This is a genomic window from Nonomuraea ceibae, assembly GCF_019396325.1.
Lineage (GTDB): Bacteria > Actinomycetota > Actinomycetes > Streptosporangiales > Streptosporangiaceae > Nonomuraea > Nonomuraea ceibae.
In genome coordinates, this window is the sequence record NZ_JAHKRO010000018.1 from 54,912 (window position 1) to 109,561 (window position 54,650).

Annotated in this window: 49 protein-coding genes and 1 pseudogene (1 of these 50 only partly in view); 28 read left to right on the top strand and 22 right to left on the bottom strand. The window is 71.9% G+C overall.

Annotated elements, in window-relative coordinates:
* From KME80_RS15005 to KME80_RS15015, 3 genes are all read left to right on the top strand, one after another.
* Window positions 1-310 carry the end of a hypothetical protein gene (locus tag KME80_RS15005; protein ID WP_219505452.1) on the top strand. 848 nt of this gene lie to the left of the window's left edge, so 310 of the gene's 1,158 nt are visible here — the last part of the coding sequence; the start codon falls outside the window, past its left edge; the stop codon is at window positions 308-310.
* Between the two features lie 64 nt (window positions 311-374).
* Entirely contained in the window at window positions 375-1,361 is a 987-nt protein-coding gene (gene fepB / locus KME80_RS15010) for a Fe2+-enterobactin ABC transporter substrate-binding protein (protein WP_219505453.1), read from the top strand.
* Window positions 1,361-2,311 carry an alpha/beta hydrolase-fold protein gene (locus KME80_RS15015; RefSeq protein ID WP_219505455.1) on the top strand — a complete coding sequence of 317 codons (951 nt, stop codon included), beginning with the start codon at window positions 1,361-1,363 and terminating at the stop codon, window positions 2,309-2,311. The genes fepB and KME80_RS15015 overlap by 1 nt, the downstream gene beginning before the upstream one ends.
* A gap of 12 nt (window positions 2,312-2,323) precedes the next feature.
* On the opposite strand, the gene KME80_RS15020 is transcribed toward KME80_RS15015, so the two are convergent.
* Window positions 2,324-3,340, bottom strand: a complete 1,017-nt coding sequence (locus KME80_RS15020; protein ID WP_308125764.1) for a FecCD family ABC transporter permease — start codon at window positions 3,338-3,340, stop codon at window positions 2,324-2,326.
* Window positions 3,337-4,263, bottom strand: coding sequence for a FecCD family ABC transporter permease (locus KME80_RS15025; protein ID WP_246644990.1), 927 nt, complete (start codon window positions 4,261-4,263; stop codon window positions 3,337-3,339). Before KME80_RS15025 ends, KME80_RS15020 begins: the two co-directional genes overlap by 4 nt.
* Before the next feature lie 133 nt (window positions 4,264-4,396).
* Here KME80_RS15025 and KME80_RS15030 point away from each other — a divergent pair, with 133 nt between their 5' ends.
* Genes KME80_RS15030 through KME80_RS15060 form a run of 7 tightly spaced genes read left to right on the top strand, consistent with a single transcriptional unit; the run spans window position 4,397 to window position 12,722 of the window.
* Window positions 4,397-5,149 carry a 2,3-dihydro-2,3-dihydroxybenzoate dehydrogenase gene (locus KME80_RS15030; protein ID WP_219505467.1) on the top strand — a complete coding sequence of 251 codons (753 nt, stop codon included), beginning with the start codon at window positions 4,397-4,399 and terminating at the stop codon, window positions 5,147-5,149.
* Between the two features lie 11 nt (window positions 5,150-5,160).
* On the top strand, window positions 5,161-6,246 hold the full coding sequence (locus KME80_RS15035) for an isochorismate synthase (protein ID WP_219505469.1): 1,086 nt from the start codon (window positions 5,161-5,163) through the stop codon (window positions 6,244-6,246).
* Complete coding sequence (locus tag KME80_RS15040) at window positions 6,233-7,744, top strand: (2,3-dihydroxybenzoyl)adenylate synthase (protein ID WP_219505470.1); 1,512 nt, start codon at window positions 6,233-6,235, stop codon at window positions 7,742-7,744. The genes KME80_RS15035 and KME80_RS15040 overlap by 14 nt, the downstream gene beginning before the upstream one ends.
* A 2-nt stretch (window positions 7,745-7,746) precedes the next feature.
* Complete coding sequence (locus KME80_RS15045; protein WP_219505471.1) at window positions 7,747-8,361, top strand: isochorismatase family protein; 615 nt, start codon at window positions 7,747-7,749, stop codon at window positions 8,359-8,361.
* On the top strand, window positions 8,358-8,549 hold the full coding sequence (locus tag KME80_RS15050; RefSeq protein WP_219505472.1) for a phosphopantetheine-binding protein: 192 nt from the start codon (window positions 8,358-8,360) through the stop codon (window positions 8,547-8,549). The genes KME80_RS15045 and KME80_RS15050 overlap by 4 nt, the downstream gene beginning before the upstream one ends.
* On the top strand, window positions 8,542-12,447 hold the full coding sequence (locus tag KME80_RS51840; protein ID WP_219505473.1) for a thioester reductase domain-containing protein: 3,906 nt from the start codon (window positions 8,542-8,544) through the stop codon (window positions 12,445-12,447). Before KME80_RS15050 ends, KME80_RS51840 begins: the two co-directional genes overlap by 8 nt.
* The gene (locus KME80_RS15060; RefSeq protein ID WP_219505474.1) at window positions 12,441-12,722 is read left to right on the top strand and encodes a DUF2218 domain-containing protein; all 282 of its coding nucleotides are present in this window, start codon (window positions 12,441-12,443) and stop codon (window positions 12,720-12,722) included. The genes KME80_RS51840 and KME80_RS15060 overlap by 7 nt, the downstream gene beginning before the upstream one ends.
* A 77-nt stretch (window positions 12,723-12,799) precedes the next feature.
* Here the strand turns inward: KME80_RS15060 and KME80_RS15065 are convergent, their stop codons facing one another.
* The 8 genes from KME80_RS15065 to KME80_RS15100 form a co-directional block, all read right to left on the bottom strand.
* Window positions 12,800-15,061 (bottom strand): hypothetical protein, encoded by a 2,262-nt coding sequence (locus KME80_RS15065; protein ID WP_219505475.1) that lies wholly within the window; start codon window positions 15,059-15,061, stop codon window positions 12,800-12,802.
* A 140-nt stretch (window positions 15,062-15,201) separates the two neighbouring features.
* A complete protein-coding gene (locus KME80_RS15070) occupies window positions 15,202-15,612 on the bottom strand; it encodes a type II toxin-antitoxin system VapC family toxin (protein WP_219505476.1) in 411 nt (136 codons plus the stop codon).
* Complete coding sequence (locus tag KME80_RS15075) at window positions 15,609-15,833, bottom strand: FitA-like ribbon-helix-helix domain-containing protein (RefSeq protein ID WP_219505477.1); 225 nt, start codon at window positions 15,831-15,833, stop codon at window positions 15,609-15,611. Before KME80_RS15075 ends, KME80_RS15070 begins: the two co-directional genes overlap by 4 nt.
* On the bottom strand, window positions 15,802-16,248 hold the full coding sequence (locus KME80_RS15080; protein ID WP_219505479.1) for a hypothetical protein: 447 nt from the start codon (window positions 16,246-16,248) through the stop codon (window positions 15,802-15,804). The genes KME80_RS15075 and KME80_RS15080 overlap by 32 nt, the downstream gene beginning before the upstream one ends.
* 26 nt (window positions 16,249-16,274) lie before the next feature.
* The gene (locus KME80_RS15085) at window positions 16,275-17,411 is read right to left on the bottom strand and encodes an NAD(P)/FAD-dependent oxidoreductase (RefSeq protein WP_219505481.1); all 1,137 of its coding nucleotides are present in this window, start codon (window positions 17,409-17,411) and stop codon (window positions 16,275-16,277) included.
* Window positions 17,412-17,456: 45 nt separating this feature from the next.
* The gene (sigJ, locus tag KME80_RS15090; RefSeq protein WP_219505483.1) at window positions 17,457-18,302 is read right to left on the bottom strand and encodes an RNA polymerase sigma factor SigJ; all 846 of its coding nucleotides are present in this window, start codon (window positions 18,300-18,302) and stop codon (window positions 17,457-17,459) included.
* A complete protein-coding gene (locus KME80_RS15095) occupies window positions 18,302-19,189 on the bottom strand; it encodes a serine/threonine-protein kinase (RefSeq protein WP_219505484.1) in 888 nt (295 codons plus the stop codon). The genes sigJ and KME80_RS15095 overlap by 1 nt, the downstream gene beginning before the upstream one ends.
* Before the next feature lie 40 nt (window positions 19,190-19,229).
* Complete coding sequence (locus KME80_RS15100; RefSeq protein WP_219505486.1) at window positions 19,230-20,984, bottom strand: N-6 DNA methylase; 1,755 nt, start codon at window positions 20,982-20,984, stop codon at window positions 19,230-19,232.
* 75 nt (window positions 20,985-21,059) lie between these two features.
* Between KME80_RS15100 and KME80_RS15105 the strand changes: the two genes are divergently transcribed.
* Together KME80_RS15105 and KME80_RS15110 are read left to right on the top strand one after the other, a co-directional pair.
* The gene (locus KME80_RS15105; RefSeq protein ID WP_219505488.1) at window positions 21,060-21,830 is read left to right on the top strand and encodes a PP2C family protein-serine/threonine phosphatase; all 771 of its coding nucleotides are present in this window, start codon (window positions 21,060-21,062) and stop codon (window positions 21,828-21,830) included.
* A gap of 240 nt (window positions 21,831-22,070) precedes the next feature.
* Complete coding sequence (locus tag KME80_RS15110; protein WP_308125765.1) at window positions 22,071-22,748, top strand: CHAP domain-containing protein; 678 nt, start codon at window positions 22,071-22,073, stop codon at window positions 22,746-22,748.
* Window positions 22,749-23,004: 256 nt separating this feature from the next.
* Here KME80_RS15110 and KME80_RS15115 read toward each other — a convergent pair whose 3' ends face one another.
* Window positions 23,005-24,045 carry a glucose 1-dehydrogenase gene (locus KME80_RS15115; RefSeq protein WP_219505490.1) on the bottom strand — a complete coding sequence of 347 codons (1,041 nt, stop codon included), beginning with the start codon at window positions 24,043-24,045 and terminating at the stop codon, window positions 23,005-23,007.
* An 88-nt stretch (window positions 24,046-24,133) separates the two neighbouring features.
* Between KME80_RS15115 and icmF the strand changes: the two genes are divergently transcribed.
* The 3 genes from icmF (at window position 24,134) to tpx (ending at window position 28,974) form a co-directional block, all read left to right on the top strand.
* The gene (gene icmF / locus KME80_RS15120; protein WP_219505493.1) at window positions 24,134-27,331 is read left to right on the top strand and encodes a fused isobutyryl-CoA mutase/GTPase IcmF; all 3,198 of its coding nucleotides are present in this window, start codon (window positions 24,134-24,136) and stop codon (window positions 27,329-27,331) included.
* Window positions 27,332-27,447: 116 nt separating this feature from the next.
* The gene (locus KME80_RS15125) at window positions 27,448-28,422 is read left to right on the top strand and encodes a helix-turn-helix domain-containing protein (RefSeq protein WP_219505495.1); all 975 of its coding nucleotides are present in this window, start codon (window positions 27,448-27,450) and stop codon (window positions 28,420-28,422) included.
* A gap of 51 nt (window positions 28,423-28,473) precedes the next feature.
* Window positions 28,474-28,974 (top strand): thiol peroxidase, encoded by a 501-nt coding sequence (gene tpx / locus KME80_RS15130; RefSeq protein WP_219505497.1) that lies wholly within the window; start codon window positions 28,474-28,476, stop codon window positions 28,972-28,974.
* Here tpx and KME80_RS15135 read toward each other — a convergent pair.
* Window positions 28,944-29,855: a TIGR03619 family F420-dependent LLM class oxidoreductase gene (locus KME80_RS15135; RefSeq protein ID WP_219505499.1), complete on the bottom strand. Its 912-nt coding sequence runs from the start codon at window positions 29,853-29,855 to the stop codon at window positions 28,944-28,946. The genes tpx and KME80_RS15135 overlap by 31 nt on opposite strands.
* Window positions 29,856-29,859: 4 nt before the next feature.
* Window positions 29,860-30,678, bottom strand: a complete 819-nt coding sequence (locus tag KME80_RS15140) for an SAM-dependent methyltransferase (protein WP_308125766.1) — start codon at window positions 30,676-30,678, stop codon at window positions 29,860-29,862.
* Between the two features lie 54 nt (window positions 30,679-30,732).
* Here KME80_RS15140 and KME80_RS15145 point away from each other — a divergent pair, with 54 nt between their 5' ends.
* Window positions 30,733-31,515, top strand: a complete 783-nt coding sequence (locus tag KME80_RS15145) for a helical backbone metal receptor (RefSeq protein ID WP_219505501.1) — start codon at window positions 30,733-30,735, stop codon at window positions 31,513-31,515.
* Here the strand turns inward: KME80_RS15145 and KME80_RS15150 are convergent.
* From KME80_RS15150 to KME80_RS15165, 4 genes are read right to left on the bottom strand one after another with little or no spacing between them, the layout of a single operon-like run.
* Window positions 31,480-32,652 carry an ROK family transcriptional regulator gene (locus tag KME80_RS15150; protein ID WP_219505504.1) on the bottom strand — a complete coding sequence of 391 codons (1,173 nt, stop codon included), beginning with the start codon at window positions 32,650-32,652 and terminating at the stop codon, window positions 31,480-31,482. The genes KME80_RS15145 and KME80_RS15150 overlap by 36 nt on opposite strands.
* Window positions 32,653-32,655: 3 nt before the next feature.
* A complete protein-coding gene (locus KME80_RS15155; RefSeq protein ID WP_308125767.1) occupies window positions 32,656-33,501 on the bottom strand; it encodes a carbohydrate ABC transporter permease in 846 nt (281 codons plus the stop codon).
* Complete coding sequence (locus tag KME80_RS15160; RefSeq protein ID WP_219505506.1) at window positions 33,488-34,402, bottom strand: carbohydrate ABC transporter permease; 915 nt, start codon at window positions 34,400-34,402, stop codon at window positions 33,488-33,490. The genes KME80_RS15155 and KME80_RS15160 overlap by 14 nt, the downstream gene beginning before the upstream one ends.
* The gene (locus KME80_RS15165; protein ID WP_219505509.1) at window positions 34,399-35,763 is read right to left on the bottom strand and encodes an ABC transporter substrate-binding protein; all 1,365 of its coding nucleotides are present in this window, start codon (window positions 35,761-35,763) and stop codon (window positions 34,399-34,401) included. The genes KME80_RS15160 and KME80_RS15165 overlap by 4 nt, the downstream gene beginning before the upstream one ends.
* 383 nt (window positions 35,764-36,146) lie before the next feature.
* Here KME80_RS15165 and KME80_RS15170 point away from each other — a divergent pair, with 383 nt between their 5' ends.
* The 3 genes and pseudogenes from KME80_RS15170 to KME80_RS53180 all read left to right on the top strand — a co-directional run.
* Entirely contained in the window at window positions 36,147-37,088 is a 942-nt protein-coding gene (locus tag KME80_RS15170; protein ID WP_246644991.1) for a zinc-dependent alcohol dehydrogenase, read from the top strand.
* Window positions 37,085-37,870, top strand: a complete 786-nt coding sequence (locus KME80_RS15175) for a sugar phosphate isomerase/epimerase family protein (protein ID WP_219505520.1) — start codon at window positions 37,085-37,087, stop codon at window positions 37,868-37,870. The genes KME80_RS15170 and KME80_RS15175 overlap by 4 nt, the downstream gene beginning before the upstream one ends.
* Window positions 37,867-39,045 (top strand): annotated as a pseudogene (locus tag KME80_RS53180) (MGH1-like glycoside hydrolase domain-containing protein); the annotation flags it as partial. The gene KME80_RS15175 and the pseudogene KME80_RS53180, both read left to right, overlap by 4 nt.
* 9 nt (window positions 39,046-39,054) lie before the next feature.
* On the opposite strand, the gene KME80_RS15180 reads toward KME80_RS53180, so the two are convergent.
* Both KME80_RS15180 and KME80_RS15185 read right to left on the bottom strand, forming a co-directional pair.
* Window positions 39,055-40,173, bottom strand: coding sequence for a zinc-binding dehydrogenase (locus KME80_RS15180; protein WP_219505522.1), 1,119 nt, complete (start codon window positions 40,171-40,173; stop codon window positions 39,055-39,057).
* The gene (locus tag KME80_RS15185) at window positions 40,166-41,116 is read right to left on the bottom strand and encodes a Gfo/Idh/MocA family protein (RefSeq protein ID WP_219505524.1); all 951 of its coding nucleotides are present in this window, start codon (window positions 41,114-41,116) and stop codon (window positions 40,166-40,168) included. The genes KME80_RS15180 and KME80_RS15185 overlap by 8 nt, the downstream gene beginning before the upstream one ends.
* Window positions 41,117-41,221: 105 nt before the next feature.
* Here KME80_RS15185 and KME80_RS15190 point away from each other — a divergent pair, with 105 nt between their 5' ends.
* Window positions 41,222-42,196 (top strand): glucosyl-3-phosphoglycerate synthase, encoded by a 975-nt coding sequence (locus KME80_RS15190; RefSeq protein WP_219505526.1) that lies wholly within the window; start codon window positions 41,222-41,224, stop codon window positions 42,194-42,196.
* Window positions 42,193-43,308 (top strand): glycosyltransferase, encoded by a 1,116-nt coding sequence (locus KME80_RS15195; RefSeq protein ID WP_219505529.1) that lies wholly within the window; start codon window positions 42,193-42,195, stop codon window positions 43,306-43,308. The genes KME80_RS15190 and KME80_RS15195 overlap by 4 nt, the downstream gene beginning before the upstream one ends.
* On the opposite strand, the gene KME80_RS15200 is transcribed toward KME80_RS15195, so the two are convergent.
* Complete coding sequence (locus KME80_RS15200) at window positions 43,305-44,099, bottom strand: universal stress protein (protein WP_308125768.1); 795 nt, start codon at window positions 44,097-44,099, stop codon at window positions 43,305-43,307. The two genes, KME80_RS15195 and KME80_RS15200, sit on opposite strands and share 4 nt — an antisense overlap.
* 77 nt (window positions 44,100-44,176) lie before the next feature.
* Here KME80_RS15200 and KME80_RS15205 point away from each other — a divergent pair, with 77 nt between their 5' ends.
* Together KME80_RS15205 and KME80_RS15210 are read left to right on the top strand one after the other, a co-directional pair.
* Window positions 44,177-44,479 carry a hypothetical protein gene (locus KME80_RS15205; protein WP_219505532.1) on the top strand — a complete coding sequence of 101 codons (303 nt, stop codon included), beginning with the start codon at window positions 44,177-44,179 and terminating at the stop codon, window positions 44,477-44,479.
* A gap of 79 nt (window positions 44,480-44,558) precedes the next feature.
* Window positions 44,559-45,107, top strand: a complete 549-nt coding sequence (locus KME80_RS15210) for a phosphatase PAP2 family protein (RefSeq protein ID WP_219505533.1) — start codon at window positions 44,559-44,561, stop codon at window positions 45,105-45,107.
* On the opposite strand, the gene KME80_RS15215 is transcribed toward KME80_RS15210, so the two are convergent.
* Window positions 45,104-45,679, bottom strand: coding sequence for a hypothetical protein (locus KME80_RS15215; protein WP_308125769.1), 576 nt, complete (start codon window positions 45,677-45,679; stop codon window positions 45,104-45,106). The genes KME80_RS15210 and KME80_RS15215 overlap by 4 nt on opposite strands.
* A 130-nt stretch (window positions 45,680-45,809) precedes the next feature.
* Window positions 45,810-46,232 carry a large conductance mechanosensitive channel protein MscL gene (mscL, locus tag KME80_RS15220; protein ID WP_219505535.1) on the bottom strand — a complete coding sequence of 141 codons (423 nt, stop codon included), beginning with the start codon at window positions 46,230-46,232 and terminating at the stop codon, window positions 45,810-45,812.
* Window positions 46,233-46,442: 210 nt separating this feature from the next.
* Here mscL and glgX point away from each other — a divergent pair, with 210 nt between their 5' ends.
* From glgX to KME80_RS15245, 5 genes are all read left to right on the top strand, one after another.
* Window positions 46,443-48,536: a glycogen debranching protein GlgX gene (glgX, locus tag KME80_RS15225; protein ID WP_219505537.1), complete on the top strand. Its 2,094-nt coding sequence runs from the start codon at window positions 46,443-46,445 to the stop codon at window positions 48,534-48,536.
* On the top strand, window positions 48,529-50,637 hold the full coding sequence (gene treY / locus KME80_RS15230) for a malto-oligosyltrehalose synthase (RefSeq protein WP_219505539.1): 2,109 nt from the start codon (window positions 48,529-48,531) through the stop codon (window positions 50,635-50,637). The genes glgX and treY overlap by 8 nt, the downstream gene beginning before the upstream one ends.
* 1 nt (window position 50,638) lies before the next feature.
* Entirely contained in the window at window positions 50,639-52,348 is a 1,710-nt protein-coding gene (gene treZ / locus KME80_RS15235) for a malto-oligosyltrehalose trehalohydrolase (RefSeq protein ID WP_308125770.1), read from the top strand.
* 192 nt (window positions 52,349-52,540) lie between these two features.
* Window positions 52,541-53,464, top strand: coding sequence for a Nif3-like dinuclear metal center hexameric protein (locus KME80_RS15240; RefSeq protein ID WP_219505543.1), 924 nt, complete (start codon window positions 52,541-52,543; stop codon window positions 53,462-53,464).
* A gap of 83 nt (window positions 53,465-53,547) precedes the next feature.
* Complete coding sequence (locus KME80_RS15245) at window positions 53,548-54,486, top strand: hypothetical protein (protein ID WP_219505546.1); 939 nt, start codon at window positions 53,548-53,550, stop codon at window positions 54,484-54,486.
* The last annotated feature ends 164 nt before the right edge of the window (window positions 54,487-54,650 follow it).

Consider the following 54,650-nt stretch of genomic DNA (forward strand, 5'->3'; position numbering starts at 1 on the left):
GATGCTGCGCCGGGCGTTCGGCCGGCTGAGCGCCGAGCAGGAGGCGGAGCTGGCGGCCGCCGACCCGGACGACGTGCGGGCCGGGCGCTGGTTCCGCTGGGTGTGGCTGGGCGGCCTGCTGGTGGTGGCGGTGTGGCTGGCCTACTTCGTGCTGCCGGTGGTCACCGGGCTGCTGGCGTGGACGGCCGGCGAGGTCGCCGCCGGGCCGGGTGCCTGGGGGTTCTGGTGGGCGATCGGCTGCGCCGCCGTGGCGCTGGGCCCGTGGCTGGTGGCCGCCGCGCTGGTCGTGAAGGAGAGGACCGCCCGGTAGTGCCTATTAGGTAAGGCTGCCCTAATATTGCTTAGGCTTTGCTTACCTAACATGGGAGTCGACTGTGGCATCCTCCATCCGCGCGAGCCTGATCGCGCTCCTGGCCGCCGCCGGCCTGGCGGCCTGCGGGTCGGGCGGGACGACCGCCGAGGGCGGTCAGGCGGCGGCGAAGGCGCAGACACGCACCGTCCAGCACGACGCGGGCACCGCCGAGGTGCCCGTCGCGCCCAAGCGCGTCGTCTCGGTCAGCGTGACCATCACCGGTCACCTGCTCGCCCTGGAGGCGCCGGTCGTCGCGTCGCAGGCCACCGCGCCCGGCCCCATCACCGACGGCAACGGCTTCTTCAAGCAGTGGGCCGACGTGGCCGCCCAGCGCGGCGTCCAGGTCCTCTACCAGGGCTTCGAGCCCGACCTGGAGAAGGTCATCGCGGCCAAGCCCGACCTGATCGTCGGCGCGGCCACCGGCGCCGACAGCGCCGCCAAGGTCTACGACAAGCTCCAGGCCATCGCGCCCACCGTGCTGTTCCGCCACGACAACCTGACCTGGCAGGACCTCAGCGCCAAGCTCGGCAAGGCCCTCGGCCTGGAGGCCAACGCCACCAAGCTGGTCGAGACGTACGACGCCAGGATCGCCGAGGTCAAGGCCAAGATCAAGGTGCCGGAGCAGGAGGCGGTGCTGCTGCGCGACAACAACACCGACATCCCCGTCTTCACCGACAAGTCCGCGCAGGGCGGGCTGCTCGCCTCCCTCGGCTTCGCCATCCACCCCATCGACGCCTCCATGGCGGCCGAGTCCAGCAAGGAGGGCGGCGGCCGCACCGACATCGTCAACGTCGCCCAGGAGAACGTGGTCAAGGCGTTCGGCGACAGCTCGCTCTTCTTCGTCTCGCACAGCCCCGAGCAGATCGCCGCGACCAGCGCCAAGCCGCTGTGGAAGGACCTGCCCGCCGTCGCCGGCAAGCGCGTGCACGACCTCGGCCTCGACTCCTTCCGTATCGACTACTACAGCGCCTCCAACATCGTGGACCGGATCGAGCAGCAGTTCTCCTGATGCGCGATCTGCCTCCCCAGGTGCCCAGACCCGCGCCGCCGCAGGTCGTGCCCACCCCGCCGGTGGACGGCACGACCTCGCCGGTGATCTCCGCGCCCGCCCCGGACCGCCGCGCCGTCACGTTCCTGTGGCGCGGCCGGGCCGGGGAGGTGCGGGTACGGGCCAACAAACTCACCCACCAGAGCGACGCCGCCCTCATGGAACGCGACGGCGACCTGTGGCACCGCACCTACCTGGTGCGGCCCGGCTGGCGCTCGTCCTACCTGCTGACGGTCGACGGCCAGGACGTGCCCGACCCGCTCAACCCGCGCCGCTGGCGGGGCTTCTCGATCGCCGAGACGGCCCCGCCGTCCCCCTGGCTCACCCCCGGCGAGCCGCGCCACCGCCTGTCCCGCCTGCCCCTCGGCTGGCGCTACGACCCGGTACGGCCCGCCGAGGGCAGCCTGGTCATGCTCGACGGCGAGCACTGGGTGGACGACCTGCCCGTCATCCTCGACAACCTGATCGGCGCGGGCGCGATCCCGCCGGTCACCGCCTGGCTCGTCGAGTCGGGGCCGGACCGGGCCGCCCGCCTCACCTGCGACGCCGCCTTCGCCGACGCCCTGCCGTACGAGGGCCGTACCGTGATCGCCGGGCAGAGCTTCGGCGGCCTGGCCGCCGTGCACGCCGCGCACCGGCATCCCGACCGGTTCGCGGCGGCGCTGTCACAGTCCGGGTCGTTCTGGTGGCCCAACGGCCCGGAGCCCGAACGGCTCACCGGGCAGATCGCTGCCCGGCCGCCCCGGGTGCACCTGCAGACCGGCACGCTGGAGTGGGCGCTGCACGGCCCCACCGAGCGGCTGCGGCAAGCACTCGGCGACGCGGGCACCCACGCCGCGTTCGAGGGCGGCCACGACCGCTACTGCTGGCGCAACGAGCTGGCGGACGGCCTGATCGCCCTCTACGGCTGATCGGGGCCGCCGCTACTTGCGCCATTCGCGGTAGATGAGCCAGGCCAGGTAGATCCCGCCGAGGCCGCCCGTCAGGACGCCGACCGGGAGCTGCCCGGGGGTGGGCAGCCGCTGCACGAGCAGGTCCGCGGCGGCCAGGAGCAGCGCGCCCATCGCGGCCGACGAGCCCACCCCCGGCCCGGGGGCCCGCGTGACGCGCCGGGCGAGCTGCGGCGCGGCCAGCGCGACGAACCCGATCGGCCCGGCGCTCGACACCGCCACCCCGGACAGCCCGACCGCGACCAGCAGCAGCACCAGGCGCAGCCGCTCGACCCGGACCCCGAGTGCCCCGGCCGCCGCGTCGCCCATCTCGATCAGCGCCAGCGCCCGGCTGAGCCCCAGCGTGACCGGCAGCCCGATCGCCACGGCCAGCGCGACCGGCCACACCTTCTCCCAGCCGGTCCCGGACAGGCTGCCGATCAGCCACACCTTGGCCCCCTGCGACTCGTACAGGTCGGCCCTGGTCAGCAGGTAGGCGATGAGCGACTGGAGCATCGCGGTGACGCCGATGCCGACGAGCACGAGCCGCGTCCCCTTGACGCCGCGCTGGAACGACAGCACGTACACCAGCAGCCCGGCCCCGAGCCCGCACGCCAGCGCTCCCAGCGAGATCGCCTGCGCGCTCGCCGCGCCGAACACCAGGAGCATGAGCACGGCCCCGGCGGCGGCTCCGGCGTTGACGCCGATGATGTCGGGGCTGCCGAGCGGGTTGCGCGACAGGCTCTGCACGACCGCGCCGCCCACGCCGAGCGCCGCGCCCACCAGCAGGGCGAGCAGCACCCGGGGCGCACGCAGCGAGTAGACGACCATCTCGCTGGTGGCGTCGCCCTGGCCGAACAGCGTGCGCAGCGCCTCGCCGACGCCCACGGCCGAGCCGGTGCTCAGCCCGAACAGCCCCACCGCCATCCCGGCCGCGGCCAGGCAGAGAACCACCGCGGACGCGCGCGGGTGGACCCGCACCGCGATTCCGGGCATCCGTACCGTCTTCACGCCGGGATCGCCTTCCGCCTGCGCAGGAGATAGATGAAGATCGGCGCTCCGAGGAACGCCGTCACGATGCCGCTCTCCAGCTCGGCCGGCCGGACGACCACCCGGCCGAGCACGTCGGCGGCCAGCAGCAGCGCGGGCGCGAACACCGCCGAGTAGCCGATCACCCACCGGTGGTCGGGCCCGGTGAAGGCGCGCACCGCGTGCGGCGCCATCAGCCCGATGAAGCCGATCGGCCCCGCCGCCGCCGTGGCCGCGCCGCACAGCAGCGTGATCGCGATGCCGGTCAGCAGCCGGATGCGGCCCAGCCGTACGCCGAGCGCCTGGCCGGTCTGCTCGCCGAGGGCGAGCGCGTTGAGCCCGCGCCCGAGGCCCAGCGCCAGCAGCGTGCCGGCCAGGACGAACGGCGCGACCTGCTGCACCACGTCGAGCGAGCGCCCGGCCAGCGCCCCGACGTCCCAGAAGCGCCACTGGTCGAACACCCCGGCGTCCAGCGACAGCACGCCGTTGATGGCGGCGATCAGCGACGCGCTGACGGCTGCCCCGGCCAGCACCAGCCGGGTCGGATGGTGGGCGCCCAGCGCGTAGACGACGACGGAGGCGATCAGCGCCCCGGCCATCGAGAACCACACCCACGTCGACATGTCGGAGGCGCCGAAGAAGAGGATCGAGCACACGACGGCCAGCGACGCCCCGGAGTTGACGCCGAGCAGCCCGGGGTCGGCCAGCGGGTTGCGGGTCAGCGCCTGCATGAGGGCGCCGGCCAGGCCGAGGGCGGCGCCGACGCAGATGCCGAGCAGCGTGCGCGGGACCCGCAGGTCGTGGACGACGGCGGCGGTCTCGCCTCCGTCGGGCTGCCAGAACTGCTGCCACACCTCGCCGAGCGGGATGTCCTGCGCGCCGACCGCGAGGCTCAAAACGCTCATACACAGGAAAACCGCACTCAAGACCACAAGTCCCGTCAAGCGCATGAAATCCCTCTCTTTAGGCAAGGCTTACCTTATCTTGAACGCCGGGCCGTCTCGCTCTAGATTAGGCAAGCCTTACCTAAGGAGTGAGATGGAGTTTCGGGGGAGTCATGCTCTCGTGACCGGCGCGGGCCGGGGCATCGGCGAAGCGGTCGCGTCCCAGCTCGCCGGGCTCGGCGCCGCCGTCACCGTCGTCGACGTGGACGCCGGCCTGGCCGGACGCGTCGCCGCCCGGCTGCGCGAGGCCGGCCACCTGGCCACCGCCCGGCCCGCCGACGTCAGCGACGCGGCCGCCGTCGAGCGGGCGGTCGCCGAGGCCGAGGCCGAGTTCGGGCCGCCGGGCATCCTCGTCAACGTCGCCGGGGTGCTCGCGCTCGGCCCGGTGCTGGAGTTCGGCGACGCCGACTGGCAGCGCCTGTTCGCCGTCAACGCCGACGGCGTCTTCCACACCAGCCGCGCCGTCGCCCGCCGGATGGTCGCCCGCGGCGACGGCGTCATCATCACCGTCGGCTCCAACGCGGCAGGCGTGCCCCGGGCCCACATGGCCGGCTACGCCGCCTCCAAGGCCGCCGCCACCATGTTCACCAAGTGCCTGGGGCTGGAGCTGGCCCCGCACGGCATCCGCTGCAACGTCGTCGCGCCCGGCTCCACCGACACCGCCATGCAGCGCGCCATGACCGCCGACCCGGTCAAGGGCGCGCCCGAGATGTACCGGCTCGGCATCCCGCTCGGCCGCATCGCCGACCCCGCCGACGTGGCCGACGCGGTCGTCTTCCTCGCCTCCGACAGGGCGCGCCACATCACCCTGCACGACCTGTACGTGGACGGCGGGGCCTCACTGTGAAGGACACACCGATGGACGAGTTCTTCCTCGCCTCGCCGCGCGGCACCCTGCTGGCCGGCGGGCCGTACTTCGCGGTGCCGCCGTCGGCGCGCAAGAACGCGCTGGCCGACCTGCCCGCGCGGGCGGCCGGCGCGCTCGGGGTGGCGCTGGCGGCCGGGCACACCGCCCCGGTCGTCGTGGGCGCGATCCCGTTCGCGCCCGACGCCGACGCCTGCCTGTACGTCCCCCGCTGGGTACGCCACGGGCCGCCGCCGGGGCCGGGCGCCCCGGCCGCGCCGCTCGCCGCGGACCCGGGCGACTCCGAGCAGGTCCCGCCGCCCCTGGAGTACGCCGAGGCGGTGCGCCGGGCCGTGAAACGGCTGCGCGCCGGCGACCTGGACAAGGTGGTGCTGGCCCGCTCCCTCACGATCCCGTACGAGGGCGACCTGACGCCGCTGGTCGAGGCGCTGGCCGAACGCGACCCCACCGGCTACACGTTCGCCGCCGCGCTGCCCGGCGGCCGGACCCTGCTGGGCGCCAGCCCCGAGCTGCTCGTCTCCCGCTCCGGCCGGACCGTCGTGGCCAACCCGCTGGCCGGGTCCGCGCCGCGCGGCGCCGACCCGGGCCACCTGATGACCTCGGCCAAGGACCGGCGCGAGCACGCCCTCGTGGTCGAGGCCGTCGCCGCCGCGCTGCGGCCCCACTGCAGCACGCTGTCGGTGCCCGAGCAGCCGTCGCTGGTGCCGACCGCCTCGATGTGGCACCTGTCCACCCGCATCTCCGGCGAGCTGGCCGACCCCGCCACCACGTCGCTGGAGCTGGCCGCCGCCCTGCACCCCACCCCCGCCGTCTGCGGCACCCCCACCGACGCCGCCCGGCAGCTCATCGCCGAGCTGGAGCCGTTCGACCGGGGCTTCTACACCGGCCTCGTCGGCTGGCAGGACGCCGCCGGCGACGGCGAATGGGTGGTCGCCATCCGCTGCGCGGTCGCCGACGGCACCGCCCTGACCCTGTACGCCGGCGCCGGCATCGTGGCCGACTCCGACCCAGACGCCGAACTCGCCGAGACCTCCGCCAAATTCCGCACGACGCTGGGAGCGCTGCATGTGGCCCGATGACTACGCCGCCCGCTACCGGGCCGCCGGCTACTGGACCGGCCAGACCTTCGGGGACTGGCTGAGGGAGCTGGCCAAGGAGCACGGGGACCGGGAGGCGGTCGACAGGCTGACGTACGCCGCGCTGGACGCCCGCGCGGACCGGCTGGCCGCCGGGTTACATGGACTGGGGCTGCGGCGCGGCGACCGCGTGGTGGTGCAGCTCCCCAACGAGCCGGTGTACTTCGAGGTGATCTTCGCGCTGTTCCGGCTCGGCGCGCTGCCCGTCTTCGCGCTCCCGGCCCACCGGCTCAACGAGATCACCCACCTGGTCACCCACAGCGGCGCCGCCGCCTACGTGACGACCCGCGCGCTGGAGGTGCCGGCCCCGGTGCCGCGCGTCCTGCACGCCGACGCGCTGCCGTACGAGGACCCGATCGACCTCGACGGGCCGCGCCCGGAGGACGTGGCGTTCCTGCAGCTCTCCGGCGGGAGCACCGGGCTGCCGAAGCTGATCCCGCGCACCCACGACGACTACCTCTACAGCGTGCGGGCCAGCGCGGAGATCTGCGAGCTGTCGCCGTCCACCGTGTACCTGTGCGCGCTGCCCGTGGCGCACAACTTCCCGATGTCCTCGCCCGGCGTCCTCGGCGTGATGCACGCCGGCGGGCGCGTCGTGCTGGCGCCGCAGCCGTCGGCCGAGGTCGCGTTCGGGCTGATCGAGCGGGAGCGGGTGACGATGACCGCCGTGGTGCCGCCGCTGGCGCTGCTCTGGCTGGACGCCGCCCGGCGCACCGGCCGCGACCTGTCCAGCCTGGAGGTGCTGCAGGTGGGCGGCGCCAAGCTGGCCGCCGAGACCGCCCGCCGGGTACGCCCCGAGCTCGGCTGCCGGCTCCAGCAGGTCTTCGGGATGGCCGAGGGGCTGGTCAACTACACGCGCTCCGACGACCCCGACGAGATCGTGGAGACCACCCAGGGCCGACCCATCTCACCGGACGACGAGATCCTCGTGGTGAACGACGACGACCGGCCCGTGCCGCCCGGCGAGGTCGGCCACCTGCTCACGCGCGGCCCGTACACGATCCGCCGCTACTACGGCGACTCCGACCCCGGCGCGTTCACCGCCGACGGCTTCTACCGCACCGGCGACCTGGTCCGGGTGACGCCCACCGGGCACCTCGTGGTCGAGGGGCGGGCCAAGGAGGTCATCAACCGGGGCGGCGAGAAGGTCTCGCCCGAGGAGGTGGAGAGCCACCTGCTGGCCCACCCCCGCATCCGCGACGCCGCCGTGGTCGCCGTGGCCGACCCGTACCTGGGGGAGCGCAGCCACGCCTTCGTGCTCAACCGCGAGCCCGTCACCGTGGCGGAGGTCAGGGCGTTCCTGCGCGAACGCGGGCTGGCCGCGTACAAGATCCCCGACCGGATCGAGCTCGCCGGCGAGTTCCCCGTCACCGGGGTCGGCAAGACCAGCAAGAAGGACCTGCGAGCCGCGCTGCGCGCGCGTGCGGAAGGAGACTCCTGACCATGGGACTGCCCGTCATCGAGCCGTACCCGCTGCCGTCGTCGCCGCCCGAGGGCCGGGTGGGCTGGGAGCTCGACCCCGGCCGGGCCGCGCTGCTCGTCCACGACATGCAGAACCACTTCCTCGCCCCGTTCCAGGCCGCGCCCATCCCCGAGGTGATCGGCAACATCCAGCGGCTGCGCGAGCACTGCGCCGACGCCGGCATCCCGGTGCTGTACTCGGCCCAGCCGGGCGCCCAGCCGCCCCGGCAGCGCGGGCTGCTGACCGACTTCTGGGGGCCGGGACTCGGCGCCGAGCCGTTCGCGGCGGCGATCGTGGACGAGCTGAAGCCGGAGGACCCCGGCGCGGTGCTCACCAAGTGGCGCTACAGCGCCTTCGTCCGCACCGACCTGGCCGACCGGCTGGAGGGACGCGACCAGCTCATCCTGGTCGGCGTCTACGCCCACATCGGGGTGCTGGCCACCGCCCTGGACGCGTTCATGCGCGACATCCAGGCGTTCGTCGTGGCCGACGCCGTGGCCGACTTCTCCCTCGGCCACCACGAGTCGGCGCTGGACTACGCCGCCTCGCGCTGCGCGCGCGTGGTGACCACCGGACAGATCGTGGAGGGCGCGTGAGCGACGAGGAGTTGCGGTCGTACGTGGGCGAGCTGCTCGGCGAGCAGCCCGGCGCGGACGACGACCTGCTGGAGCTGGGCATGGACTCGATCAGGCTGATGGCCGTCGCCGACCGGCTCGGCGCCGACTTCGCCGACCTGGCCGAGCGGCCCACCCTGCGCGCCTGGGGAGAGCTGATCCGTGGCTGAGCCGCTGACGGCCGCGCAGCTCGGCATCTGGACGGGGCAGGCGCTGTCGCCGGGCAGCCCCGTCTACAACGCGGGGGAGTACGTGGACATCCGGGGCGCCCTGGACGAGCGGCGCTTCGAGGCGGCGCTGCGGGAGGTGATCGGCGCGGCCCCGGCCCTGCACGCGGTGTTCTCGGACGCCGGGCAGGTCGTCCGCGAGACGGACGGGTGGCCGCTGCACCGGCTTTCGGCGTCCTCCGTGGAGGAGGCCGAGGCGTGGATGCGCGAGGACCTGCGGGTCTGCGCCGACCTGGCCGCCGGGCCGCTGTTCGCGCAGGCGCTGATCCGGATCGACGAGGACCGGCACCTCTGGTACCAGCGCATCCACCACATCGCGGCCGACGGATACGCGTTCTCGCTGCTGGCCAGGCGGGTGGCCGAAGCGTACTCGGGGCGGCCGGGCTCCTTCGGGTCGTACGCGGCCGTGCTGGAGGAGGCGGCCCGTTACGAAGGCGGCGATGGCACCAGGGCTCGCGACCGGGCCTACTGGGTCGGCCGGTGCGCCGGGATGCCCGCGCCGCCGCTGCTCGCCCCCGCCGCGCCCGTCAGCGGCGAGGTCCACCGGCGCACCGCGAAACTGCCCGATCGGGTGCCGCCGGAGGTCGCCGTCGCCGCCACCGCCGCCTACCTGCACGCCCGGACCGGCGCGGCCGAGGTGGTGCTCGGGCTGCCGGTCATGAACCGGCTCGGGTCCGCCTCGCTCAAGGTGCCGTGCATGGCCATGAACATCGTGCCGCTCCGGGTGCCCGTCTCCCCGTCGGACACCCTGTCCTCGCTGGCCGGGCACGTGGCCGCCGAGATCCGGCACGGGCGTCCCCACCACCGCTACCGCTACGAATGGCTGCGGCGTGACCTGGGGCTCGTGGGCGGTGACCGGAGGCTGTTCGGGCCGGTGGTGAACGTGCTGCCGTTCGGCTACGACCTGCGGTTCGGGGAGGCGCGCGGCACTGTGCACAACGTGTCGGCCGGGCCGGTGGAGGACCTGTCGATCGCCGTGTCGGACCGGGGCGGGCCGTGCGCGGACTTCGACGCCAACGCCGCCGCCTACTCCCGGGACGAGCTGGACGCCCACGCCGACGGCTGGCTGTCCCTGCTCCAGGAGCTGACCGCCGACCCTGACCAGCCGCTGTCGCGCGTCTGGAAGCCTTTGACCGGGGGAGTCGTGCTCGACGGGGGGCCGCTGTCCGTGCCCGCCGTGCCGGTCGCCCACCTGATCGCCGCCCAGGCCGCCGCCGGCCCCCACGCCGTCGCCGTCGAGCAGGAAGGGCGGCGGCTCACGTACCGGGAGCTGCTGACGTCGGCGCGGGCCTTCGCCGACCGGGTCGCCGGCGCGTCCCTCGTGGCGATCATGCTGCCGAGGGGCTTCGACGCCGTCACCGCGATCGTCGGGACGGTCCTGGCCGGCGCCGCCTACCTGCCGCTCGACCCCGCCTGGCCGAGGGCGCGCGTCGACGGCATCCTCGCCGCCGCCCGCCCCGACGTCCTCGTCACCGCCGGCGGGGTGGAGCGCCGCCCCGGCGCCCCGCGCGACCCCGGGCTCGCGTACGTCATGTACACCTCCGGCTCCACCGGCCGCCCCAAGGGCGTGGCGGTCGGCCAGGAGGCGCTGGCCCACTTCGTCGCCGGAGCCACCGGCGTGTACGGGCTCCGCGCCGACGACCGGGTGCTGCAGTTCGCGCCGCTGCACTTCGACGCCTCGGTGGAGGAGATCTTCCTGACCCTGTGCGCCGGGGCGACGCTGGTGCTGCGCACCGACGAGATGCTGCAGTCCGTCGGCCGGCTCCTCCAGGCGTGCGCCGACCTCGGCGTCACCGTGCTCGACCTGCCGACCGCGTTCTGGCACGAGGTCGTCTACGCGCTGTCCACCGGGACCGCCGCGCTACCGCCCCGCGTCCGCACGGTGATCATCGGCGGAGAGGCGGCGCTGCCCGAACGGGTCGCCCGCTGGCACGCCGCCGTGCGCGGCTCCGCCCGCCTGCTCAACACGTACGGGCCCACCGAGGCCACGGTCGTGGCGACGGTCGCCGAGCTGGTGCCGGGGGACCCCGACGTGCCCATCGGACGACCGCTGCCCGGGGTGCGGGCCGCGGTCGTGGACGGCGAGCTGGTGCTGATGGGCGGCGGGCTGGCCCGCGGCTACCTGGACGCGCCGTTCGGCAGCCACGCGGGCGAGCCCGCGTACCGCACCGGCGACCGGGTCCGGGTGCGGGCCGACGGGGCTCTGCTGCACCTGGGGCGCATCGACGACGAGTTCAAGATCAGCGGGCACCGGGTGGACCCCGCCGAGGTCGAGTCCGCGCTGCTGCTGCACCCCGGCGTGCGGGAGGCCGCGGTGGTCGGACAGGTGCTCGACAGCGGAACCAGGCGCCTGGTCGCCCACGTCGTCCCCACCGGCGAGGAACCGTCCGGCCTCAGGGAGCACCTGGCCGGGCTGCTGCCCGCCGCCGTGATCCCCTCCGCCTACGTCTTCACCGCCACCCTCCCCAGGACCACCTCGGGCAAGATCGACCGCTCCGCCCTCAAGGCGACCGCCGTCGAGACCGCGTCCCGGGGCGACGACGGGCTGGTGGGCGTGGTCCTGCGCGTGTGGGAGGAGGTCCTGGGCGCCACCGGGATCACCCCGGCCGACGACTTCTTCCAGCTCGGCGGGCAGTCGCTGCAGACCATCCAGGTCGTCAACAGGCTCGCCGCCGAACTCGGCCGCGACGTCCCGGCGACCCTCCTGTTCCGCCACCCGACGGCGGCGGCCCTCGCCGCCGCCCTGCCCCCGGGCGCGCGGGCCACGGCCGAGGCGCCCTCCCACGTCGCCGACGCCGTGCTTCCCCCGGACGTCCTGCCCCGGGCCGTCCCCGCCACCCGGCCGCCCACGTACCTGCTCACGGGCGCGACCGGCTTCGTCGGCGCCCACCTGCTGTCGGAGCTGCTCACGTCCACCGACGCCCGCATCGCCTGCCCCGTCCGCGCCGCCGACGAGCCCGCCGCACTCCAACGCCTGGCCGATGCCTTGGCCGCCCAAGGACTGCCGGAGCTCCCCCGGGGCCGGGTCCTCCCCATCCCCGCCGACCTCACGAAAGCCGAGCTGACCGGCGACTACCAGGCCGTGTACCACAACGCCGCCGTCGTCAGCGTGACGCGCCCGTACAGCAGCATGCGCGCCGCCAACGTCACCGCCACCCTCGACCTGCTCCGCCTCGGAGCCCCCTTCCACTACATCTCCACCCTGGCCGTCGCCGCCCCCGGCCCGTCCGTGCCCGAGGAGTACGTCCCCCCGCACCCCGGCCTGCGCGACGGCTACACCCAGTCCAAATGGGCGTCGGAAGAGCTCGTCCGCCAGGCGGGGGAACGCGGCCTGCACACCGCCGTCTACCGCCTCGGCCGCGTCGCCGGAGCCGACGGCCACGTCAACCCGGGCGACCTGTTCTGGCGCATCGTCCGCGCCGGCGTCCTCGCGGGCGCCCGCCCCGACCTGGACCTCGCCGAACCCTGGACCCCCGTCGACTACGCCGCCCGCGCCGTCGTCACCCTCTCCCACGCGGGCGCCACCGGTGTCCACAACCTCGCCCCCCTCCCGCCCGTCCACCTCGCCGAAGCCCTGGAATGGGTCGCCGACGACGGCTACGACCTGCCGGTCGTCCCCCTGGACGCATGGGTGCGACGGCTCAGGAACGGCGACGCCGAATCCGCGGCCACCGCCGCCTTCTTCGACCTGGCCACCGGACCGCCGCCGCCGATGGGCCACGTCCACGCCGGCCGATCCGCCGGCATCCCGTGCCCGCCCATCGACCGCGGCACCATGCGCCGCTACCTCGCCCACTGCCGGGCGACCGGCCTCCTGCCCGCGAAAGGAACCCCATGCTGACCAGCACGTCCCGGGTGGAGACCGACCGCGCCACCCGCTACCTCGTCCAGCTCTGCAAGCACTTCGCCCGCAAGGTGCCCGCCGAATGGACGGACGAGAAGGGCACGGCCACCTTCGACTGGGGCACCTGCGCCTTGCTGGCCGAGCCGGACGCCCTCCACCTGACCATCGAGGCCCCGGACGAGGAGAGCCTGGGCCGAGTCCGCTACGTCGTCACCGACCACCTCGAACGCTTCGGCACCCGAGACAACCTGACAGTCACCTGGTCGGAGTGAGTTCCATGTCGACCGGCCTCGCCGAACCCGTAGGAGGGGCGCGGTCCGCGCGCCACACGAAGGCCCCGCCGGGCGGCTCAGCCGGGCCCGGCGGTCCAACGCCCGACCTGTACGGACTTCACGTGTGCCTTCGCCTGACTGTGTACGGCCTTCGCGATCCCGTGTCGGATCGTCGACGCGTTGACCTCGATCCCGTCGGACGTGGCGCGGCGGATCTCCTCGACGACGGCCGAGGATGAGGCGTGGTCGTCGAGGAGATGCGTGATGCCCGCAAGGTGGTCGGGGCCGTACAGCGGACCAAGGGGATCGATGAGTTCCTCCGGCGGTCCGACGTCGAAGATCTGCTTGACCGGGCGATACTTCCTGTTGGTCTCCTGCATCTTCGCGTAGAACATCTCCCGCTCCGCCTCGTACTGCTCGAAGTACTGCGTGGGGAACACGGCGACCTGGGCGTCCACGGAGACGGAGTCCTCCGCGGTGTAAGTCACGAGTTCGTCGTCGCTGGGGGTTCCGTCCCCTGAAACCCTGATCGTCTCGGTCACGGCGAATGACACGCTGAACGACGGGTTGGCCGCGTTCTCGCTGGTCACCTCCAGCCAGAGCACGCCGCGAGGCGGCCACTCCTTCTCCAATCCCGGGATGGGGTCGTGCGCCGGGTCGCTGACCTGGACCCGGCAGCTGAAGAGCACCCGCCCTTCGCCTTCCTCCTCGGTCCAGTAGGTCGCGCCGGACGAATCGACGAAACGCAGGTAGGTCGCCGTCTCCAGCTCGACGTCATGGTCCGGGCCGAAGCGGGGCACCGGCTTGAGACCGGCCGGTCCCGGGTCGCCGGTGTGCCACAGCCCCTCCTCGCCTTCCAGACGGCGGACCTGGGACTCGAACACTGAGATCCGGGTGCCGTCGTTGCCGACCAACTCGACCTTGTAGCCGAACGTGACGTCGCTGGAGGCGAGCCGGCGAAGATTCGGTACGCCGTCCAGGCCGGGGTTCGCCTGGATCGCGATCGGCACCCGTACCTTCACCGCGCGGGCTTCACGTACGCCGTCGAACGTGGTGGGCGGGACCAGGATGTTGAACGTCTCCGCGCTGGTCTGTGCGGTGGAGAGGACGCTCAAGGTCTCCGTCTGGGCGCGGTCCGCGTAGATGCCCAGCGTTTCCGACTGAGGGGGAGGGAAGAGAAGCTGCCCCAAGCTGTTGATCACTGACCAGAGGTCGCTGAGCCCGTTGTTCCGGCACACCCATTTGAGCGATGCCTGACGGTCACGGAAGAACCCGCCCATCTGATCCTGGCCCATCAGCCCCGTCGAGAACCCCGCCGGATCGGGCACCCACCACCCCGGCTGGTACGCACTGGTGCCGAAAGCCGGGTCGGCCGCCCCGCACGGCCAGCTGGAGAACGTGAAGCGGGGCAGATACCGCTCCTCGCTGAACGGGGTCGCCGGAACATGGTCGAAATGCGGAGCGGGCATCGGCGCGCTGACCAGAATCTGCGCGTACCAGTCGGCGGCGAACTGGGAAAGCGCCTCGATCAAGCCCAGCAGACGCTCCCGCTCATGTCCCGTCGAACGGAAATAGGGCTCGACGAAGCGAATTCCATTGAGATAGCAGAGCGCTCCCGCCATCAGAACCGGTGCATGGAATCGCCCGTCCCAGCGGAGATGGCTGGCATTGAGGCTGTCCGGTGTCTGCCAATCATGGTAGGAGGCGGAGAGCGGACGCATGACCTGGACCGGCCACACGGTCGCCGGAACCACTCTTGTCTCGTTCGGCCACGACCTCTCCGAGGGAGGTAGGGAACTCGCGAACACACTTTCCGGTTGGCCCATCAAATGGGCCCCGGCGTAGACCTGGTCGCCGCCCATCATCCAGTGCGGCGCCGCGTTCCCGGACAGCATCGTGTAGGTCTCGGGATGGAACGGCAGCAGATTGGCCTCGGGCATGGCATGCCCCAGAAGCTTGGGACGCATCACGTTCAGGGCGTTCACCAGCTCGCGCCGGTGCTGGGCGGAATGGTCCGCCGCGAAGGACCGAATTCCGTCGGCGACATCCTTGATGAGCCCCTGCGTTCCGGTAGCCCGTTCCAGGCGATCGGAAATGAGTGTGCGGTGATTCTGGTCGCCGATCTTCTTGATTTCTTCGCGGATCTGGTCGAGTGCCTCCTGGATCGGGTCTTTGCCGCCGATGATCGCCTTGATGATGTCGGCGGCCACGGCAACGACACCCACGACGGTCGACGCCGCCGCGACCCAAGTGGCGATGCTCTTGAAGGTGGCCACGGCGCCGGCGGAAATGCCCACGGTACGGGCGAACGCCTCGGGGTTCCTGAAGCTGATCGACACCGGACCACCGTTCCTTCACAACATCGGTTGACGCCCCAAGATTCGCACCCCGCGAAGAGCTGATCCAGAACTGCGGGCCGTCACCCGGTTACACAGAAGGCATGAGGATGGAAAGCATTTCTTTCCTGAAGAGAAGGCGGTTATGCCGGTGGTGGGTAGCGGTGGATCTCGGCCCGGTGGCCTGTCGAGCCGGCGAATTTGGCGTCGTCGGTGAGCAGCGGCACCCCGAGCAGTTCGGCGAGCGCCACGTACATGCCGTCATAGGCGGTCAGGTTGTTGCGCAGCTCCAGCACGCGCGGCTGCAGGGGCAGCATCGGATGGCGGACGATCTTCAGCTGGGCGTAGCGCTCCAGCATGATCTCGGCCCTCGCCTCGGAGATGCGCACCTCGGGCTTGCTGGTGATGACATGCCCGCGCACGACGGAGGCGATCTCGACGTCGATCAGGGCCGGTGCGTGCAGTTTCCGCGCCAGCCGCTGCCGGAGAAGGTCGTCGCCTTTGACGTTGGCCAGCAGGCGGAAGACGATCGAGGCGTCGACGACCAGGCTCACCGGCCGCCCTCGCGCATGGTCTCCCGGACGAAGTCGGGGTCGTACGCCACCGGCTCGTCGGCGGCGATCCTGGCCATCACCTCGTCCAGTGTCGGCGTGGCCGCCTCCTCATTCAGGAGGTCGCGTACGAACGCGGTGAGGGACTTGCCTTCGCGCTCCGCCCGCGCCTTCAGTGTCCGCTCGGTCGTGTCAGGAACATCCCTGATCTGTATGGTCCCCATGCAAGCACTTTAGCTTGCAACATGCATGCACGCATGGATGGGTCAGTGTGCGATGCCCGGCATTGATGTTGATGTGCCATTCGGTGCTGTCCAGGGCGTCGATCCGGACGAGGAGTCCAGGGACGTCGTCCTGGTCGGCGAGGCGGCGCGGGGCGGCGTGCGGCCGTTTGGTCGCCACGATCAGGCAGTCCATGACCTGGTCGAGCCCGGCGGCGAGGTCCAGCAGCTCGGACCAGGTCATGGGGTAGCCCGTCTCGGCGGACGAGATGAAGTTTTCGAAGGACGGCATGGTCATCCCGTTGGGCGGGGTGCCGACGGCCCAGAGATCCAGGATGGTCCACGTCCAGGTGTTGCTGGGGAGGGCGTCGAGTATCTCGGTGAGCTCGACCGTCGAGGGCAGCACTACCGTCGGCATGGGCGCGATTGTTCCATGTGATCCGGTTACCGGGTGGTGGTCAGGGGAGCGGCGGGGGTGCGGGCCTTTCCCTTGGGCCACAGGTACGTGCCGGGCCGGCGGCGTTCGAGGCGCAGTGAGCCGACGGTGAACCGGCACACCTGCTCCTTGACGAAGGCCGCGAGCCGCCCTCGCAGCACCGTCTCCACGGGCGAGTCGTCGTGCCGGACGAACTGGATGAGCCCGTCGTGGCGGCCGAGGCTGACGCACTGGATGAGGTACCGGAACCGGAACGGCCTGGCCTGGCGTCCGGCGGCGCGGGCGTTGACGGAGTCGGCGGCGTGGGCGGCGATGGGCATGCCGGCCGCGCAGGACATGCGGGACTCGCCGGCGCCGGGGATCCGGACGGCCGCCGCGTCGCCGACGACGTAGACGTCCGGGTGCGACACGGACCGCATGGTGGCGTCCACGACGGCCCGGCCGCGGGCGTCGACGGTCAGCCCGGCCTCGGCGGCGAGCGTCGGGACGGTGAACGAACCCGCCCAGACCACGACATCTGCGGAAATGTCGCCGTCGGTGGTGTGGACGGTCCCCGCCGACACGCCCGACGCGCGGACCCCGTACCGGGTGATGACGCCGAGCCGAGACAGCGCCCCCGCGACGTGCCGGCGGCCGCGCGCCGACAGCACCGGCTCGTTCCCCGACACCAGCGTGACCCGCCACGCCGGGTACGTCTCGGCCAGCTCGGCCGCCATCTCGACGCCGGTCAGCCCGCCGCCGACCACCGCCACGTCACCGCCGCCGGAGGCCAGCCGGGTCCGCAGGGCGGCGGCGGACTCGGCGGTGTAGGCGTGCTCGGCCACCCCGGGCACGCGCACGTCGGTCCGGCTGCCGAGCGCGTACACCAGCGTGTCGTAGCCGAACTCCCGCCCGTCCTCCGTGCGCACCACGCGTGCCGAGGGGTCGAGCGCGGCGACCCGGGCGACGACGGTCTCGATGCCGGTGCCGCGCGTCAGCTCCGCCAGCGGGACCCGTACGGTCGGCCGGCCCGCGGCCAGCTCGTGCAGCCGGATCCGCTGCGTGAAGTGCGCCTCGGCGCTGATCAGGGTGATGTGATGGGTCCGGTCCAGCCGCAGCGCCGCTGTCAGACCCGCGTATCCCGCTCCGATGACCACGATGTTCATGCAAGGGAGACGGCGCCGGCGGACCCGATGTCTGAGTGAGGTGCGTCACACGTTGCGCAGCTTGACGGGATTGCGTACGACGTCGACCTGGACGACGCGGCCACCGGAGACCACGAAGGCCATCACGCTGTCGGGGACCCCGTCGCCGTCGCGGATGACCACGCCCGGAGCCCCGTTGACGTCGAGGAACTCGGCCGTCATGCCGTCGAACCAGCGCTCGACCATGCCCAGGACCATCCTGGCGACCCGATCGGAGCCCACCACCGGCACCGCCGCGGCCGTGACCACGCCGCCGCCGTCGGCCCGCCACACCACGCCTGGGTCGAGCACCGCGACCAGCCCCGGCAGGTCGCCCGAGGTCGCCGCCGCCGCGAAGGCCTCCACGACCTTCAGGTGCGCGGCGCGGTCGGCGGTGCCGCGCGGCGCGTACTCCTGCACGCGCGCGCGGGCCCGCGACGCGAGCTGCCGCACGGCCCCGGGGCTGCGCCCGAGGATCTCGCCGATCTCCTCGAACGGCACCTCGAACGCGTCGTGCAGCACGAACGCCGTCCGCTCCGCCGGGGAGAGCCGTTCCAGCACGGCGAGCAGGGCGAGACTGACCGAATCGTCCAGGGTCACCCGGTCCTCGGGGCCGAGCTCGGCGACGACCGGCTCGGGCAGCCACTCGCCGACGTAGGACTCCCGGCGGGCGCGGGCGGAGGTCAGCAGGTCGTAGCAGACCCGGCTCACGGCCGTGGTCAGGTACGCGCGCGCGTCGCTCACCGCCTGGCGGTCGGCCTGCCGCCAGCGCAGCCACGTCTCCTGCACGGCGTCGTCGGCGTCGGCCACGGTGCCGAGAATCCGGTACGCGACGGCCCACAGGTGGTCACGGTGCTCCTCGAACGCCTCCATCAGCTCAGCACCCGCCCCACCATCCGGGCGTACATGCGCCCCGGGCTCGGGGACCGGGCGAGGAAGCCCGGCAGCATCGGGAGCGACACCGCGAACGGCTCCAGCAGCCGGTAGAGCTCGTGGGCGTCGCGGGGCCGGTCGCCCGGGTTCTTCTCCAGGAGCTGCCCGAGCAGCGCGCCCAGCCCGGCGGGCACCCCGGGCACGGCGGGCGGACGCTCCTTGACCTGCTTCTCGAACACCACGTAGTCGGTGGGCCCGGTGAACAGCTGCCTGCCGGTCAGCATCTCGTGCAGCACGCAGCCCAGCGCGTAGAGGTCGCTGCGGGGCTCGGCGATGCCGTGCTGGATCTGCTCGGGGGCCATGTAGGCGGGCGTGCCGAGGATCTGGCCGATGCGGGTGAACGTCGTCACGTCGGCGTCGCGGAGCATGGCCAGGCCAAAGTCCAGCACCTTGACGCTGCCGTCGGGGCAGAGCATCAGGTTCGTCGGCTTCAGGTCGCGGTGGCAGATCGCCAGCGCGTGCGCCGCCGACAGCACCGCGCACGCCTGGGCGGCGATCGCGACGGCCCACGGCACCGGCAGCGGCCCGTGCTCGCTCACCACGTCGGCCACCGTGACGCCCTCGATGAACTGCATCACCTGGAAGAGCCGCTGCTCGTGGGTGCCGAAGTCGTACAGGACGGGCGCGCCGGGGTGCTCCAGCCTGGCCAGGATGCGGGCCTCGCGGATGAACCGGCGCTCCAGCTCCTGGTCGGGGCCGCTGGGCAGGCGGAGGAGCTTGACGGCCACGCGCCGGTCGAGGTGACGGTCGTGACCCGCGTAGACGGCGCCCATGCCGCCCTGGCCGAGGGGGAGGTCGTCGAGCTCATAGCGGTCGCCGATGACCACAAGTCCCCCCTCCCGCATCCTTCCGGGAAAAACTACACCGTCAGGACTGCGGGTGCAGGTGGCCGCCCGTGAGCCCGTCCAGGCCCAGCCGGATCAGCGTCTGGCCCAGCGCGGACGTCTCCCGCAGCGCGTCCTCCAGCACGGCGAGCTGCCGGAACGCCTCGCCGTAGGCCCGCTGGTCCTTGAGCGGGAGCCTCGGCAGGCGGGTGCGCCGCACGTCGAACCTGCTGGAACCGGTCGTCGCCCGGCTGCCCGCCGCCCGCAGGAACCCGGCCAGGAAGTCGGCGTCGAGCCGCCGCGCGTCGACCCGGTAGAGCGTCAGGTGGGGGCCCAGCACCATCCCACCGCCCGCCATGACGCGCACGCTGGAGTAGGAGGCCACGACGTCGCCCGGCTCGACGGCCACCAGCCCCTTCTGGGCCGTGGTCAGGCCCGACGGCGGCGCGTCGCCGGCCACGTCGTCGGCCGTGAGCACGGGCACGTCGCCGCCCTCAGCGGCCATCCGAGGCGGCGCCTGGAACACGCTCACCAGGCCCTCCTTGATCAGGTCGCCGATCGTGGTGGCGGGCTGGTCGAGCGGCTCGTCGAGCACCTTGAGGTCGGGCGGCGCGGCGGCGGCGGCCAGGAACCGGTCGCGCGCCTCGGCGAAGGCCCGGCCCACGTCGTCGCGGCGCTGGTGGCGGGCCGGGGTCATGTCGACCTCGTCGGCCAGCAGGTCGATGATCCGCACCGCCTGGCCCGAGCCGTCGGCCAGGTAGGCGCGCCAGGCGGGCTCGACGACGGACATGTCGGCGGACGCGTCGAGGATCAGCACGTCGGACGGCGGGCGCTCACCGGCCGCCGGGCGGCGCAGCAGCCACAGGTCGGCGCCCGGCAGCGCGATGACCGCGCGCAGCGCGCCCGCCCTGAGCAGGTTGGCGCGGATGCGGCGGCCGGCCTTGCGGCTGGCGGCGGCCGGAGGCATGAGTATCGCGACCAGGCCGCCCGGCCTGACGTGGGTGAGGCAGTGCTGGACCCAGGCCAGCTCCGGCTCGCCGCGCGGCGGCAGCCCGTACTCCCAGCGGGGGTCGCCGACCAGCTCCTCGTAGCCCCAGGCCCGCTCGTTGAACGGCGGGTCGCACAGCACGGCGTCGGCCCGGTCGCCGGGGAAGCCGTCGTGACGCATCGCGTCGCCCGCCACGATCGTCGTCTCGGCCCCGCGCAGGCGCAGCCGCGCGGTGGCGATGGCGGCGGACGTCTCGCTCAGCTCCTGCCCGAGCACCCGCGCGTCGCCGGCCGCCAGCAGCAGCGTGCCGACCCCGCAGGCGGGGTCGAGCACGCGCGGCACGTCCTCGCCCGGCGGCACCAGGCGGACCATCAGCTCCGCGACGTCGTCGCGGGTGACCGAGAGCTGCCGGGAGTGGGCCTCCAGATAGCGCTCCACCAGGAACTCGTACGCCGTCAGCGCCCCATGTCGCTCGGCCAGCTCCGACACGAGCGAGGCCGACTCGGGCTCCAGCTCGCTCTCACCGGTGGTCAGCAGCGCCCCGGCCTGGGCGACGACCTCGCCGAGCCGCAAATCGCCCGCGGCTTTCAGGCGTTGCCATGCCCGATCCGCCAGGGAGACCTGGTAGGACTTCCCATAGCGGCGCAGCCAGTCCTCGACCTGAGGCAGTGAAAAGAGGGGCTGGTTGGCGGTTCCGCCGATGGGGGCGGGGAAGTCGTCGTGGCGGCGGCGCCAGTTGCTCACCGCGGCACGCCCGACACCGGCGAGCCGGGCGATGTCCCCGGCGTTCAGGGTCGGGTCGTGGCTCATGAGGGTCAGACTAGTTCAACCGAGTCTTCAGCGCATCTGCTTGTGAAGTCTTTCAACCAGTGATTTACTGCAGGTATGAAGCACAACATCCGCTATGCCGCCGGATCAGACGTGGGCCGCCGCAGGGAGCAGAACGAGGATTCTGGCTATGCGAGCGGCCGGTTGCTCGTGGTGGCGGACGGGATGGGCGGGCACGCCGCGGGCGAGCTGGCGAGCTCGGCGGCGATCGCGGTGATGCGCGAGCTGGACGCCACGCTTCCCGAGACGGGCACCGACCTGGAGGCCGCGCTCGAAGGGGCCGTGCACGAGGCCGCGCGCAGGCTGGTCGAGCTGGCCGACATCGACCCGGCGCGCAGGGGGATGGGCACCACGGTCACCGCCATGCTGTGGGACGGCTACCGGTTCGCTCTGGCTCATCTGGGCGACTCCCGCGGATACCTGCTTCGCGATGGTGCTCTTTACCAGATGACCAAGGATCACACACTTGTGCAGTCGATGGTGGACGAAGGGCGCATCACGGAGGACCAGGCCGCCGTGCACCCCCGCCGCTCGATGGTGCTGCGCGTCCTCGGCAGCGAGGGCAGGGCGGAGCCCGACATGGCACTGCGCGAGGCCGACCCGGACGATCGCTATCTCCTCTGCTCCGACGGGCTCACCACCGTGCTCGGGCCCGAGGTCCTGCACGAGGTGCTGACCACGGTGGCAGACCCGGCGGCGGCCGTCCAGAGGCTCATCGATCTTGCCAACGAGGGCGGTTCGCCCGACAACGTGACGGTCATCGTGGCCGACGTCGTCGCGGCGGGCGCGGGCGACACGCAGGTCTTCCGGGTAGGCGCCGGGGCGTAATCCGGACTTCTGTCCCACCAGCCACAAGACCGTTATTTCCCCTCATGGCTAGACACTTTCGGAATGCTCTGCGCGTGGTCGTGATGTCGCTATTACAGTCCATCATGATCTGCCACATTTCTGGGGGGAGTCGAGCTGGACCCGATCGCGGAAGAGTTACTCGCCACCGTCCGTAAGGAACTCGGCTACCGGGAGAAGTCCGGCCAGCACACCAAATTCGGCCACTGGTACGCCGACCGGGTGCAGGATCCGCAGTACAAGAACGCCGCCTGGTGCGACATGTTCATCGCCTGGGCCGCCGACAAGGCAGGCGTCGGCGAATACGTCGGCCAGTTCGCCTGGACACCCTCCCACGCGGTCTGGTTCATCAAACAGGGCGCCTGGACGCGCAAACCCGAACCGGGGGCCCTGGTCTTCTTCGACTGGCGCGGCGGTGACAGCTACAAGGGCGTCGACCACGTCGGCATCGTCGAACGCGTCGCCGGCAAGAAGATCCACACCATCGAGGCCAACGTGGACCGCGTCTGGCTCAAGCGCAAGGTCCGCGAAACCGACAAGGTCGTCGGGTACGGGCTGCCGCGCGTCGTCAAGGCCAACGCCGAGCTGGGCGAGATCCGCTCCAGCCAGCAGCCGTTCCCCCTCCGCGAACGCGCCGACCCGCCCGCCGCCTCGCCCTTCGACGCCCTCGGCGGGCCGCTGGCGCTGCTCGCCGTCATCATCGTCACCACCGTCGTGGTCTCCTTCCGCGTCGCCGGCCGCCGCGCGGGCCACCACCGCCGCCTCGCCGGCCCCTGGAACGCGCCAACGCCTCCCGCGCCTCCGGAGCCCACCCAGCCGCCGTCCGCGGACCCCGCGGCCCCCCGCGTCCCCGTAGGCGCCACCCCCACCCGCCGACACCCCTACAACCCCAGCCCCTGACCCACTTCCCGGTAGAACCCTCCCGGGGCAGGAGTGCCCGGGTACGGCATAGGTGGGTGGCGCGGCGTCCTGAGATGGGGCCCCTTCGGGGGCGTGCCCGGGTGCGGGTGCCCGCTGGGGCGGTGCCGCTGGGCGGTGCGGCGTCTTCGGGGCGGCCCTTCCGGGGGGAGGGCGCGCCCGGGTGCGTACCCGGTTGCCTCGGCTTCGGGCGGGTGGACCCTTCCGGGGGGAGGGATCGGCCGTACGGCGGGGTGGGTCAGGTGGTCAGGTCGATGACCACCTTGACGTCCTGGCCGCGTTCGAGGGCTTCCGTGGCGCGGTCCAGGGGGAGGCGGCGGGTGATGAGGCGTTCGAGCCAGGCGGGGTCCGCCTGGGAGAGCGCGTCGGCGGCGGCGCGGTAGTGGCGCAGGTTGGCGTTGACGGTGCCGAAGACGACGTCGTTCTCCAGGACGATGTCGCGGTTGATCTGCCCGGCGTCGGCGCTGATGGGCCGGCCGCCGGCGGAGACGCCGGCGAGGCAGACGATGCCGGCTTCGGCGGTGTTGAGCATGGCGTCGAAGACGAGCGGCCCGGCGCCGGTGCATTCGAGGATGATGTCCGGTTTGAAGCCGACGGCTTTGAGGTCGCTGGCGGCGTGGTAGGTGGCGTCGAGGTCGGCGACAAGGGCGGGTTTGACGCCGTCGGCGGCGCGGTCGAGGACGTGGACCTCCAGGCCGCGCTGGCGGGAGAGCAGGGCGCCGAGCAGTCCGATGGGCCCGGCGCCGGTGACGAGGACGGTGCGGGGCTCGAACCAGGCGCGGGAGCCGATGGCCTCGATGTGCTCCCAGGCCTTGGCGACGACGGAGGCGGGCTCGACGAGGACGCCGAGGGTGCCGAGCGCGGGGTCGATCTTGACGGCGTAGGCGGCTTCGACGGTCCAGCGTTCGCTGCCGTAGCCGTCGCGTTCCTTGATGCCGCGTTCGGTGTATTCGCCGTTGCGGCACATGTCGAACTCGCCGCGGGCGCAGGCGCCGCAGGGTACGGGGTCGGGGCGGCGGACGACGCCGACGACGAGGTCGCCGGGGGAGTAGGCGGAGCCGTCGGGAACCTGGAGCACCTGGCCGAGTGATTCGTGGCCGAGGATCATGGGCTCCTGGCGCGGCCAGCCGTACTCGCCGGAGATGAGCTCGCGGTCGGTGCCGCATATGCCGAGTGCGAGGCCCTGGACGAGCAGTTCGCCCGCCCCCGGCTCCGGCTCGGGAACCTCTGTGACGCCGAGCGTGCCCTGCTTGCCCGGCACGAATGTGATCGCACGCATGCTTCACCCCTACCCACCAGGGCACCTTGGGAATTAGTAGGACGTCCTAGTATCTTCGAATCAGGGCCCCACGAAGGAGTGATCAGGCGTGCACGTTCCGGTCAACCCGGTCCGATTCGTGACAGCGGCAGCGCTGTTCGACGGCCATGACGCGGCCATCAACATCATGCGGCGCATCCTGCAGACCCAGGGCGCCGAGGTGATCCACCTTGGGCACAACCGATCGGTGGACGAGATCGTCACAGCCGCCATCCAGGAGGACGTCCAGGGGGTGGCGATCAGCTCGTACCAGGGCGGGCATGTGGAGTTCTTCTCCTACCTGGTGGACCTGCTGCGCGAGCGCGGCGCCGGGCACGTCAAGGTGTACGGCGGCGGTGGCGGGGTGATCGTGCAGGACGAGATCGACCTGCTGCACGAGCGGGGTGTCACGCGCATCTTCTCGCCGGAGGACGGGCAGCGGCTCGGGCTGCCCGGGATGATCAACAAGCTGATCGAGGAGTGCGACGTCGAGCTGGACGACGCCCCGTCGGTCGAGGCGGTGGTGTCGGGCGACCAGGCGGCGCTGGCCAGGGCGATCACGCTGATCGAGGCGGGCCGGGCGCCGGCCGGGCTGGTCGAGGGGGTGCGGGCGGCGGGCCGTTCGGCTCCGGTGCTGGGCATCACGGGCACCGGCGGGTCGGGCAAGTCGTCGCTCACCGACGAGCTGGTGCGCCGGCTCCGCGTGGACAACGACGACAAGCTGCGCATCGCGGTCATCGCCATCGACCCGACGCGGCGGCGGGGCGGCGGCGCGCTGCTCGGCGACCGCATCAGGATGAACAGCCTGAGCCCGCAGACGTACTTCCGCTCCCTGGCCACCCGGGGGGCCGCCAACGAGGTGCCGGCCTGCCTGGACGACGTGATCGCCGCCTGCCGGGCCGCCGGTTACGACCTGGTGGTGGTGGAGACGCCGGGCATCGGCCAGGGCGACGCGGGCATCGTGCCGCACGTGGACGTGCCGATCTACGTGATGACGCCGGAGTTCGGCGCGGCCTCGCAGCTGGAGAAGATCGACATGCTCGACTTCGCCGAGGCCGTGGTGATCAACAAGTACGAGCGGCGCGGGGCCGAGGACGCGCTGCGTGACGTACGGCGGCAGCTGGTGCGCAACCGGGAGGCGTTCGGCGTCTCGCCGGAGGAGATGCCGGTCTTCGGCACGATCGCGGCCCGCTACAACGACGCGGGCGTGACCGCGCTCTACCAGCACCTGAAGGAGCTGCTGGTGGACAAGGGCATGCCGGCCGGTCCCGGGCTGCTCGCGCCGGTGCGCGGGCGCACGTCGCAGGCGTCGGCGGCGATCGTGCCGCCGGCCAGGGTCCGCTACCTGGCGGAGATCGCCGAGACCGTGCGCGGCTACCACGAGGAGACGCGGGCCCAGATGGAGGTGGCCCGCCGCCGCCAGCAGCTCGCCGCCGTGAGCGCGCTGCTGGAGGACGACCGCCTCGACGAGCTGTCGGCGCGGGCCGAGGCGGAGCTGAGCGACGAGAGCCGCGCCCTGCTGGAGAGCTGGCCCGCCACGAAGGAGCAGTACACGGCCGACGAGCTCGTGGTGAAGGTGCGCGACCGGGAGATCCACACGCCGCTGTGGCGCGAGACCCTGTCGGGCAACCGCATCCCGCGCGTGGCGCTGCCGCGTTACGAGGACCACGGGGAGCTGCTCAGGTTCCTGCGGAGCGAGAACCTGCCGGGCCGGTTCCCGTTCACGGCCGGGGTGTTCGCGTTCAAGAGGGACGATGAGGACCCGACGCGGATGTTCGCCGGCGAGGGCGACCCGTTCCGCACGAACCGGCGCTTCAAGCTGCTGTCGGAGGGCCAGCCGGCCACCCGGCTGTCGACGGCGTTCGACTCGGTGACGCTGTACGGGAACGACCCCGACCTCCGGCCCGACATTTACGGAAAAGTGGGCACTTCTGGGGTGTCGATCGCCACCCTCGACGACATGAAGGTGCTCTACGACGGCTTCGACCTGTCGGCGCCCAACACCTCGGTCTCGATGACGATCAACGGCCCGGCCCCGACGATCCTCGCCTTCTTCCTCAACGCCGCCGTCGACCAGGCGCTCCAGCGCTTCCGCGACGAGCACGGCCGCGAGCCCGACGAGGCCGAGTCCGCCGAGCTCAAGGCCCGGACCCTGGCCACGGTCAGGGGCACGGTCCAGGCCGACATCCTCAAGGAGGACCAGGGCCAGAACACCTGCATCTTCTCCACCGAGTTCTCGCTGCGGATGATGGCCGACATCCAGGAGTGGTTCATCCGCAACGGGGTGCGCAACTTCTACTCGGTGTCGATCTCCGGCTACCACATCGCCGAGGCCGGGGCCAATCCCATCAGCCAGCTCGCCTTCACCCTGGCCAACGGCTTCACCTACGTGGAGGCGTACCTGGCCAGGGGCATGAACGTGGACGACTTCGCGCCGAACCTGTCGTTCTTCTTCTCCAACGGCATGGACCCCGAGTACAGCGTGCTCGGCCGGGTGGCCCGGCGCATCTGGGCGGTGGCCATGCGCGAGCGCTACGGCGCGGGCGAGCGGTCGCAGAAGCTCAAGTACCACGTCCAGACCTCGGGCCGCTCGCTGCACGCCCAAGAGATGAACTTCAACGACATCCGCACCACCCTCCAGGCGCTGATCGCCGTCTACGACAACTGCAACAGCCTGCACACCAACGCCTTCGACGAGGCGGTCACCACCCCGTCGGCCGACTCGGTGCGCCGGGCCATGGCCATCCAGCTGATCATCAACCGGGAGTGGGGCCTGGCGCGCAACGAGAACCCGCTGCAGGGCTCGTACATCATCGACGAGCTCACCGACCTGGTGGAGGAGGCGGTGCTGCGCGAGTTCGAGCGGCTGTCGGACCGGGGCGGCGTGCTGGGCGCGATGGAGACCGGCTACCAGCGCGGCCGGATCCAGGACGAGTCCATGCTGTACGAGACCCGCAAGCACGACGGGTCGCTGCCGATCATCGGGGTCAACACGTTCCGCAACCCGGGCGGCGACGAGCCGGGCCCGCACAAGCTGGAGCTGGCCCGGGGCACCGAGGAGGAGAAGCGCTCGCAGCTCGACCGGCTGCACGCCTTCCACGAGCGCAACCGGGCCGAGGCCCCGGCGGCGCTGGCCCGCCTGCGGGAGGCGGCGATGTCGGAGGAGAACGCGTTCGAGGTGCTGATGGAGGCGGCCCGGGTGTGCTCGCTGGGTCAGATCACCGAGGCGCTGTTCGAGGCGGGAGGCCAGTACAGGCGCAACGTCTAGGGGCGCTCGCCGGCTGGATAACCGTGCTGTCACGATTCGGGGCCGAAGGTGGCTTTGTCGCCTTCGGCCCTGTCTTCTCTCCCATACTGATCGGCGATCAGAAGGAGGGGGACGCCGTGCTGGAGGCGCTGGGGCTCACCGCCGGTGAGGAGCTCGCCTACCGCCGCCTGATCGACGGCCCCCGCACCGCCGCCGAGCTGGCCGCCGCCCTCGGCAGGCCGGTCACCGCCGTCGCCGAGGACCTGGCCGCCCTGGTCGGGCGCGGCCTGGTCTCGCGCCTGCCCGGCGTCCCCGCCCGCCACGTCGCCGCGCCGCCCTCCGTCGCGCTCGGCGGCCTGCTCACCGCCCGCCGCGAGGAGCTGCGCACCGCCGAGCTGGCCCTGGTCGCGCTCGCCGAGCAGCACCGCATGGCCGCCGTCGACCGCGCCGTGGGCGACCTCATCGAGGTCGTGACCGGCGTCGAAGCGGTACGCCAGCGCTTCCTGCAGATCCAGTGGGCCGCGGACAAGCGGGTGCGCTCGTTCTCCACGGCGCCGTTCGTGGCCGTGACGCCGGACGACAACACGGCCGAGGAGGAGGTCGTCGACCGCGGCGTGGAGTATCTGGTGATGGTCGAGCGCGAGGTGCTGGCCACGCCCCGCGTGGCGGCCGGGATCATCGCCTCCATCCGCAAGGGCGTCCAGGTCAGGGTGTCCGACAAGCTGCCGATCAAGCTCATGATGGCCGACGGCGAGCTGGCCCTGGTGCCGCTCACCACCGATCCCGGCGGCGAGCCGGCCGCCGTGCTGCTGCACCGCAGCGGCCTGCTCACGGCGGTCGAGGCGCTGTTCGAGGCGATCTGGCAGCGCGCCTACCCGCTGCGCGTGGACGCCTCCGGCGAGCTGGCCGAGGAGCGCGAGGCCGCGATCGGCGAGCTCGACAGGAACATCCTCGGCCTGCTGCTGGCCGGGCTGACCGACGAGGCGGTCGCGGGCCAGCTCGACCTGTCGCTGCGCACCCTCCAGCGCCGGGTCCGCGCCCTGATGGACCTCGAGGGCGCCCGCACCCGGGTGCAGCTCGGCTGGCACGCCGCCCGCAACGGCTGGGCCTGACGGCGGACGATAAGATCCGGACGCGGGATTCCACTGCCATCAGGAGGCTTCATGTCCGACGTCACGTTCAAGGGAAACCCCATCATCGTGGGCGGTTCCTTCCCCAAGCAGGGCGACCCGGCGCCCGGGTTCAGCCTGGTCGGCGCCGACCTCTCCGACCGCACGCTGGCTGACTTCGGCGACGCGGTGAAGGTGCTCAACATCTTCCCGAGCGTCGACACCGGCGTGTGCGCGGCCTCCGTGCGCCGCTTCAACCAGATCGCCGCCGAGCACCCCGGCGTGGCCGTGCTCTGCGTGTCGGCCGACCTGCCGTTCGCCCAGAAGCGGTTCTGCGGCGCCGAGGGCCTCGACAACGTCACCACGCTGTCGCTCATGCGCGGCCGCTCGTTCCTCAAGGACTACGGGGTGGCCCAGGAGAGCGGCCCGCTGGCCGGGCTCGCCGCCCGCGCGGTGGTCGTGCTCGACGGCGCCAACAACGTGATCTACTCCGAGCTCGTCCCGGAGATCACCCAGGAGCCCGACTACGACGCCGCGCTGGCCGCGCTCACGTAGGACCTGAACTCCCCGGCCAGCTCCAGCAGGTGCGGGGCGTTCTCGGCGGTGTGCTGGAGGTCCAGGACGCACTCGTGGACCCCGGCCGCCGCCGCCTCGTCCAGATAGGCGGCGATCTGCGCCACGGTGCCGCTCCTGGGCGGCGCGCCGCCCGCCTCGACGACCGGGTTGGCGCGCAGCACCATGCGCAGCGCCGCCGGGTCGCGGCCGGCCTCCTCGGCGGCCCGCAGCACCGTGCCCCACATCGAGGTCAGCATCCGGATCGGCAGCGAGGCGGTCAGCCAGCCGTCGGCCCGGCGGCCGATGCGCCGCAGCGCGTCGGGGGCGAACCCGCCCAGCAGCAGCGGCGGGCGGCCGACCGGCTTGGGGTGGATGCGGCTGGGCGCCACCGTCCACAGCTCGCCGCTGTAGGCGACCGGGTCGGTGTGCCAGATGGCCTCCAGCGCGTCGAGCGTGGCCTCGTACCTGGCGGCCCTCGACTTCCAGGGCACGCCGACGGCGGCGTACTCGTCCGACGACCAGCCGAGCCCCAGCCCCACGTCCAGCCGGCCGCCGCTGAGCTGGTCGATCGTCGTCAGCGAGCGGGCGAGCAGCGGGGGAGCGTACCAGCAGGCGTTGAGCGCGCTGGTGCCGAGCCGGATGCGCGAGGTCGTCGCGGCGGCCACCGACAGCACCGCGAACGGGTCGAGGAACACGCCGTGCGCCTCGGGGATCGAGCCGTCGCCGCCGGGATAGCGGTCCTTGGGCTCCAGCGGCGTCAGCAGCCGGTCGCCCACCCACAGGCTCGCGAAGCCCATCTCCTCGGCCTCGTGCGCCACCAGGCGCAGGCTCTCCAGCGAGGCGAACCTGCCGTACTGCGGCGCGGCCAGGCCGATCCGCATCGCCTCAGGCCCTTCTGCCCACGCCGCACAGGATGAGCGACGAGGCGGGATCGTCGGTGAAGTCGATCGCGTCGGTCTCGCCGGGACGCCATTCGGGCAGCCACACCAGTCCCGGGTCCACCAGGTCGAACCCGTCGAACATGGCGGCGATGCCGGCCCGGTCGCGCAGGGTCAGCGGTGCGGTGGCGTTGCGGTAGACCTCGGTGCCCTTGCGGACGGCGGCGCGGCGGGCGTCGCTGGTGCCGTGGGACAGGACCAGGTAGCTGCCGGGCGCCATGGCCTCGCGCAGCGTGCGCAGGATGCCGGCCGGATCGTCGGACTCGGCGATGAAGTGCATGACGGCCACGAGCAGCACGCCGACGGGCCGGTTGAAGTCGATGGTGTCCAGCACCACCGGGTCGTCGAGGATCTGCCGGGGCTTGCGCAGGTCGCCCTCGACGGCGACCGTGTCGGTGTCGGAGGCGAGCATGGCCCGCGCGTGCACCATGACGACCGGGTCGCGGTCCACGTAGACGACGCGGCTGCCGGGCGAGACGGAGTTGGCCACCTCGTGCACGGCGCCCTGCGACGGCAGCCCGGTGCCGATGTCGAGGAACTGGCTGATGCCCTCGCCGGCCAGGAACCGCACGGCCCGGCCGAGGAAGGCGCGGTTGGCCCGGGCGGCGGCCCGCACTTCGGGCGCCACCTTCAGGATGCGCTCGGCCGCCTCGCGATCGGCCGGGAAATGATCCTTGCCGCCCAGGTAATAGTCGTACAGCCGGGCGACGTTGGGCTTGGTCGGATCGAAGCCCCGAGGTTCGTGCTGGTGATCCCCCAGATTCACATTTCAAGATTGTATGGATATGTATCCCTTCGTGGGGGGATTTAGGGTGTTGTTGTGAGCGATTCCGTCGAATTTGTCGATGACACCGGGGTACGCGTCCCCGTGCCCGCCGCCGTGGGCCGGATCGTGTCACTGGTGCCGTCGCTCACCGAATCGGTCGCCGCGACCGTCCCCGAAGCGCTGGTCGGGGCCACCGACTGGTGCTCGCACCCGCCCGGCCTGGATGTGACCAGGGTCAGGGGCACCAAGAACCCCGACCTCGCCGCGATCACCGCGCTGCGCCCCGACGTGGTCCTGGCCAACGCCGAGGAGAACCGGCCCCCCGACCTCGAGGCCATGCGCGCCGCCGGGCTGGCCGTGTGGGTGACCAGGATCGAGACCGTGGACCAGGCGTTCGCCTCGCTGGCCAGGATGTTCGAGCTGGCCTGCCGGGTGCCCCGCCCGGACTGGCTCGTCCGGGCCGAGCGGGCCTGGCGCGAGCCGCACCGGGGGCCGCGCCGGACCGCGATCGTGCCCGTCTGGCGGCGGCCGTGGATGGTGGCGGGGCGCGACACGTTCACCGGCGACGTGCTCGCCCGCCTGGGCGTCGACAACCTGTACGCCGGCCACCCCGAGCGTTACCCCAAGATCCCGCTCGCCGAGCTCGTCGAGGCCCGGCCCGACCTGGTCGTGCTCCCCGACGAGCCGTACGCCTTCAGCGCGGACGACGGCCCCGAGTGCTTCCCCGGCCTGCCGTGCGCGCTGGTCAGCGGGCGGCTGCTCACCTGGTACGGGCCGTCGCTGCTCACCGCCAGGGCCGAGCTAGCCGGCCAGATCGGGGCGGGCCGGCCCGCCTGAGGCGGCCAGCGCCGCGTCGACCGCCTCCGGCGACAGCACGTGCTCCATGACGATCACCGCCGTGCCCACGATGCCCGCCCGGTCGCCCAGCGAGCTCGTGACGATCTCCAGGTTGCGGGTCGTGTACGGCAGGCTGCGCCGGTAGACGCTCTCCCGGATGCCCGTCAGGTAGTGCTCGCCGGTCTCGGCCATGTCGCCGGCCAGCACCAGGACGCCCGGGTTGAGCAGGCTGACCGCGGTCGCCAGCACGATGCCCAGCGTCCGCCCGGCCTCCTGGGTGCGCGCGATGGCCGCCGGGTCACCCGCCTGCACCAGGCGGACCACGTCGCGGCTGGTCTCCATGCCCAAATCGGCGGCCACCGCGTGACCGCTGGCCAGGGACGCCACGCAGCCGCGCGAGCCGCACGTGCACACCCGGTCGTCGGCCTCGTGCAGCCGGACGTGGCCGATGTTGCCCGCGGCCTCCTCCACTCCCCGGTAGATGCCGCCGTTGAGCACGATGCCGGTGCCGATGCCGGTGGACACCTTGACCAGGACGAGCGCGTCGGTGTGCCGCCACGACGACCACCACTCGCCCAGCGCCATCGCGTTGGCGTCGTTCTCCACCAGGATCGGCACGTCGAAGTCCGCCCCGACGGCCGGGCCGATCGGGTGGTCGTCCCAGCCGGGCATGAGGAACGACCGGATGGCCCGGCCCGAGGTGTGGTCGACCGAGCCCGGCAGGTCCACGCCGATCCCGCAGACCTGGGCGGCCGGGCGGCCGGTGCGGTCGAGCAGCCGCCGGAACGCCTCCCGCACCCAGGACAGCACCGCGTCGGGGCCGCGCTCGATGCGCATCTCGGTGTGCTCCTCGGCCAGCGGCCGGGCCGCCAGGTCGGTCAGCGCCACCCGGGCGTGGCTGGCCCCGAGATCGGCCACCAGCACGAGCCGGCTGCCGGCGTCGATGTCGAGCACCGAGGGCGGCCGCCCGCCCCCGGAGGACGCCACACCCGACTCGTGGATGTAGCCCGCCTCGATGAGCCGGTCCACCCGGTCGGTGATCGTCGACCGGGACAGCCCGGTGAACTCGATGAGCTGCTTGCGGGTGCGGCAGGAGCCGTCGCGGATGAGCTGGAGGACCTGCCCTGCCGTCAGCATGGTCTATCCCTTCTCCGCTCCTGCCGTGAGCCCCTCCGTCAGCAATCGCTCGCTGGCGAAGAAGACGATCACGATGGGCAGCGTCAGCACCACCGATCCCGCCATGAGCACCGTGGTCGGGATCTCGATGCTGCCCGCGAGCTGCGAGAGCCCCAGCGAGACCGTCCAGCTCTCCCGCCTCTCCACCAGGAAGAGAAGGGCGAACAGGAACTCGTTCCAAGCGATCATGAACGCGTAGAGACCGGTGGCCATGAGCGCCGGCTTGGACAGCGGCAGCACCACCCGCCAGATGGTCGACAGGCGCGTGCAGCCGTCGATCGCCGCCGCCTCCTCGACGCTCTGCGGCACGGTCTCGAAGTAGTTGCGGAGCATGTATACCGTGACTGGCACGGTTTGCGCGATATAGACGAGAATCAGGCCGACCAGCGACCCCCGCAGCCCGAGCATCGTGAACAGCACGAACAGCGGGATGGCCAGCACGATCGCCGGGAACAGGTAGACGGCCAGGAACAGGAAGTGCACCTGCCGCCGCCCGAAGAAGCGCAGCCGCGCCACCGCGTACGCCCCCGGGATCGAGATCAGCAGCGTGACCGCCACCGAGGCGACGGCCACGATCGCGCTGTTGCGCATGAAGATCAGGAACCCCTGCCGGTCCAGCACGTTCGCGTACGTGTCGAGCGTGAACGTCGCCGGCCACAGCGAGCCCGGGTCCAGGATGAGCTCCTGGATGTCCCGGAACGACAGCATCACCATGTAGTAGAACGGGAACGCGGTGATCACGAAGAGGAAGAGGATCACCAGCGGCCTGAGCACCTTGAGCAGCGCCCGCTCGAACCTATCCCTGCTCACGTTCGCCACCTCCGAAGAAGCGCAGGTAGAGCACCAGGAACACGACCAGCACGACCGCGAGCACGATCGCCTGCGCCGCCGAGGCCCCGATGTCGTCGCGCGCGGTCAGGAAGTTGTAGACCCGCACGCTGACCACCTCCGTGCCCGCCCCGCCGCCGGTCAGCAGGTAGACGTCGTCGAACTTGGTGAAGGTGAAGACGAACCGCAGCACCGACAGCAGCGCGATGATCCGCCAGAGCTGCGGCATGATCACGTAGCGGAACCGCTGCGTCGGCGTGGCCCCGTCGACCACCGCCGCCTCGTCCAGCTCCGCCGGCAGCGCCTGGAGCCTGGCCAGCAGGAACAGGAACGCGAACGGGAAGTAGCGCCACGCTTCGAACGCGATCACCGTCAGCAGCGCCACCGGCACCTCCAGGCCCAGGAACGTGCCCCGGGCCTGGGTGAGGAAGGCGATCGGCTCGTCCAGCCAGGAGTTGACGATGCCGTACTGGGGATTGAGCATCGTCTCCCACAGGAACGCGACGGCCACCACCGGAGCCACGTACGGGATCAGGATCGAGGCCCTGACCAGCGTCCGCAGCCGGAACCTGTCGCGCAGCGCCAGCGCCGCGACCAGCCCGATCACGATCGACAGCGCGGTGCCCGCGACCGTGTAGACGAGCGTGTTGACCAGCGCGGACCAGAACCCCGGCTCGGAGATCACGTACGTGAAGTTCTCCAGCGTGTAGTTGCCGAACAGCCCCGCCTGGCGGATGTTGATCAGCCGGACGTCCTGGAACGCCAGCATGATCGCCCACAGGAGCGGCAGCACCACCACGACCAGCGTGATCACGAGCGTCGGCGAGATCAGCGCCAGCCCGGCCCGCCCCTCCTGCTCGCGCAGCGTGCGTCCGCGGCTCATTCGCGGATCCCGCGCTTGATGGTCTCGACCTCGGTCCTGGCCTGCGCGGCGGCGGCCTGCGGGGTGAGCGAGCCGTCGGCCACGCCGGCCAGCGCCTTGGGCACCGGCAGCTCGCCCATCGTGGCGCCGACCAGCTTGCCCTGCCCCTGCGGGATGCCCCAGCGGGCGAACGTGCCGGGGCTGGTGCGCAGCGCCTCCAGCACCTCGGCCGGGTAGACGTCGGCCAGCGGCTTCTTGGTGTCGACCCCGGCGGGCAGCGCCTGCCACTTGTCGGCGAACCCCTCGCGGGTGGGGAACTTGCCCTCGGGGGCCATCCCGATCCATCGCTCGTAGCCCTCGTTCATCATGTACGCGACGAACTTCGCGGCCTGGTCCGTGGCGGCGTCACGCATGACAACCCAGGACACGACCTCGCCGAACTGGGCGGGGGCGCTCCCGTCCGGGCCCTTGAGCGCGGTGACGACGCCGGTGTTCGCGGCCAGCCACTCCGGGTCCTCGCGGCACTGCGGGCAGCTCGGCAGCGCGTCCTTCCGCAGCCCGGCCAGCTCGTCCAGGATGAACGACGACCAGATCATCATGGCGGCCTTGCCGGAGAAGTACGTGGCCCGGGTGGAGTCGACGTCCTGCATGCCCTTGACGGAGTGGTTCCTGGCCAGGTCGCCGTAGAACTCGAAGGCGCGCACGCACTGCGGCGAGTCGAGCGCCACCTTGCCGGAGCCGTCGACGAGCTGGCACCCGTTGGCCAGGGCGACGTGCTCGAAGCTCTGCGCGGTGAAGGAGTCCTTGGGCGCGATCGCCAGCGTGATGCCGGCGACGCCGCCGGTGTTGAGCTCGGCGGCCGCGGCCCGCAGCGCCTCGTAGGTGTCGGGGGGACGCAGCCCGGCCTTCTCGAACAGGTCCTTGCGGTAGAGGATGAGCTGGGCCCAGCCGTCGCTGGGCACGGCCAGCAGCCTGCCGCCGGATGAGTCGAGCTCCAGGGCGCGCGCCGAGAACGTGTCGCGCCCGAGCTGGTCGACGATCTTCGCGGGGGTCTCGGTGTCGAGCAGCTCGTTGGACTCCAGCTCGCGGACGGAGGCCAGGGGCAGGGCGCCGATCACGTCGGGCAGGTCGCCGGCCGCCGCCGCCGAGGTGACCACCTGGCTGAACTGGTCCTCGGCCACGCCGACCAGTTTGACCTTGATGCCGGTCTTCTGGGTGAACTCGTCGATGATCTTCTGCTGGACGGCCATCCGGTCCTCGAGGTTCTCCTCGGTCCAGACGGTGATCTCGTCGGCCGCCCGCTCGCCGTCGTCGCCGCAGGCCACCAGGCAGGTCGCTGCCAGCAGCGCGGCGGAGAGGACGGCGGTTACCTTCTGCGGCATGGCACGCTCCTCCGGTTCGGGATAAGGCTCCTGTACCCCTGAGGCAAAGGGGCGGTCTGATCTCGGCGAAGATTTTTCCGCCCTGGATCACGCCTGATATCCCTGCTGGACCAGGGGGTGTGCAATGCCGGTAAGGTCGCTTTCCTGAAGACGGGCGATCAGAAACCCCAAGGTAATCCGGAGCCCTCGGCGGAAGTCGTAGACTTACGAGTGTTCCAAGCGCAACTATGGTGTGCAAACAAGCACTAAATCTCTTACTTTTGTTTGATCAAAAAGCGTAAGTGTGGGCAATGCGCGTCATCACCTTCCAAGAGCCAGGTCACGTTTCCGTAAGCCTGGAGCAGCCCGCCGAGCTCGTTCCGGGCAGCGTGCGGGTTCGTACGATGTACTCGGGCGTCTCCGCGGGCACCGAGCTCACCGCCTATCGCGGGACCAATCCATACCTCAATCACAAGTGGGACACCGAGCAGCGTCTCTTCCTCGATGGCCAGACCCACGCCTACCCGCTGACCGGCTGGGGCTACCAGGAGGTCGGCGAAGTGGTGGAGGCGGCGCCCGACGTCGCCGACCCGCCCGTCGGCAGCCTCGTCTGGGGCATCTGGGGCCACCGGGCCGAGGCCGTGCTGCCCGCCCACAAGCTCGTCGGTCACGTCATGCCGCCCGGCGCGGCCCCGCTGAGCGGCGTCTTCGCCCGCGTCGGCGCCATCGCGCTCAACGCCGTGCACGCCGCCGACATCCACTTCGGCGACCAGGTGGCGATCTTCGGCCAGGGCGTCATCGGCCTGCTCGCCACCCGCCTGGCCGTGCTGAGCGGCGCCCGCGTGGTCGCCGCCGACGCCATCCCGGCCCGGCTGGAGCTCGCCCGGCGCTACGGCGCCGCCGAGACCGTCGACGTGCAGGCCGGCTCCGTCGCCGAGCTCATCCGCAAGCGGATCGAGGGCGCCGACACCGCGATCGAGCTGAGCGGCAGCCACCACGGCCTGCACGAGGCCATCCGCACCGTCCGCAAGGGCGGCCGGGTCGTGGCCGCCGGCTTCTACCAGGGCGACGGCATCGGCCTGCGGCTCGGCGAGGAGTTCCACCACAACCAGGTGCAGCTCGTCTCCTCGCAGATCGGCGGCGTCGCCTCCTGGCTGGCGCACCGGTGGGACGTCGAGCGGCTGCAGCGCACGTTCATGGAGACCGTCCACCGGGGCGACGTCGAGGTCGACGACCTCATCAGCCACGTCGTCCCGGTCGACGACGCCGCCGACGCCTTCGACCTGATCGACAAGCACCAGTCCGAGGTGCTGCAGCTCGTCTTCACCTTCGAGGAGTCACAGTGAAGCTCGCCGCCCAGGAGCAGCTCCTGCCCGGCCGGTCCCTGCAGGAGAAGTTCGCCTTCGCCGTCGACGCCGGGTTCGACGCCATCGAGTTGCGCGGCAAGGGCGACTTCCACTTCGCCGGCCGCCTCACCGAGCTCAAGCGGGCGCTGGCCGACGGCGTCGTCATGCCGACCGTGTGCGTGGACATGCCCCACTTCATCGGCGACTTCGACGCGGCCAAGCGCACCGACGCGATCCAGCAGCTCAGGTCGCAGCTCACGGTCATCGGCGAGCTGGGCGGCATCGGCGTCATGACCCCCGCCTCCTGGGGCCAGTTCTCCCGCCGGCTGCCGCCGTTCGAGCCGCCGCGCAGCCCCGAGCAGGACCGCGAGGTGCTCACCGAGGCCCTGGCCGTGCTCGGCGAGCACGCCCAGCGCAACGGCGTGCTGATCATGCTGGAGCCGCTCAACCGGTACGAGAACCACATGGTCAACACGCTGGCCGACGCGGTGTCCTACTGCGCCATGGACTCCATCAGGATCGTCGGCGACACGTACCACATGAACATCGAGGAGGACGACCCCTGCCGCTCGCTGGCCGAGGCCGCCCCCTACCTGGCGCACATGCAGATCAGCGAGTCCAACCGCAACCAGCCCGGCACCGGGCACCTCGACTGGGGCGCGCAGCTCGCCACCCTCGACGCCGTCGGCTACGACGGCTACCTCGCCCTCGAATGCCGCCTGCGCGGCGAACCCGAGGTCGTCCTGCCCGAGACGGCCGCCTTCATCAGGAAATTCCTATGATCCTCCGCGACGCGGTACGTGTCCTCGTCGACAACTGGGACGGCAGCTACACGGTCCCCTCCCGGCGGCTCTACCCCCACCAGTGGAGCTGGGACTCCGCCTTCGTGGCCATCGGCAACGCCCGCTGGTCGCCCCGGCGGGCCCGGTCGGAGCTGCTGTCGCTGTTCGGCGCCCAGTGGGCCGACGGCAGGGTGCCGCACATCGTGTTCAACCCCAAGGTGCCCGAGGGCGCCTACTTCCCGGGGCCGGAGTTCTGGCAGGCGCGCTCGCCCTCCGGCTCCGCCACCTCCGGCATCGTGCAGCCGCCCGTGCACGCGCTGGCCGCCTGGAAGGTGCACCAGGCCGAGCCCGACCCGGGCTTCCTGCGCCGCATCTACCCCCGGCTGGTCGCGCAGCAGGAGTTCCTGCGCACCGCCCGGCGCTCGCCCGAAGGGCTGATCTCCATCGTCCACCCCTGGGAGTCGGGCATGGACAACAGCCCGGCCTGGGACCGGCCGCTCAGCGCCGTGCCCGCCGGGGCCACCGGGTTCGTCCGCCGCGACCTGGGGCACGTCGCCGCCGCCGAGCGGCCCACCGACCGCGACTACGAGCGCTACACCGCGCTCGCCCGCGCCTACCGCGACTCCGGCTACCGCGACCCGGGTGACTTCCAGGTCGAGGACCCGCTGTTCAACGCCGCCTACGGGGTGGCCGAGCTGGCGCTGGCCGAGATCGCCGCCGAGCTCGGGCACGACCCCGGGCCGCACCGCGCCGAGGCCGCCCGCGTCACCGCGGCCATGATCGAGCACCTCTACGACGACGGCCTCTTCCAGCCGCGCGACGTGCGCACCGGCTGCCTGATCCGCTCCGCCAGCGCCGCCGGACTGACACCGCTCCTGCTGCCCGGCCTGCCCCGCGAGATAGCCAACGCGCTGATCGGCACCGGGCTGGACCGCTTCATGCTCAAGGACGGCGTGCTGCCCAGCTTCTCGCCCACCGCGCCCGAGTACGACCCCGCCCGCTACTGGCGCGGGCCGAGCTGGCTCAACGTCACCTGGCTGGTGTGGCAGGGGCTGCGGGAGCGGCGTGCCGACCTGGCCGACGCGCTGGCCGACGGCATGATCGCCGCCGCGACGCGCTCCGGGTTCCGCGAGTACTTCGACCCGGCCACGCTCGACGGCCACGGGTCGCGCGACTTCAGCTGGTCAGCGGCCCTCGTCCTCGACGTGGTCGCAGAGCACGGCCTGCACGGCATGCCGCCGGCGGCCCGCGAGGTCGGCCATCAGCTGGGGAGCCTCGGCAAAGCCGACGACATCGGTGATCACGTGCCGGCGTAGCAGGTCGCCGCGCCGCCTGAGCAGGTCCACGGTCTCGTGGGACAGCCGTTCGCGGTCCCACGCGTGGGCCAGCCCGCGCGGCACCCGCCCGATCTGGGCGCACCGCAGCGACAGCCCGTTGTGGTGGAACTCCTCGCCGAGCCGCACCTCGTCCGCGCCCTGCGTGTAGAACGCCAGGTCGATCGCGGTGCCCTGGGGCCGCAGCAGCTTGAGCGCCAGGGCCAGCGCCCTGGCCTGGCCGCGGCACTGGAAGACCACGTCCGCGCCCCGGTCGTTGGGGCCGTGCCGCCAGCGGCGTTTCAGCTCCACCGCCGGGTCGTCGGCGACCGACAGCGCGTCGGCGCCGAGCGCCTCGGCGACCGCCAGCCGGGCCGGCGTCTCGTCCACGACCACGACCTCCGCCGCGCCGTGCGCGAGCGCGAACGAGGCCGTCAGCAGGCCGACGACGCCCGCGCCCACCACCACGACGCGCCTGCCGCGCACGCCGTCGCCGAGCTGGTGCACGTTCTGGCCGTAAAGGTCGGCGGCGGCGTGCAGCAGGCCGTTGGCGCAGATCGGGCCCATGTGGGCGACGTAGACGCCGAGCATCGCGTCGAGGTCGCCGGGCAGCTCGACGAACCGGTCCTGCATCGGGTCGGCGACGTAGCCGGTGCGGTGCCCGTACGCCATCGCGACCAGCGCGCCCTCCTCGACCGCCCGGGTGCGGGTCTCGACCACCATGCCGACCTGCATGTAGCCGATGCCGCGCACCGGATAGGCCACCGACGGCGCGCCCCGCTGGAACAGCCCGAGCGCCGGGTCCCAGGTGGAGGTCAGGTACGGGTTGTCGCCCTTGACGTAGGTGAGCTCGGTGCCGGCGGAGATGCCGCTGTGGGTGGTCTCCACACGGAAGCCGCCGTCGGGCACCTCGCCGAGCTTGTCCTCGGCCAGCGTCACCTCGCCGGGGCCCTCGATGCTCAGCACCCAGCCGTTCCCGTTGTCAGCCATCGACCATCACCGGCTCCCGTTCCCGCGCCGACCGCGCCAGGGCGAGCGCCAGCCGGTGGGTCTTCAGTGCCTCCCGGTACGGCGCCCGCACGTCGGCCTCCTTACCCTGTACGGCGTCGATGAACGCGCGGTCCACCAGTTCCTTGGCCCGGCCGCCGTCCTGCACCAGCTCCTGGCCGTCGACCATCAGCCGGGTCTCGCTCAGCTCCAGCGAGATGCCGTCGGCGCACACCTCCAGGCCCACCCGATGCTTGCCGCGCAGCAGGCAGGTGGTGGCCAGCAGCCCGGCCGCGCCGCCCGCGAACCGCATGACCGCCGCCGTGGCCCGGTCGACCTCGCCGTCCATCGCGCCGTCGACGGGCACCGCGTGCACCATCGTCACCTCGCCCACCAGCAGCCTCGCCAGGTCCAGGACGTGGACGGCCTGCTCGACGGTCTGGCCGCCGGACATGGCGGAGTTCAGCCACCAGCCGACCGGGGGCACCTTGTCCATCCAGTGGCCCAGGGCGAGGCGTACCGGGCGCTCGCCCAGCAGGTGCCGGGCGCGGTCCAGGATGTCCAGATAGCGCCAGTGGTGGCCGACGGCCGAGGGCAGGCCGCGGCGGTCGAGCTCGTCGGCGATCTTCTCGGCGGTGGCCAGGTCCAGCGAGAGTGGCTTTTCTACGAATATGGGGATATCGCACGACAGGACGTCGAACTCGGGGTTACCGTGCGCGAAAGGAGGCACACAGACATAGACGGCGTCCAGTTCGCCGGCCTCCAGCAGGTCGGCGTGGCCGCCATAAGCGGGGGCGCCATGCTGCGACGCCAGTGCTTCAGCCCTGCCGAGATCGGTGTCGGCGATTCCGGCGATCTTCACGTCGGGGAATCCGGACAGCACTTCCGCATGTCGAGCGGCGACATTACCGGCACCGATGATGCCGACGCGGGTTGTGGGGAACATAACCCGGCATATCCCACGTATTGCAGAAAACAAACAGACATGTTCGAAGACTCGTAGAGCGGGCAGATGTCGCCGACCGTGACCTCAGAGATCGGGGCTGACTGTATGGAGACAGATCTGCGAGCCTTGGCAAGGGTCGAGGAATGGTACGGGCCGCACTCGAGCACCGCGGCCGACTGGCCGGTCGACGCCCTCCTCCTCGCCAAGGGGACGACCACCGTGAGCGTCGTGCTCCCGGCGCGCGACGAGGAATCGACCGTCGGTGACATCGTCACCACGATCCGCCGTGACCTGGTCGAGCGGTTGCCGCTCGTGGACGAGATCCTCGTCGTCGACTCGCACTCCACCGACGCCACCGCCGTCCGCGCGGCAGCCGCCGGAGCTCGCGTGGTGGCCCAGGACGCCGTGCTGCCCCACCTGCCCCCGCTGACCGGCAAGGGCGAGGCGCTGTGGAAGGGCCTGGCCGCCTCCACCGGGGACATCGTCGTCTTCGTGGACTCCGACCTGCGCGACTTCGGCTCCCACTTCGTCTCCGGCCTGGTCGGGCCGCTGCTCGTGGACCGCAGGATTCAGTTCGTCAAGGGCGCCTACGAGCGGCCTTACACCGGCGAGGACGGCGTCGCCAGGCGCGGCGGCGGCGGGCGCGTCACCGAGCTGGTCGCCAGGCCGCTGCTCAACATGTTCTGGCCCGAGCTGTCCGGCTTCTGCCAGCCGCTCGGCGGCGAGTACGCGGCCCGCCGCTCGGTCCTGGAGCGGGTGCCGTTCGTCACCGAGTACGGCGTCGAGTTCGGGCTGCTCGTCGACCTCCTCCAGGTGGCCGGGCTGGACGCGATGGCCCAGGTCGACCTCGGCTGCCGCACCCACAGCCACCAGTCGGTCACCGCGCTGGGCCGCATGGCCGGGCAGATCATGCTCACCGCCTGGTCCCGGCTGGAGCGCCAGGGCCGGGTGCTCGCCTCGCGACCTCCCGCGCACACGCTGCTGCAGTTCGGACTCGAAGGACAGGCCGACGTGGTGGATGTGGCCGTGGCCGAGCGGCCACCGCTGGCCTCGCTCGTACTGGAGGAGGATGTGGCATGAACGTCCTGGTGAACGCGGGGCCGTGGCTCGCGGTGCCGCCCCCCGGCTACGGCGGGATCGAGAACGTGGTCGCCACGCTCGTCCCCGCGCTGCGCGAGCGCGGCGTGCGGGTCGTGCTGGCGACGGTCGGATCGAGCACGCTGGAGGCCGACGAGCACATCAGCGTCTTCCCCGAAGGGCAGTTCGCCCACCTGCAGAAGCCCTACAACCAGGTCATGGGTCTCGCGCACGCCCACCAGACGCGGCTGGCCGCCGAACTGCGCGGGCGCGACGACATCGACCTGGTCCACGACCACCTGGAGGTCGTCGGCCCCGCCGTGCTGTCCGCGCTGGGCGGCCCGCCCGTCCTGCACACGCTGCACTGGGACCTGCGCAAGCACCACGAGTTCTACTCCGCCTTCCCGCAGTCGATCGCCGTCAACGGCGTCTCGCAGTCGCAGCTCGCCCGCGCCCCGCAGGCGCTGCGCGAGGCCGCGCTCGGCGCCGTCCACCTGGCCACCCCGCTCGCCGACCAGGACGTCCGGGTCGAACGGGGCGAGCACTTGGTGGTCATGGGCCGCGTCTGCGGGCTCAAGGGTCAGCACATCGCCGCCCGGGTGTGCCAGAAGCTCGGCCTGCCGCTGGTGCTGGCCGGCCCGGTCAGCGGGCTGAACTCGCCCGCCGAGCTGGAGGCCGTCGCCCAGGACCCGGGCCATCCGCTGCACGGCCACCCCGACGTGCGCTACTTCGTCGAGCGCGTCACCCCGTACCTGGACGGCGACCTGACCCGGTGGGTCGGCTCGGTCGGCGGCGCCGAGCGGGACGGACTGTACGCCTCCGCCCGCGCGTCGCTGTTCCCCATCCAGTGGGACGAGCCGGGCGGCACCGCCGTCGTCGAGGCGCTGGCGCTCGGCGTCCCGCCCATCGGGCTGCGGCGCGGCTGCCTGCCCGAGATCATCGAGCACGGCCGCACCGGCTTCCTCGCCGACACCGAGGAGGAGCTGGCCGAGTGGGTGCTGCGGGTGGACGAGCTGGACCCGGAGGAGTGCCGGCGTGAGGCCCGCCGCCGCTTCTCCCCGGCCGTCATGGCCGATCGCTACCTGGAGCTGTACGAGCGGGCCCGGCGCCGCTAGACGAAACCCCGGGGCAGCACCGCGACGGGGCAGGCCGAGGCGCGCAGCAGCTTCATCGCCAGCTCGCCGATGAACACCCGGTGCGGCTGGGCGTCCTCGCTGGCCGCGCAGACCAGCAGCTCGCCCGGCAGCCATTCGGCCGCGGCCACGGCGGCGGCCACGTCGTGCCCTTCGGCGACGTCCGCCTCGGCTTCGAGGCCGGTGCTCTCCCAGGCCAGGCGGACGGCCAGGGCCAGGTCGTCGCGGATGCGCTCAGGGTCGTCCGTGCGCAGGTCGAAGGTGATCAGCCGGAGCGGCACGCCGAGCCGGAGCGCGGCCTCCGCCACCCGGGGGACCGCCGCGTCGCACTGCGGCCGGTGCACGTACGCCAGCGTCAGCCGGGCGGGCCGCTCGGGCGGCGCGTAACCGGCGGGCACCGCCACCACCGCCTCCGGCGACAGGTGCAGCAGGTGGGAGGCGGTGCTGCCGAGGGAGATGAGCCCGTGCTGCCCGCCGTCGGCCGACCCGACGACGATCAGGTCGGCCTTGATGCGGCTGGCCAGCACGGCCAGGCCGCGTCCCGCGCCCCTGCTCTCGAACGCCATGAACCCGGCCGGGGTGTCCTCCAGCAGCCCGGCGGCGTGCGCCAGCGCGGCCTGCGCCTCGACGGCCAGCCCCGGGCTGCCCGGGGGGTAGATCGCCGCCACCGTGAGCTCCCCGCCGGTGATCCGCGTGATGGCGGCGCCCAGGGCGAGAGCGTCACGCCCGCCGGCGTCGTCGGTGTAGCCGACGATCACGTGCTCTCCGATCACGCATGCCCTCTTACCCGCTGTGACCAGGGAATACGCCGCCTTTTCAGGACGTTTCAAACATGCGGAGGCGTAAGAAAGTGAAGATCACTCTTGACACCAGGTTCAACGGCTCCCTCGGCCCGGTCACGCTGCGTGAGGCCGTAGCCCAGCTCAAGGCCCAGGACCTCGCCTGCACCGTCGCCCCGGAAACCGTGGCGGGCAAGGTCAGCGTGTTCGCCGACTGCGTCGAGCGCGGCTTCACGCCGCTGCGCAGCGAGATCATGGCCGCCTGTTACGTCGCGGAGCGCGACGCCACGACGGAGGCGTTCGACCGCGGGCTCATCACCGAGGGCGAGCTGCGCCAGCAGTATCTGGACCTCGATCGCAGGTTCCTCGCCTAGGTCGTCCTTTCGGCTGAGGCGAAGCCCAAGATCCATTCATAATGTCGTGTCCATCACCTGTTAATGGATTGGACACGAGTTGTACCGCGACATCGTCGACTTCGCACTCTCCACGCCCGCCTGGCTGCACACCTTCGCCGAGGTCGGCACCGACGGCGGGCTGTTCGTCTTCGCCGCGCTGTTCCTGCTCTGCTTCTGGCGGGCCCGCAACGCCCCCGCCCGCGACCTGGCGATCACCATCGCCGGCCCGGCCGGAGTGGTGTGCGCGTACGTGGTGAGCGAGGTGCTCAAGACCGTGGTGCGCGAGGACCGGCCGTGCCGGGGCGGGATCGCGACGATCGCCGCCTGCCCGCCGGTGGACGACTGGTCGTTCCCCAGCAACCACGCCGTCATCGCCGCGGGCGCGGCGGGAGCGCTGGTGCTGGCGTGGCGCACGCTCGCCTGGGCGGTCGTCCCGCTGGCGGCCGTCATGGCGTTCTCGCGGGTGTTCGTCGGCGTGCACTACCCGCACGACGTGGCCGCCGGGTTCGTGCTCGGCCTGGTGCTCGCGCCCCTGTTCGCGCTGCTGCTGGTGGGCGCCGTCACCCCGGTCGTCAAGCTGGCCCGGCTACGCCTGGCCGCCCGCTAGGTCGACCACTCGTGACGGGTCAGGAATCCCCGCTCGCCCGTCGCGTACTCGTGGAAGGCACGCCGCACTTCCTCCAGGTCCTCCACCAGGGTGCGGACCAGCGAGCCCTCCTTGTACTCCAGCTCGAAGCCCGGCGACACCTGGATGAAGTGGTGGCCGAAGGTGACCAGGGCCGTGAACGGGTTCTGCGGCGACATCGTCGCGAGCACGTCGTGCACCAGGCCCAGGTCCGGGTCGTGCACGATCAGGCCGTCGCCGGTGTGGAGCTGCATGCCCGCGTAGACGCCCAGCGGCGCGACGTTGTGCACCAGGTCGCGCTGCGGGTCGTAGCACACCAGCCCGTGCGCCCGTGCGGTCGCGAACACCTGGGCCGACATCTCGTCCATGGTGTCCAGGTCCATCGTCACCAGCACGTGATCGTCGTAGGCGGTGACGATCCCGGGCAGCTCCTTGGAGATCTCCGGCAGCTCCCCGCTGACGGGCTCGGTCTTCTTGACCTCCAGGTACGCGGCCCGCGCCCGGTCTCTGGAGATAGGGGCGGGCTCGTCCCAGACCATCAACTCAACGCTCACCCGTCCATCTTGTCGAACTGTCGCCGCACTTGGTGCGGTAGTGGCCGTAAGAACACGAAACCCACGCCCAGCGCGCCCGTCGTCCGCGTGGCGTCGGCGTGGTGGGTCGCACCTTTTCCGGATATGTCGGTTATCGGTCCGGCTTCTCGGAGGCCGGGACCAGCTCCACCGTGCAGTGCATGCACCGGCGCGCCTCGGCCGGGATGTCGCCGACGCACTCGGGGCACTGCTTGGTGGCCGCCTTCTCGTTCCGGTCGAACAGGCTGATCAGCCGCGTCATCGGCATCACGACCAGCCAGTACACGATGGCCGCGATCAGCAGGAACGTGATCAGATGGTTGACGAAGTCGCCGTACTTGAACTCGCTGCCGTTGACGGTGAAGGAGTACTCGGCGAAGTTCGGCTGCCGCCCGCCGGTGACCGCCCCGATCAGCGGCGTCACCAGGTCCCTGACCAGCGCCTGCACCAGCCCGCTGAACGTGGCCCCGACGATCACCGCGACCGCCAGCTCCACGATGTTTCCGCGTAACAGAAATTTCTTGAAACCGCCCATGGAAGGGCTATGTAGCCGGGCAAAAGCGGACCAAACCCTCATGCTGGAGTACGTGGGCCGCCTCCCCAGCCGCGCCAGGGGAGGCGGCCCACCCGTTTTGCCGCAGCCTTGAGGTGATCGTCCGGAGGGCCGGGGAAGGAACGTGATGCCCGACGGCTTGTCCGGGGGAGCGGGGGAACGGAACATGGGAGAGACCGTGAGGGAGCCTCGATGATCGAAGTCTGGCCGGGAGATCCGTATCCACTCGGGGCCACCTACGACGGCGCGGGCACCAACTTCTCGCTCTACACCGAGGTCGCCGACGCCGTCGAGCTGTGCCTGTTCGACGACGACAACAAGGAGTCCCGCGTACGGCTGAGCGAGGTCGACGGGTTCATCTGGCACGGCTACCTGCCGGGCATCGGCCCCGGCCAGCGCTACGGCTACCGGGTGCACGGCCCCTACGACCCGGCGCGCGGCCTGCGCTGCAACCCGGCCAAGCTGCTGCTCGACCCGTACGCGATGGCGATCGAGGGCGGGGTGACGTGGAACGAGGCGGTCTACGGCTACCGCTTCGGCTCGCCCGACACGCGCAACGACAAGGACTCCGCCCGGTACGTGCCGCGCTCGATCGTCATCAACCCGTTCTTCGGCTGGGGCCACGACCGGCCGCCCGCGACCCCGTACCACGACACCGTGATCTACGAGGCGCACGTGCGCGGGCTGACGATAGGGCATCCGAAGATCCCCAAGCACCTGCGCGGCACCTACGCGGCCCTCGGCCACCCCGAGATCCTCGACCACCTGACCAAGCTCGGCGTGACCGCGCTGGAGCTCATGCCGGTCCACCAGTTCGTCACCGACCACATCCTGGAGCAGCGCGGGCTGTCCAACTACTGGGGCTACAACTCGATCGGCTTCTTCGCCCCGCACAACCGCTACTCCAGCCAGGGCCAGCGCGGCGGGCAGGTGCTGGAGTTCAAGGCCATGGTGCGGGCGCTGCACGAGGCCGGCATCGAGGTCATCCTCGACGTCGTCTACAACCACACCGCCGAGGGCAACCACCTCGGGCCGACGCTCAGCTTCAAGGGCATCGACAACCCCGACTACTACCGGCTCGTGCCCACCGACAAGCGCTACTACGTCGACACCACCGGCACCGGCAACAGCCTGCTCATGCGGTCACCGCACGTGCTCCAGATGATCATGGACTCGCTGCGCTACTGGGTGATCGAGATGCACGTCGACGGGTTCCGCTTCGACCTCGCCTCGACGCTGGCCCGCGAGCTGCACGAGGTCGACCGGCTGAGCGCCTTCTTCGACCTGGTCCAGCAGGACCCCGTGCTGTCCCAGGTCAAGCTCATCGCCGAGCCCTGGGACGTCGGCCCCGGCGGCTACCAGGTCGGCAACTTCCCCTCACGCTGGACCGAGTGGAACGGCCGCTACCGCGACACCATCCGCGACCTGTGGCGCGGGCAGCCGGCCACCATGCCGGAGTTCGGCTACCGCTTCACCGGCTCCAGCGACCTCTACCAGGCCGACACCCGCCGCCCCGCCGCCTCGATCAACTTCGTCACCTGCCACGACGGCTTCACCCTCCAGGACCTCGTCTCGTACGACCACAAGCACAACGAGGCCAACAAGGAGGGCAACCGCGACGGCACCGACGACAACCGGTCCTGGAACTGCGGCGCGGAAGGCCCGGCCGACTGGGCCGTCGAATCCCTGCGTGAGCAGCAGAAACGCAACTTCCTCACCACGCTGTTCCTGTCGCAGGGCGTGCCGATGCTCTCCCACGGCGACGAGCTGGGCCGCACCCAGCAGGGCAACAACAACGGCTACTGCCAGGACAACGAGATCACCTGGGTCGACTGGTCCGACGTCAGGGAGAACTGGCTGCTGCTGGAGTTCACCCAGAGCCTGGCGGCGCTGCGCAAGAAGCATCCGGTGTTCCGCCGCAGGAGATTCTTCTACGGCAAACCGGTGCGCGGCCTGAGCGACATCGCCTGGCTCACCCCGTCCGGGGAGGAGATGACCGACAGCGACTGGAACGTCGGCTACGCCAAGTCGCTGGCCGTCTTCCTCAACGGCGACGCCATCACCGAGCCCGACCGCCGCGGCCGGCCCATCAGGGACGACTCGTTCCTGCTGCTGTTCAACGCGCACCACGACACGATCAGGTTCACGATCCCCAAGGACTACGGAGAGATGTGGCAGACCGAGATCGACACCGCCATGCCGATCAGGCTGGACGTCCGGATGTGCCGGGCGGGCGAGGGAGTGGCCGTGCCCGGACGCAGCGTGCGGGTGTTGCGCCGTGTCTAGGCCGATCTCGACCTACCGCCTCCAGCTGACCCCCGACTTCGGCTTCGCCCAGGTCGCCGACCTCGCCGGCTACCTGCGCGACCTCGGCGTCACCCACGTCTACCTGTCGCCGATCCTCCAGGCCGTGCCCGGCTCCCGCCACGGCTACGACGTCACCGACCACTCCCGCGTCCGCGAGGAGTTCGGCGGCGCGCAGGGCTTCAGGGAGATGGCCCAGCGGCTGGCCGCCCACGACCTGGGCATCGTCCTCGACCTGGTCCCCAACCACATGAACACCGAGAACGAGCGGTTCATGGCCGTGCTCCGCGACGGGCCCGGCTCGCCGTACGCCCGCTGGTTCGACATCGAGTGGGACGGCGGGAAGGTGGCGCTGCCGGTCCTCGGCGACGACACCGACCCGGCCGAGGCCGAGCGCGGCTACCCCCAGCCCGGCTACCACAAGCTGGTCGACTGGCGGGAAGGCCCAGGCTACCGGCGCTTCTTCGACGTCTCGACGCTGATCGGGCTGCGCGTCGAGGACCCGGAGGTGTTCTTCGCCACCCACGAGGTGATCTTCTGGCTGCTCGACGAGGGGCTCGTCGACGGGCTGCGGATCGACCACCCCGACGGGCTCGCCGACCCGCGCGGCTACCTGGAGGCGCTGCGCGCCAGGACCGGCGGCGTGTGGACGGTCGTGGAGAAGATCCTCATCGGCGCCGAACGGCTGCCCGGCGACTGGGCGTGCGACGGCACCACCGGTTACGAGGCGCTCAACCGCGTCAACGGCCTGTTCGTCGACCCCGAGGGCAAGGCGCCGCTGGTCGAGCTGTTCACCCGCCTGACCGGCGAGCCCGAGAACTACCACGCGGTCATGGCCAGGGCCAAACGCGAGGTCATCGACCTGTTCTTCGGCCCCGAGGTGCGCCGCCTGGCCCGCGCCGCCTCCTGCACCCCCGAGGCCGCCGCCGAACTGCTCGCCGCCATGCCCGTCTACCGCGCCTACGTGGTGCCCGGCGAGCCGCCGCCGCGCCGGTCCGTGGAGATCGTCGAGCAGGCCGCCGCAGCCTGCTCACCCGCCGTCCGGCCGCTCGTCCAGCAGGCCCTGTACGGCTCGCCCGAGGCGATCATCCGCTTCCAGCAGGCGTGCGGGCCCGTGATGGCCAAGGGCGTCGAGGACACCGCGCTCTACCGGTGGTTCCCGCTGTCGTGCCTGAACGAGGTCGGCGGCGAACCCGACCTGTTCGGGCTCTCCGCCGAGGAGTTCCACGCGTTCTGCGCGAGCATGCCGCCCCACTCCATGACCACGCTGTCCACCCACGACACCAAACGCTCCGAGGACGTGCGGGCCAGGCTGTCGGTGCTGTCGGAGCTGCCCGAGGAGTGGGCGGAGGCCGTCGCGGGCTGGTCGGCCGAGCTGAGCTTCGACCGCCACCTCGACTACCTCGCCTGGCAGAACCTCATGGCCGCCTGGCCGATCTCCGCCGAGCGGTTCACCGACTACCTGCTCAAGGCCGCCCGCGAGGCCAAGACGGCGATCTCCTGGATCCGCCCCGACCCCGGCTACGAGCAGCGCCTGCGCGCCTTCGCCGAGGCCGCGGTGCGGCTCGACGTGGGCGCGTTCACCCGGCGCATCGACCCCTACGCGATGTCCAACTCGCTCGGCGCCAAGCTCGTGCAGCTCATGATGCCCGGCGTGCCTGACGTCTACCAGGGCAACGAGATGACCGACTTCTCCCTGGTCGACCCGGACAACCGGCGGCCCGTCAGCTTCCCCCGCGAACCCGCCACCGAGTGGGACGCGGCCAAGCTCCTCGTCACCACCCAGGCGCTGCGGCTGCGCCGCCGCCTCGAACCCGCCGCCGCGTACACCCCCATGAGCGCCGAAGGCGACGCCGCCGAGCACGTGATCGCCTTCGCTCGCGGCGACCGGCCCGCCGCCGTCGCCGTCGCCACCCGCCTGCCCGTGCGCCTGGCCCGGCGCGGCTGGGGGGCCACCACGCTGACGCTGCCGCCCGGCCACTGGCGCGACCTGCTCGCCGGCGGCCGGCACACCGGCCGCGTCCCGCTCGCCCACCTGCTCGGTACGTATCCCGTCGCACTCCTGGAGAGACATGATCTTTGAGGTGTGGGCACCCAGAGCCACGGCCGTCGACGTGGACGTGGACGGCCGGCGGCACCCCCTCACCGCCGGCGCGGGCGGCTGGTGGTCCGCCGAGGTGGCCGAGGCCGGCCACGGCAGCCGCTACGGGTTCGTGCTCGACGGCGACGGGCCCTACCCCGACCCGCGCTCGCGCCGCCAGCCCGAAGGCGTCTTCGGCCCCAGCGCCGTCTACGAGCACGACCGCTTCACCTGGGCCGACCACGACTGGAAGGGCCGCGACCTGCGCGGCAGCGTGATCTACGAGCTGCACATCGGCACCTTCACCCCCGAGGGCACCTTCGAGGCGGCCGCCGACAGGCTCCAGCACCTGGTGGAGCTCGGCGTCGACCTCGTCGAGATCATGCCGGTCGCGCCCGTGCCCGGCACCCGCAACTGGGGCTACGACGGCGTCGACCTCTACGCCGTCAACGAGACCTACGGCGGCCCCGACGGACTCAAGACCTTCGTCGACGCCTGCCACCGGGCCGGCCTCGGCGTCCTCCTCGACGTCGTCTACAACCATCTCGGACCGTCGGGCAACTTCCTGCACCCCTTCGGCCCGTACTTCTCCGGCTTCGCCGGTAGCTACTGGGGCGAAGCGGTCAACCTCGACGGGCCCGGCTCCGACGTGGTGCGACGCTACTTCATCGACAACGCGCTCCAATGGCTGCGCGACTACCACCTCGACGGGCTCCGGCTCGACGCCGTCCACGCGCTGCACGACCGCCGGGCCACCCACCTGCTCGCCGAACTCGCCGACGAGGCCGACGCCCTCGCCTGCTCCCTCGGCCGGCCCCTCACGCTCATCGCCGAATCCGACCTCAACGACCCCCGCATGGTACGGTCCCGCGACGCCGGCGGGCTCGGCATGACCGCCCAATGGGACGACGACGTCCACCACGCCCTCCACACCGCCGTCAGCGGCGAGACCCACGGCTACTACGCCGACTTCGCCGGCCTGCCCGCCCTGGCCAAGGTGCTGACCCGCGGCGTCCTGCACGACGGCGGCTACTCCAGCTTCCGCGAACGCGCCCACGGCGCCCCCTTCACCGGAGTCCCCGGCCACCGGCTCGTCGCCTGCCTGCAGAACCACGACCAGATCGGCAACCGGCCCGCCGGCGACCGGCTGCCGATGCCCGCGCTCAAACTCGGCGCCGGGCTGCTGCTCACCTCACCGTTCACACCGATGCTGTTCATGGGGGAGGAGTGGGGGGCCGGGACGCCGTTCCTGTTCTTCTCCGACCACGTTGAGCCCCACCTGCGCGAGAGCGAGGGCGGGCGGAGGCAGAAGGAGTTCGAAGGCTTCGGCTACGCCTGGGAGGCGCCCGACCCGTCGGACGAGGAGACGTTCCTGCGCTCCAAACTCGACTGGGACGAGCTCAAGGGGGAGGAGCACTGGTCGCTGCTGTGCTGGTACCGCGACCTCATCGCGCTGCGCAAGGCGCTGCCCGAACTGTCGGACCCGCGCCTGGACCGGGTGCGCGTCGAGACGGACCCGGCGGGCGACTGGCTCGTGGTGCGGCGTGGTCCGCTGGCGGTCAGCGTCAACCTCAGCACCGAGACCCGCACCCTGCCGGGCACGCTGGGCACGGTGCTCCTGGCCTCCGACGAGCCGATCGAGGCAGGTGAGGACGGCATCCGCCTCCCCGGCCAATCCCTGGTCATCCACCGCCCCCCGCCTCCCACGCCCTAGCCCCTCCACCCGCCATCCACAGGGGAGAGCCGGGGCGCCCGTCGTCCATAGGAGAGGGCCCGCGCGCCCGTCGTCCACAGGCACGGCGGCCTCCCTCCTCCACCGTCCACAGAACGCCGTTCTCCTCCACGCCCCGCCGCCCCGCTGCCCGATCCTGGCTGCCTCACCGCACCCATCCCCCGGGAGGCCGCCATGCAGATCGCCCTTGCCCTGCCAGCCCTGCTGACCTCACTGTTCGTCGTCGCCGTCGAACGGCTGCCGTTCGAGCTCACCGCCCTGCCGTGGCGCGTCGGCACCCCCTACCGCCGGGCCGCCATCGCCCAGGCGGGCACCCGGTCCCTCCTCCTCACCCACCACCCGACCCCCTGGAGACAGCCCGGCACCACCACCTTCACCGACGCCGAACGCCGCCTCCTGCGCCGCTCCACCGAGCACGTCGTCATCTCCGCCACCACCCCGCCCACCGCCCTCCCGGCCGCCGCCCAGCTCGCCCGAGCCACAGCCCGCACCCTCGCCAGCGCCGGCCTCCTCATCGACCCCCTGACCGGCACCACCCAGCCCCACCCCGTTCGGCCCACTCCCACGCACCCCGTGGCGGAACCCGCCAAGTTCCATCTCGGCGACGGCTGGCTCGGCTGGGACGTCCGCGTCCACGACGACGCCACCTGCCCACCGTGGAACCCCGCCGACACGGGCACCTGCGACGCGCTCAGCGTCACCTCCCGAGGGCTGAGCCGCTTCGCCCTGCCGGAGATCACCCTCGACGGCGCGGCCTGCGCCCACCGCCTGTGCGCCACCGACCTCCTCCGCACGGTCGCCCACCGCCTGGTGGCCGACCAACTGGCCTTCCTCGCCGCCCACCCGGACGCCCGCCTCCGCCTCATCGACGACCACCTGCGCATCGGCCCGCCATCATCCTTGAGCGTCCGCCTCACCCCCTGCTCGACCACCCCGGCCGACCTGGGCCGCACAGGCAGCATCAGACGCCTCAAGATCGCCCCCACGACCGGCGGCGACCAGATCACCTGCCTGCGCGTCGGCCCACCCTCCGGCTTCACCGGCTCCCTCAACGACTGGCTCTGCGCCCCCCACCCCACCCCCGCCCTGGCGGCCTGAAACGCCCACCCCCATGCAGAAACACCACCCGGCACGGGAACCCTCCGAGGAACACCCACCGCCCCCCATTCGTCCACAAAGTCGTGGACCCAATCGAAGACCTCGACCGTCGCCTGCGGGAAACACGTGAAGCCGTTCGCAGGTTCGACCAGCTCGCCGCCCGGCGCTCCACCGTCAACACCCAGCTCAGGGAGGTCACCGAAGCAGTCACCCGGCTGGAGGCCGAGCTCAAGAAGGAACAGCGGGACGTGACCCGACTGGAGGGCGGCTTCTCAGGGTTCCTGGCGGGCCTGACGGGCGGCAAACAAGAGCGCCTGACCCGCGAACGAGCCGAGGCCCAGGCCGCCGCCGAACGCCTCGACGGCCAGCGCCACCGCCTCACCGACCTCACCGCCGACCTCGAAGCCACGGACCGGGTGCTGTCCCACCTGGCCGGCGCCGCCGAAGCCTACGAGCAGGCATTGGCCGACAAGGAAAGCCTCCTGGTCAACCTGGCCGACCCCCGGGCGCAACGCCTCATCGACCTGGCCACCCAACTGGCCGACACCGAGGCCGACCTCCGAGAGCACGACGAGGCCATCCAGGCGGGCGACACGGCCCGCCGCGCGGTCGCGGAGATGCTCGCCCTCCTCAAGCATGCCCACGGCGCCTCCACCTTCGACATGCTCGGCGGCGGTGCCTTCGCCGACGCGGTCGAACACCACCACCTCAGAGCAGCCGACCAGGTCGCCTGGCACGCCCAGCGCGCCCTCGACGTCTTCTCCCGCGAACTCGCCGACATCGGCTGGACCGCCACCCCACGACTCCCCAAGGTGGACACCCGCTGGTTCGCCGACACCTTCTTCGACAACATCATCACCGACGCCCTCAAACACCAGCGCATCAACCGCACCCGCAACGCCGTGACAGCCATGTCCCAGTGGCTGGGCACCTCCCTCCACACCCTCACCGTCCAGCGAAACGACCTCGCAGCCCTCCACACCCAACTCCTCCAGGAACGAGAACACCTCCTAACCGCCTAACCCCGCCAACCAGGGGCACGCCCTTGTGCCTCGCAGGGCCGCAACCCACGAACCTGGCACGGCCCGCCGAAGCCCCAAGCCCCCCGGCCCCTTCACCTCAGCCCCCACCCGCCCTTTCACCCGCCCGCCCTTTCACCCACCCGCCCTTTCACCCACCCGCCCTT

What these genes read in the sequence shown, in the direction of transcription:
- KME80_RS15180 (WP_219505522.1), bottom strand. Translation starts at nt 40,173, where the DNA reads ATGGCTGACAACGGGAACGGCTGGGTGCTGAGCATCGAGGGCCCCGGC.
- mscL (WP_219505535.1), bottom strand. Translation starts at nt 46,232, where the DNA reads ATGGGCGGTTTCAAGAAATTTCTGTTACGCGGAAACATCGTGGAGCTG.
- tpx (WP_219505497.1), top strand. Translation starts at nt 28,474, where the DNA reads ATGTCCGACGTCACGTTCAAGGGAAACCCCATCATCGTGGGCGGTTCC.
- KME80_RS15080 (WP_219505479.1), bottom strand. Translation starts at nt 16,248, where the DNA reads ATGCCGACGGTAGTGCTGCCCTCGACGGTCGAGCTCACCGAGATACTC.
- KME80_RS15100 (WP_219505486.1), bottom strand. Translation starts at nt 20,984, where the DNA reads ATGAGCCACGACCCGACCCTGAACGCCGGGGACATCGCCCGGCTCGCC.
- KME80_RS15105 (WP_219505488.1), top strand. Translation starts at nt 21,060, where the DNA reads ATGAAGCACAACATCCGCTATGCCGCCGGATCAGACGTGGGCCGCCGC.
- KME80_RS15045 (WP_219505471.1), top strand. Translation starts at nt 7,747, where the DNA reads ATGGGACTGCCCGTCATCGAGCCGTACCCGCTGCCGTCGTCGCCGCCC.
- KME80_RS15240 (WP_219505543.1), top strand. Translation starts at nt 52,541, where the DNA reads ATGCAGATCGCCCTTGCCCTGCCAGCCCTGCTGACCTCACTGTTCGTC.
- KME80_RS15035 (WP_219505469.1), top strand. Translation starts at nt 5,161, where the DNA reads ATGGACGAGTTCTTCCTCGCCTCGCCGCGCGGCACCCTGCTGGCCGGC.
- KME80_RS15015 (WP_219505455.1), top strand. Translation starts at nt 1,361, where the DNA reads ATGCGCGATCTGCCTCCCCAGGTGCCCAGACCCGCGCCGCCGCAGGTC.
- KME80_RS15060 (WP_219505474.1), top strand. Translation starts at nt 12,441, where the DNA reads ATGCTGACCAGCACGTCCCGGGTGGAGACCGACCGCGCCACCCGCTAC.
- KME80_RS15195 (WP_219505529.1), top strand. Translation starts at nt 42,193, where the DNA reads ATGAACGTCCTGGTGAACGCGGGGCCGTGGCTCGCGGTGCCGCCCCCC.
- KME80_RS15185 (WP_219505524.1), bottom strand. Translation starts at nt 41,116, where the DNA reads ATGTTCCCCACAACCCGCGTCGGCATCATCGGTGCCGGTAATGTCGCC.
- KME80_RS15025 (WP_246644990.1), bottom strand. Translation starts at nt 4,263, where the DNA reads ATGAGCGTTTTGAGCCTCGCGGTCGGCGCGCAGGACATCCCGCTCGGC.
- KME80_RS15150 (WP_219505504.1), bottom strand. Translation starts at nt 32,652, where the DNA reads ATGCTGACGGCAGGGCAGGTCCTCCAGCTCATCCGCGACGGCTCCTGC.
- sigJ (WP_219505483.1), bottom strand. Translation starts at nt 18,302, where the DNA reads ATGGAGGCGTTCGAGGAGCACCGTGACCACCTGTGGGCCGTCGCGTAC.
- KME80_RS15135 (WP_219505499.1), bottom strand. Translation starts at nt 29,855, where the DNA reads ATGCGGATCGGCCTGGCCGCGCCGCAGTACGGCAGGTTCGCCTCGCTG.
- KME80_RS15075 (WP_219505477.1), bottom strand. Translation starts at nt 15,833, where the DNA reads ATGGGGACCATACAGATCAGGGATGTTCCTGACACGACCGAGCGGACA.
- glgX (WP_219505537.1), top strand. Translation starts at nt 46,443, where the DNA reads ATGATCGAAGTCTGGCCGGGAGATCCGTATCCACTCGGGGCCACCTAC.
- KME80_RS15160 (WP_219505506.1), bottom strand. Translation starts at nt 34,402, where the DNA reads ATGAGCCGCGGACGCACGCTGCGCGAGCAGGAGGGGCGGGCCGGGCTG.
- KME80_RS15040 (WP_219505470.1), top strand. Translation starts at nt 6,233, where the DNA reads ATGTGGCCCGATGACTACGCCGCCCGCTACCGGGCCGCCGGCTACTGG.
- KME80_RS15190 (WP_219505526.1), top strand. Translation starts at nt 41,222, where the DNA reads ATGGAGACAGATCTGCGAGCCTTGGCAAGGGTCGAGGAATGGTACGGG.
- KME80_RS15030 (WP_219505467.1), top strand. Translation starts at nt 4,397, where the DNA reads ATGGAGTTTCGGGGGAGTCATGCTCTCGTGACCGGCGCGGGCCGGGGC.
- KME80_RS15170 (WP_246644991.1), top strand. Translation starts at nt 36,147, where the DNA reads ATGTACTCGGGCGTCTCCGCGGGCACCGAGCTCACCGCCTATCGCGGG.
- KME80_RS15085 (WP_219505481.1), bottom strand. Translation starts at nt 17,411, where the DNA reads ATGAACATCGTGGTCATCGGAGCGGGATACGCGGGTCTGACAGCGGCG.
- KME80_RS15165 (WP_219505509.1), bottom strand. Translation starts at nt 35,763, where the DNA reads ATGCCGCAGAAGGTAACCGCCGTCCTCTCCGCCGCGCTGCTGGCAGCG.
- KME80_RS15115 (WP_219505490.1), bottom strand. Translation starts at nt 24,045, where the DNA reads ATGCGTGCGATCACATTCGTGCCGGGCAAGCAGGGCACGCTCGGCGTC.